We start from the raw sequence: 55,610 nt of genomic DNA on the forward strand, positions 1-55,610 counted from the left end.
TTGTTGAGATCTCGAAAACCCCAACAGGATAAGCCGAAAGCCTGGAAGTGTGACTGTCCCTCCATCATCACCTGCATCTCAGTGATCCGTTCTCTCAGCGGGTGCACCCTCTTTCATGTCACCTCCTGTGTCAGAGATGGCGGATATTGACGGTAAAGCTCCGGAGAAATCCAATCAGGAAAATTCATGAATGGCATCACGGAGATAGGCGCGCTGCCCGCGTCGTCCATTCTCTCTTAACCCTGAGAAAAGCGGCAGCACCGTTCTTCAGAAGATGTTAAACGCCACGCGTCATGCCTGGAACCTGTATCGAACAACCCGATGGGATCGTGGGGCAAGATATGACGAGCGAAGTCAGCAAAGCGGTGCGCGACCGAACCCTGCAGGTGGTGAGCCAGCACATGGCGAAGCTGGAGGTCAACGGCCTGCCGCGCAACTACGAACTCTTTCACGAGGCTTTGTCCGGCGGGGACACTGCCCTCTCCCGCGAGGTGCTGGCCCTGCCGCTCGCACCTTCGCAAACGCTGCTCGATGAAATCGGTCTGCGGTATCAACTTCCAGGCTTTGTCGCGCTTGCTCCCGCCAGATCGCGCGACCACGAGATCAATCTGCTCCGGGAGTTGCGGGAGAAGATGACCAGCGGCGTAACGCAAAAGCAGGGTTTTACGCGCGTGCTGGAAGCCGTCGCCCGCAGCCTTCGCGAAGACAGCAACGCGGGACCGATGGATATCCTCGCCGAGATCGAATACTTAAGCGTTTCCTTGTCGGATGCAGTCGTCGCGGAAACGGAACTCGAAGCAGTGCTCAAGGCCGGGGTGGATCGCCTGGTCACCTCGGAGCAGAAGACCGCAGCCGCCCGGGCGATCACCCTCCGGGATCGCCTGACCGCGCTGCCGAACCACGCCGCCTTCGCCGAGCGCCTGGAGACGCTCTATGGCGCAGAGGCCGACAAACGCGACGTCGCGCTCTTCCTGGTCACCATCAACGACCTGTCGGACATTGCCCAGACCTATGGCGAGCCGGCTGCCAACCGCATCGTGAGGAAAGCCGCCTCGATTTTCCGCAAGGCGATCAAGAAGAACGACTTCCTCGCCCGCATCGGCAAGGGGGATTTCGCCTTTCTGTTCAAGGATGTCGGTCGCGACAGCATATATCCGATTGCCGAACGCCTCTCTGCTTCCATTGTCGACAACCTCGTCTTTGCGGTGTCCGACAGAGCGGCGGCAACGCTGACGCTCTCGATCGGCGTCGCGCTCGCCGGGGACGCCTTCTCGCCGCAGCAACTGCGCCTGCAGGCAACAGCGGCCTTGGAAACTTCGAAGGCGAACGGACGCCCGGCGGTATTCATGCCCGATCAGGCCAGCCGGTAGGCCCCCGCCCGGAACTCGTTTCGGCAGATCTTTGAGGCCGTCTTGCCTTCACCGGCAGTTTCGGCCAAAACCGCCGCCATGATCACGATTACCGACCTTTCCGCCCGCATTGCCGGGCGCCTTCTCCTCGACAATGCCAGCGTAACGCTTCCGGCGGGCGCGAAGGCCGGGCTTGTCGGCCGCAACGGCGCCGGCAAATCGACTCTCTTCCGCGTGATCACCGGCGAGCTTGCGGCCGAAAGCGGTTCGGTGACCATCCCCAGGAATGCCCGTATCGGCCAGGTGGCGCAGGAAGCGCCGGGCACGGAGGACTCGCTGATCTCGATCGTGCTTGCTGCCGACAAGGAGCGCAGCGCGCTTCTCGAGGAAGCCGAGACCGCAACCGATCCGCACCGCATCGCCGAAATCCAGATGCGGCTTGTCGACATCGATGCTCATTCAGCGGAAGCGCGCGCCGCCAGCATTCTTTCCGGCCTCGGCTTCGACCACGAGGCCCAGCACCGCCCTGCCTCCTCCTTCTCCGGCGGCTGGCGCATGCGGGTGGCGCTCGCATCCGTCCTTTTCGCAGAGCCCGACCTTCTGTTGCTCGACGAGCCGACCAACTATCTCGACCTTGAAGGCACGATGTGGCTGGAGGATTATGTCCGGCGGTATCCGCACACCGTCATCATCATCAGCCACGACCGCGACCTTCTGAACAATGCCGTGAACTCGATCGTCCATCTCGACCAGAAGAAGCTCACCTTTTATCGCGGCGGCTACGACCAGTTCGAACGGCAGAAGGCCGAGGCAGACGAGCTGCAGATGAAGGCGAAGGCCAAGAACGAAGCGGCCCGCAAACACCTGCAGAGCTTCATCGACCGGTTCCGCGCCAAGGCTACGAAAGCCCGACAGGCCCAAAGCCGTGTTAAGGCTCTGGAGCGCATGGGCACCGTTGCCGCCGTGGTGGAAGACCATGTTCAGCCGATCATTTTTCCCGAGCCGGAAAAGCAGCCCGCCTCCCCGATCGTGGCAATCAGCAAGGGCGCGGTCGGTTATGCTCCCGGCAAGCCGATCCTGAAGAATATCAGCCTGAGGATCGACAACGACGACCGCATCGCCCTGCTCGGCTCGAACGGCAACGGCAAGTCGACCTTCGCAAAGCTGGTGTCCGGTCGACTGGAACTCGAAAGCGGCGAGATGAAACTCGCGCCGGGTCTCAAGATCGGCTTCTTCGCCCAGCACCAGCTCGACGATCTCATCCCCAACGAAACGCCCGTCGACCATGTTCGCCGGCTGATGCCGCAGGCGGCGGAAGCCCAGGTGCGCGCGCGTGTCGCCCAGATGGGACTTGCGACCGAAAAAATGAACACGGCCGCCAAGGATCTTTCCGGTGGGGAAAAGGCGCGCCTTCTGATGGGCCTTGCGGCCTTCCACGCGCCGAACCTGCTGATCCTCGACGAACCGACGAACCATCTCGACATCGACAGCCGCCGGGCGCTGATCGAAGCGCTCAACGATTACAACGGCGCCGTCATCCTGATTTCCCACGACCGCCATCTGATCGAGGCGACCGTCGACCGCCTCTGGCTGGTCAACGAAGGCACCGTCAAAACCTTCGATGGCGACCTTGAGGAATACCGCGACCTGATCATCTCTGCGGGGCGAAAGAAAGACGAGAAGGCGCAGACAGCAGACGAGCCAGCCTCCAAGGCCGATCAACGCAAGGTCAATGCCGAGAAGCGCGCCTCGCTTGCCCCGCTCAGAAAAAAGATCAACGAAATCGAATCCTTGACAGGAAAGCTCGAGAAACAGATTCAGGCTCTTGATAAAGAGCTTGCGGACCCCGCACTCTACGAGAAGGCGCCGGCCAAGGCCGCGCAGAAAGCCAAGGAGCGCGGCGAGGCCGCAGCCAAGCTCGCCGCCGCGGAGGAGGAATGGCTGATGCTGTCGTCGGAATACGAAGAGGCGATGGCGGGCTGAACCTTGTCCGCCTTGTGAATATACACTACCTTCCGATGTATATTCACGAGGTGCCGCGATGCCCCTTTACGTCCGCGACGAACGCGTCAACGAACTGGCCGAGCAGGCGCGTAGAATCCTCAACGCGCCCACCAAGACGGATGCGATCCGACAAGCGCTGCAGCGCGTGGTGGAAACGGCCGAAGCGTCGGATACCTCGGAGAAGCCGTCGCTTCGCGAGCGGCTGAAGGCAACCCAGGACGAAGTGAAAAGGCTCGGGAAACCGAATCCGGATTTCGATGACAAAGCCCTCCTCGACGAGATGTGGGAAATCTGATGTTTCTGGATACGTCGGCGATCTTCGAAATCCTGCTTAGCGATCCAAAATCAGACGATTTGATCCGGCGACTGGAGGCATCCGACGGCCCGCGATCGACAGGGCCCACCGTGGTGTATGAGGCTGCCGTCGTGCTGTCAGGGAAAGAAAACCTGTCCGTTCCGGAATCCGAGCGGCTTGTCCGCTCATTTTTATCTGAACTGAACGTCACGGTCCTGCCGGCAACGGATCAAATTGCCTCGAAAGCCCTCGACGCCTTCGACCGCTACGGCAAGGGCCGTCATCCGGCGAAGTTAAATTTCGGTGATTGCTTCCCTTATGCAGGCGCCAGGGCTGCCGGGGCTGGTCTGCTCTATGTGGGCGACGACTTTACCCTCACGGACCTTGCCTGAGTTGGTCCGTCGTTTTTAAAAGCCCATTGAACGTTGAAGAGCTTTGCCATGGATCTTTTTCTCGAAACCGACGATGACCAGAAGACGCTCGCTTTCATCACCGACCGAAACGAGGCGTCCCGCCGGAAACTCTGGACCGCGGAATTTGAAAAGGATCGCGACGCGATCAAGGCGATGATCGAGCGCGACGACCGGCTGATCATCCCGACACGACGCGGCAAGTGGCTCTTCGACTTCCACCGCAGCAGGAACAATCCGCTCGGTGTCTGGCGGCGCCTGCCGGCCGATCAGGACGCGCGGGCCGACGCGGCCTGGGAGCCCGTCTTCGATCTCGATCACTTCTGCCAGAAAGAGGGCAAGCGCTGGATCTATAACGGAGCGGTCACCTGTCCCTGGGAGCCGACCCGCGTTCTCCTGCAGCTTTCCGACGGAGGCTCCGATCTGCAGCGCCTTCTCGAATTCGACGCGGAAACCAAATCGGTCGTCGACGGCGGTTTCGACACGCCCGCGGTGCGCTCGCATGCGAGTTGGCTCAGCCGCGACGAGATCTGCTATTTCGGCTCCATCGATGACTTTTCCGCGACCCGTTCGGGCTGGCCGCGGGTGGGCCGGCGTCTGAAGCGCGGCCAGACGCCGCGGGACGCGCCGGTCCTCTTTGAAGCGGCCGACAGCGACGTCTACGGCTACGGCTTCGTTATCGACCCGATGTTCTGGAACAGCGCGGCCGGCGAACGGCCGATCGAGATCTTTGCGGCCTGCCATGAGATCGGCAAGCAGAGCATCCATGCCAGGGGTGGCGACGGAAATCTGCGCCGCCTCGACCTGCCGAGCGAGATCGACTTCTCGATCAACCACAATCACGTGCTCTGGCGGGCAAAAACGGACGAACGTTTTCCAATTGGGAGCCTGATCCTGCAACGCTTCACGCCGTTTGGCGACGAGCCACTCAAAAAGCCGGAGCGTATCCTGTTCACACCTGGCGAGGGGCAGTCCGTTTCGCAGTTCTCGCTGCTCAAGACCTGGTGCGTCTTCATCGTCAGCGACCGCCTGCAGCCGCGATTCTTCCTCCTCGACCTGACCAAGGCCGATGCCGCGCCGGAGGAGCTTGCTCTCCCGGCTGAAGTGCAGTCGGTCTCCTTCCGGACGCTCGATGCCGATCTCCATCAGGGAGAGGAAGTGCTGCAGGTGATCGGCCAGGGCTTCCTCAAACCTCCCGCCCGCTACATCCTCGACCTTTCGGACCGCGCCAGCAGGGCGACGCTTCGGCAGACCGCGACGGCTCCTGCCTATTTCGACACAGAGGGAATGCGCTCGGAACTCCTCGAGGCCATATCGGAAGGCGGCACCCGGGTGCCTTATCATATCGTCTTTCCGAAAACCTGGGCGAAGGGCGAACTGCCGGTTCTGATGTACGGCTATGGCGGTTTCGAAGCGCCTCTCTCCCCCTATTATTCAGGTGCCAATGGCATCTGGCTCGAACAGGGCGGCGCCTATGTCCAGGCTTATATCCGCGGTGGCGGTGAATTCGGGCCGGACTGGCATCGCGTCGCCAAGCGCACCGGCAGGCACAAGGCGTTCGAGGATTTCGTCGCGGTTGCCCGCGATCTTGTCAGGCGCGGCTATACAAAGCCGTCGCGGATCGCCTGCACCGGCGGCAGCAACGGCGGGCTGCTGACGGCGGTCATGCTGACCCGCTGTCCGGAAGATTTCGGGGCGGTCTGGACGCGCGTCCCGGTCATCGACATGGCGCGCTTCCATGTGTTTCCTGCCGGCAAGGCCTGGATGGACGAATATGGCAATCCGGACGAACCGGCCGACCTCGACTACATGCTTTCCTACTCGCCGCTGCACCAGGTGAAGGATGCCGGAACGATCGAATACCCGCCCGTCTATATCGAGAGTTCCTCCAATGACGACCGCGTGCATCCCTCGCATGCCCGCCGGTTTGCCAAACGCCTGGAGGACAGCGGTCATAAGCCGCTTTTCCACGAGTTCGGCTCCGGCGGCCACGGCGGCGCCGGCGATTCCAGCGAACAGGCGGCACGCCCTGCAATGGGCTACAGCTTCCTGCGGCAAACGATCATGGGACCATCCTCACCGGCCTGACGGTTCGCACGTAAAAACATCATTTAATCTTGGTAAATCTACGCGTCGGTATCGTTCCAATACGATTAATCGTTGCATTACACTTAGTCGCTATAGTCCCGGTATCTTTGTATTAGTTGATGGTCGGCTTTATGTTGCGTTCTGGCCTGTTTCGTATTTTTTCCCGCCTGCTTGCCGATCGCCAGGGCAATATCGCGATCATGTTCGCCATCGTGCTGGTGCCGCTGATCGCCGCTATCGGCGCGAGCCTCGATTACGTCCGAGCCTATAATACCCGTTCCAAAATGCAGGCCGACCTCGACGCCGCCCTGCTGGGCGCCGTCAGAAGCGTCGGCACGCTGAACGAGATGGCGCTCGAGACGCGGATAAAGGAATGGTTTGCCGCCCAGACCAATCTCGGAAGCGGCGGCTACAAGCTTGACGATATCGATACCTCCAACCACAAGATCACCGCGACCGCCCATGCGTCGGTGGCGACGACCCTGCTCAAGGTCGCGGGCATAAATGATGTTGCCGTCGGCGTTGCCTCGTCAGTGGAAGGTCCCGGCCGCGCCTATCTCAATGTCTATGTCGTTCTCGACAAATCCGCATCCATGCTGCTTGCCTCCACGAGCGCCGGACAGGCGAGCCTGAGGGCCTCTAAGGCTGGCTGTGCGTTTGCCTGCCACACGCCCGAGGGCGGCCCTTTCAATTACAAGAGCAAGAACTATACGAACGTTTATGACCTCTCGGTCGCGATGGGGATCAAGTTGCGGGCCGATGTTTCGGTCGACGCTGTGGATGAAGTGCTCGATCTTATCGATACCGCGGACGCCTCCCATGAACGCATCAAGGTCGGGCTCTACACGATGGGGCAGACCGCAAGCCAGGTGCTGGCGCCGACATTTTCAACCACCAATGCCCGGAAGAAGCTCAGCGACAAGACCAGCGGCCTGACCAGCGCGACCTCGGAGGAAGCGACCTATTTCGATTATTCCTTCGCCGCCCTCAAGGCTCTCGTGGGGACGGCGGGGGACGGATCGAGCGAAAGCAACCCTCTGAAGCTGGTGCTGCTTCTGACGGACGGCGTTCAGTCGGAGCGCAACTGGGTGCTGCAGGGAAATTCCGGCATCCGCTTCCCGACCTCCAAGAGCTATCTGCAATCAGCCGTCTCTCCTATCAATTCCGCATGGTGCAATCAGGTGAAGGCGCTCAATGCCACGGTCGGCGTCCTCTATACGGAATACCTGCCGATGCCCTGGGACTGGGGCTACGAGGCAACGCTTGGCAAAACGATGACCAGCAGCGGTTATGCTTCGACCTGGGGAGGCACCATCGTTCCTGGAAAAGGCAACACAAGCCGCACCAATTACATCCCGACCGCGCTTGAACAGTGCGCGACGAGCGGCGACCTCTTCCTGCAGGCAAACTCCGCGGAGGAGATCGAGGCGGGCCTATCGGCACTCTTCAAACAATATCTCTCCAAAGTAAGGCTGACGAGCTAAGCCTCATGAATCGTTTCAAAGCCTTTCTACGCAACGATGACGGGGTGGCGGCGGTCGAGTTTGCGCTGCTGATTTTTCCGTTCCTGCTCTTCCTGTTTTGCATTCTCGACATGGCGCTGATGTTCTTCGTCGACAGCGCGCTCGATTCGGCGCTTCACATGGCGGCTCGTGATGTGCGCGTCGGCATCGCCCATTCCGGGAACTGGGACCTCGACAGATTCAGGAGCGCGGTCTGCGGCAACATGGCACTCGCCTTCGGCTGCGAGGACGAACTGCTGATTACGACGACCACCATGTCGGACTTCTCCTCCATGGCTTTCACATCCGCCGTCAGCGGCGGCGTCCTTTCCGTCACGGAAAGTTTCTCTCCGGGATCGTCGGGGGACTACGTGATGATCCAGGCATTTCTGCCCTGGAGCAGCCTGCTTGCCAAGATCGGCGCGAACGTCAACACGCTTGCCGACGGCAGCTATGTCCTTTCCGCCGCGGCGGTTTTCAGAAACGAACCCTTCTGAGGCGGGCGCGATGGCACAGGCAAGTGGTCAAAAGGACGAACAGCAGGGACCGGGCCGCAAAGGCGTATGGAGCCTGCTCGCCGATCGCGGTGGGCAATCCGCAATCGAATTCACGCTGCTTCTGCCTTTGATGGCTCTGATGTTTGCCGGCACCGTCGACCTCGGCGAAGGTCTCATGGTCCAACGGAAGATCAACCAGATCGCGGAAGTCGCGAGCGACATCGTCGCGCAGGAAGCAAGCTGGAATGCGAGCGACCTTCGGACTCTCCTTGAGGGGACCGCAGCCATTCTCACGCCCTTCGACGGCACCGAACTCGACATCCAGGTTGCGATTGTCGATTTTGATGCCGCGGGCAATGCAAGCGTCAACTGGTCTCGCGCCTATCAGGCAGACCAGTTGGCTTCCGGCACGCCGCCGCCATTCGACATACCCGACGACGTCGTCGAGAGCGGCGTCCAGCTGGTGATTGCCAAAGTGGACTACACGATGACCACGCCTTTTACATCGCTATTGTCGAGCATCACCGGCAATACCGAATACAGCTTTGTCGGAAAGGCGATTTCACGGCCGCGCGTAGGCGACAAGATCTCCCTGAAATAGCCAACCGGGAAATAACCAAACCGGTCAGGCTTTCTTGACCCAGCGCCCTTCTTCCGACTGCTGCCAATAGGCCAGCGTATGGCCCTCGCCCTTCAGCCTTTTCCACTGGGCACGGGCATTTTCGAGCTGTTCGGCGTCATATCCGTCGAACATGAAGACGACGCGCTCGTATGTCTCGACAGGCGGTGGATCGGCGCCGTCGACCACAAACCGCACGCTTGCCCCATTGCCGTTTTCGCTGCCTGCGGTCAAAAGCACGGGCTGAGCGTCAGCCCTCGGCGAAATATCGGTCCCGTGCGGCAGGAAACTGTCCTCGCGGAAGCTCCACAGATGCGCGTCGAGAAAATCCCGACGCGCCTCCGCATTGGTCTGCACCACGACCTTCCAGCCGCGTTCGACGCTCTTTTCGAGCAGCGCCGGCAGCGCGTCTTCCAGTTTCGATTCCGTCAGATGATAGAACAGGACCTCGGTCATCACGGTTGAGAACCCATATTTAGTCGAACCGACAAATGTGGGTTCTCAACCCACCTCGTAATGCGCGCGCACCAATTCGTCCAGAAGCCTTACGCCATAACCGGAACCCCAGGACTGGTTGATTTCGTTGGCGGGCGAATTCATCGCCGTCCCGGCGATATCGAGATGAGCCCATGCTGTCTCGCCGACGAACCGCTTCAGAAGCTGAGCGGCCGTGATCGAGCCGGCATTGCGTCCGCCGGTATTCTTCATGTCGGCGAACTTGGAATCGATCATCTTGTCGTATTCCTTGCCGAGCGGCATGCGCCACAGCTTCTCCCCCGTTACCTCGCCCACCGAAGTAAGTTGGCCGGCAAGCGTGTCGTCGTTGGAAAAAAGCCCCGCATGCTGGTTGCCAAGCGCCACCACGATCGCGCCGGTGAGGGTCGCAAGGTTGATCATGAAACGCGGCTTGAACCGGTCCTTGCAATACCAAAGCGCGTCGGCAAGCACGAGGCGGCCTTCCGCGTCCGTATTGATGATCTCGATCGTCTGGCCCGACATGGTGGTGACGATGTCGCCCGGGCGCTGCGCATTGCCGTCAGGCATGTTTTCGACGAGGCCGATGATGCCGACCGCGTTCACCCTGGCCTTGCGGGCAGCCAGCGTGTGCATAAGCCCGGTGACGGCGGCGGCGCCGCCCATGTCGCCCTTCATGTCTTCCATGCCGGCGCCCGGCTTGATGGAAATGCCGCCCGTATCGAAGACCACGCCCTTTCCGACGAAGGCGACTGGCACATCCTTCGCCTTGCCGCCCTTCCAGTGCATGACGGCAAGCCGCGGCGGCCTGACCGACCCCTGCGCCACGCCGAGCAGCGCCCCCATGCCGAGCTTCTTCATCTCCTTCTCGGTGAGGATTTCCACCTCGACACCGAGGTTTTCGAGCTCCTTGGCCCTGTCGGCAAATTCCAGGGGGCCGAGCGCATTCGGCGGTAGATTGACGAGCTCGCGCGCCAGGTTGACGCCGGCGGCGATCGCCTCCGATTCGCCAAAGGCATTCTTTGCGGCGGCGGGATCGGCCGTGACGATCGTGACCTTGACGGTTTTCGGCGCCTTGTCGTCGTCATCGTTCTTCTTGGTCTTGTAGGCATCGAAGCTATAGGCGCGCATAAGCATGCCGAGCGCAAAGCCCGCCGCCCGGGCGGCGCCGACCTCGACACCCGGTACATCGAGGAAGATCACCACCTTGCTCATCGATTTGACGGAAGCGGCCGCAACGCCGCCGGCCTTCAGCCAATCCTGAGCCGTCAGGGCGTCCGCCTTGCCGAGGCCGAGCACGACCAGCCGGTCGGCAGCCGAACCTTGCGGCGCGATGATGTCGAGCATCGTCATGGCCTTGGCGGAAAATTTCGCGATCTCGGCCGCACGGGCTCCGACGCCGGCGGGATCTGCTTCGGCGACACCCGCCGCAGGCCCGTCGCCGGAAAGCTTCAGCTGGATGACGAGGCCACCGTCGATCTTGGCGGACTTGGCGAAGGAGATATCGAATTTCACGGACATTGCGACTCCAGAAGGCTCTCGGACAGGAAGCCGCGATCATCCCCGTTTCGGGCTCGAACGCAAGGTCGAGAGACCTCAACTCTGCCGTGATGTGCTTAATGCGAGCCGTCCCGGACGCCTTTCGGCACTGGCCCCCGCGCCAAAAGGCTCCGTTCCTCCGACTGACACCGACGATATCGCCCCGATACCTGTTCAAATCGTCCGTCTCTTGGATTAGGGTCGCGCCGCCCGATCAACCGGATAGGACTGCATGCCCCTCCACTCCCGCACCGCCCCCCATTGGCGAATCGCCACGCGGCGCTTTTTCGCCAGGCCGACGGGCTGGCTTCTGACGTTGATGATCCTCTGGTGGGTGCTGCTCGCGACCTTTTACCTGTTCCCGCAGATCGACCTCGCCGTCGCACATGCCTTCTTCGAGGAAGCGGTCTGCGGTCAGGCCGTCGAACAGGGTCGGGTCTGCGGCAGTTTTCCCTATGGCGCCGAAACCGTCTTCGTGGTGATCCGGCGCATTCTCTTTTATCTGCCGTCGCTCACCGCGATCTACATCCTCTATCGGCTGATCGCCAATCTCCAGCATCACGGAGCGACCTACAGTCCCCGCAAGACGCGGGACTACTCGATCGCATTGATTGCCTTCCTGATCGGCCCCTACGTGTTGGTCAATCTCATCCTGAAACAGATCTCCAACCGGCCCCGCCCCTACGAGACCGATCTCTTCGGCGGCGGGGAGGCGTTCGTCCCGGCCGGAGACTTCCAGGGCGCCTGCGTCGGCAATTGCTCCTTCATTTCCGGGGAAGCCGCCGGCGCCGGTTGGCTGGCCTGCCTGATCGTGCTGCTGCCGAAGCCGCTGCGCCCGGTCCTCGGCCCGCCGCTCATCGCCGTCTCGCTCGTCTCGCCGGCTCTCAGGACCTCGTTCGGCGGCCATTATTTCTCAGACGTTACGCTCGGATGGCTGTCATCCCTGGTGATCTATGCCGGCGTGGCGGCGTGTTTCGAAATGTCACAGCGGCGAGGAAAACGGAATTCGCAAACAAATTTGTGACGCACCCCCTGTCGCAAACGCCACGCCGATCGCTTAGATAGGCGCAACCGCCGTCTCGCTGGGGCGGCATGCAGGAAGTCCAGGGCAGGAATGAAGCTTCTCGAACGCTACATATTGCGCCGGGTTTTCCAGATGTTTCTGGTGACGCTCTTGCCGGTTCTCACCATCATCTGGACCATCCAGGTGCTTGGACGCATCAACCTGGTCACGGATACGGGCCAGTCGATGGGTTCGTTCGCGACGCTTGCCACCTATATCCTGCCCACCATCATCCCAGTCGTGCTGCCGTTCGCGCTCGTCATCGGCATCACCCAGACGCTGACGGCGATGAACAACGATTCGGAACTGCCCGTCATCGACGCGGCCGGAGCCACCCGCAGCATCATCTACCGGCCGGTGCTGATGCTGGGCCTTGCGCTCAGTCTGTTCTCTTTCCTCGTCACCAATTTCGTCGAACCGCCGTCACGGGTGGCCGCGCGCCAGATGGTCGCCGCCGCCTATGCCGACCTGCTTTCCTCGGTGATCGAAGAAAAAACCTTCCGCAGCATCGAAAACGGTCTCTACGTCCAGATTTCCGAGCGCCATTCCGGCCGCGTGTTGAGAGGGCTTTTCGTCGTCGACTACCGCGACCCGAATTTCGACCTCATCTATTACGCCCGCGAGGGATCGATCGACGAAAGCGGCACGTCGCTGACCATGCGGGACGGAGAGGTTCACCGCAAATCGGCCGATGGGCGGATTTCGATCATCAAATTCGTTTCCTACGCCTTCGACCTTTCGGCCATGGCCAAATCCGAAGGTGGTCTGCCGCAATATTCCACCGACCGCAGCCTGGCTTTCCTGCTGAACCCGGATCCGAACGACCCGCTCTATCAGAAATCTCCGGACAGTTACCGGGCCGAGTTACACAGGCGCCTGTCGGACTGGCTGTTCCCGATCACCTTCGCGCTTCTGTCGCTGGTGGTTGCAGGCAATACGCGCTCGCATCGGCAGACGCGCGTGCATCCGATGGTCTATGCGCTCTTCCTTGCCTTTGCCATCCGCTGGCTCGGCTTCTCGGCAACCAATCTCGTGGAACGCCACCCGCTCTACGCACCACTTCCCTATGCGGTGCCGCTCTTCTTCTCGCTGATCGCGATCTACATGCTGGCAACCAACCGGCATTTCTCGACGCCTGCATTCCTCTCCCGCGGGATGTCGCGCCTGACACGCAATCTGCAGCGCCGTTTTGCGTCCGGCAAAGCGGATGGAGGCGTGGCATGATGATCTTTTCGACGCTCGGGCGGTATTTCTTCCGCCGCTACATCGTGACCGCGCTCTGGTTCCTGCTCGGCGTCAGCGCCATTATTTTCCTGGCGGATTTCAGCGAGACGAGCCGCCGCATGTCCGGCTTTGTCGGTTATACGGTATCCGCCGGCCTGCTGATGACGGCGATGCGCGTACCGCTCATCCTGCAGCAGACCATTCCGACCCTTAGCCTCTTCATCGGCATGACCGTGCTGATCGCGCTCAACCGCCGCTACGAACTGGTGGTGACGCGGGCAGCGGGCATATCGGTCTGGCAGTTCGTTTCCCCCTTCGTCGCCGGCGCCTTCCTGGTCGGGCTTGCCGTCCTCCTGGTGATCAATCCTCTGGCGGCCTGGGGCCAGCGCGAATCGGCCTCTATGGAAGCAAGCTGGCGAGAGGCGAGCAATCGCTCGCGCGCGTCAGCCTTTGTGCCCTGGATTCGCCAGATCAGCGGCGAGGACGACACGATCATCGGTGCCAAGAGCTATCAGGAGCAGGGAACATTCCTGATCGACGTGGTTGTTTTCCGTTTCGACAATGACGGCCGCGTCATCATGCGGCAGGACGCCAAGACGGCAAAGTTGGAAAATGGTTACTGGCTTCTTAACGAGGTTTTGGAGAACCGGCCGGGCGAAATTCCGGTGCGTCGCGAGACTGCACAGGTTCGCACCAACTTGAAACAGGAATATATCCAGGAAAGCCTGGCGCAGCCGGAAAGCGTTGCGTTTTTTGATCTTTCCAGAAAAATCGAGGTCGGCAAATCTTTCGGCATATCCACAAAGGCGCTCGAGACGCAGTATCACTCGCTGCTGTCGCTCCCCCTGCTGCTCGTCGCCATGACTCTCATTGCTGCAACAGTCTCATTAAAATTCAGTCGCTTCGCCCAGTCCCGCTCCGTGATTCTGGGTGGAATAGTTTCCGGCTTCGTGCTTTATGTCGTAACCGTGCTTGTGAAGGCATTCGGGAGCAGCGGGGCGATTCCTCCCTTCGTGGCGGTCTGGGTTCCAGTCATCGTCGCGACGGCGCTCGGGACGACGATTCTGCTTCACCAGGAGGATGGCTAGTGGCGGTCAGTAACCGCAAACATATAAGACGGCTCGCCGCCGCCCTGCTGACAGGTGTGTCTGTATGCGTACTCGGCGTATCCGCAATGCCCGTGCATGCGCAGAATCTGGTGCCCGCTCCTGCGGATGGCGCCAAGCTTCTGCTGCGCGCCAACGAGCTCGTCTATAACCAAGATGCCCAGCAGGTCACCGCCACCGGTGGCGTGCAACTCTATTACAACCGCTATCGGATGGTGGCGCAGCGCGTTCAGTACGACCAGAAAACCGGGCGCGTCATGGCGACCGGCAATATCGAGCTGATCGAGCCCGGCGGAAACCGCGTCTATGCGGACGAACTCGATGTCACGGACGATTTCGGCGAAGGCTTCCTCAATACGCTTCGTGTCGAAACCACCGACAACACCCGGCTTGCCGCCGAAAGCGCGGAGCGCCAGCCGGGTGACCTGATGGTGCTGAACAACACCGTCTACACGGCCTGCCTGCCCTGCGCCAAGCAGCCCGGCAAGGCGCCGCTCTGGCAGGTCAAGGCCGAACGCGTCATCCGCAACGGCCAGACCCACACGATTCGGCTGGAGAATGCACAGTTCGAGCTGTTCGGTCTGCCGATCGGCAGGCTTCCCTTTGCGATCGAGGTGCCGGACGAGACGGTAGAGCGCAAGTCGGGCCTGCTCTTCCCGCAGTTCAGCGCCAGCGACAACCTCGGCGTCGGCGTCGCAGTTCCCTATTATCACGTGTTCTCGCCGAGCATGGACGCGACGATCACCCCCACCTACTATTCCAATCAGGGATTGTTGCTGCAGGGCGAGATCCGCAACAAGTTCGAGACGGGCGAACACACATTCCGGTTCGCCGGCATTCACCAGACAAATCCGGACGCTTTCGATTCCGGCACCAGCGACTATGAGGCTGAAAACCGCTTCATGGTCGCCTCGAAGGCTGAATTCCAGATCAACCCGCGGTGGACCTTCGGCTGGGACGTGATGGCCCAGAGCGACAACAACTTTTCCAAGACCTACAAGTTGGAAGGTGTCGATAACGACACGTTTACAAACGATGTCTACCTGACCGGCCTCGGTACGCGGAACTATTTCGACGTGCACGGCTATTACTTCAACGTGCAGGACAAGGCACCTCGAAACACGCTGGAACAGCAGCAGGCGATCGTCTATCCGTCGCTCGACTACAGCTATTACGCCCCGGAACCGATCCTAGGGGGCGAGCTTTCCATCAATGCCAACCTCACCAATCTCTCCCGCCGGGAAGACGACTGGTACACGGAAGGCACCACCAACCGCTTCCCGGGCCTGGAAGGCAGCTATAGCCGCTTCACGGTGGAAGCCGAGTGGAAGCGCACCTTCAACATGGATGGGCTATTGCTGACGCCGATCCTCGCCGCGCGGGGCGACGGCCTGCGGCATACCGGCTCCGGCACGCCTGCCTTCTACACCGGCGATCTCGAGCCGGAAGGCGGCGACAGCCGCTACATGGCCACCGCAGGTCTGGAAGCCCGCTATCCGATCCTGCTGACCACCGAAAACAGCAGCCACGTCATCGAGCCGATCGCGCAGATCTTCGTCCGCCCGGACGAGCAGATGGCCGGCGGACTGCCGAACGAGGACGCGCAGAGTTTCGTCTTCGACGCCACGTCGCTGTTCGAACGCGACAAGTTTTCCGGCTACGACCGGATCGAAGGCGGTACCCGCGCCAATGTCGGCCTGCGCTATACCGGCACATTCGACAACGGCATCGGCGTGAGGAGCATCGTCGGCCAGTCCTTCCACATATCCGGCCAGAACTCATTTGCAACGGAGGACCTGGTGCATGCGGGTGCGAACTCCGGACTGGAAACCGATCGTTCGGATTATGTCGCGATGGCCGCGGTCGATCTTCCGCAGGGCTTCACGGTTGGCGTGAACACGCGCTTCGACGAGAAGACCTTTGCCGTCAAACGCACGGATGCGTCCCTCGGTTACACGACGCCGCGCGTGCAGGGCACCCTCGTCTATACGCAGGTCGATCCGCAGCCGGAATACGGCTCGGAAGAAGCGACCGACGTATTGAAGAACTCGATGACCTTCCGGATCAACGAGAACTGGGCGCTTGCCGGCACGGCGACCTGGGATCTCGCGGAGAAGGAGATCATCAAGCGCGGCATCGGCGTCAGCTATGCCGACGAGTGCACGATCTTCACGCTTGCCTATACCGACAAGCCGCAAAGCACTGCCGCCAACGACTGGACAGTCAGCGCGCGCCTGAGCTTCCGTACCCTCGGCGACATCAACATCGGCTCGACGAAGGAATACGATCAGGACTACCGCTATTAACGCGCGATGGTTCTGATCGGCCCCCGTCATCGTTTCGCCGCAAGAATTGTGCAAGCGGACGCAAATATAGTAAGAGTAAGGCGAGGCCGACCGGGCAAGCAACCGGTCGGGGCGGGAAAGGAATTGGTATCATGTTTGCAATGACCGCAACGCGCAGACTGGCGCTGGCGGCGGCCGTCCTGGCGGCCTCCATTGTCGTACAGCCGGTTTTCCATCAGGCACAAGCGGCAAGCGGGATCGCAGCCGTCGTCAACCGGACGCCCATCACCAGCAGCGACGTCTCGCGCCGTGCCGCCTTCCTGCGCCTGCAGCGGCAGAAGGCTGATACGAAGACGGCGCGCGAAGCGATGGTGGACGAAATCCTCAAACGCCAGGAAATCGCCCGCAACAGGATGTCGGTCAGCACCGAAGAGGTCGACAAGGCCTTCGAGCGTTTTGCCGCCAGCAACAAGATGAACCCGCAGCAGATGAGCCAGATCCTCGAAAAGGCTGGCGTCGGCGTGGAGCATTTCAAGAATTACATCGCCGTGCAGATGAGCTGGCCGCGCCTGGTCAACTCCCGTTACGGCGGCGCCCGCGGTCGCATGTCGAGCCAGGAACTCGTCACCCGCATGATGGAAAACAAGCAGAAGCCGGTCACCACCGAATATTTCCTGCAGCAGGTGATCTTCGTGGTGCCGCCGGCCAAGCGCAACGCAGTTCTCGGCAAGCGCCAGAAGGAAGCAAACGCAGCGCGCGGCAAGTTCCCCGGCTGCGAGCAGTCCAAGGAATTTGCGGCCGGATATCTTGATGTTTCGATTCGCAGCCTCGGACGGGTTCTCGCGCCGGAACTTCCGGAAGAGTGGAAACCGCTGATCGAAAAGGCTTCTGGCGGCACCACCGGAACCCGGGTCACCGAACGCGGCGTGGAATTCCTCGCCATCTGCAACCAGCGCCAGGTATCGGACGACTTTGCGGCCGAAGTGGTCTTCCGTGCGGAGGATCTCGGCAAGGAGCAGAAGTCCGGGCAGAACCCCAACGAGAAGAAGTTCCTCGACGAACTGCGCTCCAAGGCGCAGATCGAATATCGCTGATCCATTCGCCGGTACCGGAGTGCCCATGCCGCTTGATCGTCCGCTTGTACTCACCCAGGGCGATCCGGCCGGCATCGGCCCCGACATCACCCTCGCCGCCTGGGCTTCCCGGGAGCGATACGGCCTGCCGCCCTTCCTGTTCCTCGGCGATCCCGCCGTTTTGAAATCACGGGCGGCACTTCTCGATCTCGATATCCCGATCCGCGAAGCCGACGCGGGCAGTGCATTGTCGGTCTTTGCCGATGCCCTTCCCGTCCTGCCGATGCCGGCTGGCGCCGAGGTCGCCGCGGGCGAACCGCATGTGGCAACGGCCAAGGGCACAATCGCCGCGATCGAACAGGCTGTCTCCCTGTGCTTCGAAGGCAAGGCGGCCGGCACGGTCACAAATCCGATCGCCAAGTCCATTCTCTACCAGTCAGGCTTCGGTTTTCCCGGCCATACCGAATTCCTCGCCCACCTCGCCGAAAAGGCCACCGGCCGCAAGCTGATGCCGGTGATGATGCTGGCCGGACCGAAGCTGCGCGCCATCCCGGTCACCATCCACATTCCCTTGAAGGATGTTCCAGGCGCACTGACCGAGGCATTGATCGAAGAAACCTGCCGGATCGCCCATCACGATCTCATCACACGCTTCGGCATCGCAAAGCCGCGCCTGGCAGTCGCCGGCCTCAATCCGCATGCGGGAGAAGACGGCGCGATCGGACAGGAAGACCAGGATATCATCCATCCGGTGATCTTCAAGCTGCGCGCCGAAGGCCTGCATGTGTTCGGGCCGCTGCCGGCCGATACCATGTTCCACGACGAGGCCCGCGGCCGCTATGACGTCGCGATCTGCATGTATCATGACCAGGCGCTGATCCCGGCCAAGGCGCTCGGCTTCGATACCTCCGTCAACGTGACGCTCGGCCTGCCCTTCATCCGCACCTCTCCCGACCATGGCACCGCCTTCGGCATCGCCGGTCAGGGCGTTGCACGGGAGACGAGCCTTGTCGAAGCCATCAAGCTTGCCGGCGAACTTGCCGCGAAGGCTTCTGCCTGATGGCCACACTCGACGGGCTGCCGCCGCTGCGCGACGTGATCCAGCGTCACGGCCTCGATGCGAAGAAAGCGCTTGGGCAGAACTTTCTGCTCGACCTCAACCTCACCCAGAAGATAGCGCGCAGCGCCGGACCGCTCGATGGCGTGACCGTATTCGAGGTCGGCCCCGGACCTGGCGGGCTCACCCGCGCGATCCTCTCCCTCGGCGCCAAAAAGGTGATCGCCGTCGAGCGCGACAGCCGCTGCCTTCCTGCATTGGCGGAAATCGGCAAGCATTATCCGGGCCGGCTGGAAGTGATCGAAGGCGATGCGCTGAAGACGGACTTTTCCGCCCTTGCACCCGAAGGCCCCGTCAAGATCATCGCCAATCTGCCGTACAATGTCGGCACCCAGCTTTTGATCAACTGGCTGCTTCCGGAGAACGGCCAATGGCCACCCTTCTGGGAAAGCCTGACATTGATGTTCCAGAAGGAAGTCGGCCTGCGCATCGTTGCCGATGAGGATGACGACCATTATGGCAGGCTCGGCGTCCTCGCCGGCTGGCGGACCGATGCGCACATGGTCTTCGACGTGCCGCCGCAGGCCTTTACCCCGCCGCCGAAAGTCACCTCGACCGTGGTGCACCTGATACCCCGCACAAATCCCCTTCCCTGCGAGGTCGCCAAGCTGGAACGCGTAACGCAGGCCGCATTCGGCCAGCGCCGCAAGATGCTGCGCCAGAGCCTCAAACCGGTCGGCGGCGAGGCGCTGCTGGTGAAAGCCGGCATCGACCCGGCCCGGCGGGCGGAAACGCTGTCGGTGGAAGAATTCGTGCGGTTGGCGAACTCTCTCTAAGCCAACGCCCGGGGCGAGCGATCCCCTGCCTAATCCGGCAATGGCGGCAGATCAGGTGCGCTCAGTCCGTCGAAGGGGTTTTGCCAGGCCCCGATGTCTTCAAGCTGCCCGTACCAGCGACGGAGCGACGGATAATCGTCGATGGGCAGCCGTGCGGCATCGTTGAACGGCAGAAACGTTCCCATACGAAAATCGGCAAAGGAGACGGAATTTCCAACCAGCCATGTGCGGGCCGATAGCTCGGCTTCGAGAATTCGGGCGGCCACATGAAACTGCCTCAGCCCCTCCTCGACCATCGCCTGGTCGCAGGGGCCGATGCCATATCGTTGCTTCGTCCCCCTCTCCCAGTGCACCATGTCACAGGCCTTGACGAAGTTTTCCTTCCCCCAGCTGATCCACCGGATCATCTCGGGCTCATCGTCGTCCGTGCGCCAGAAATTGGAGCCCGCATCGCGGGAAAACCAGCACGCGATCGCGTAGGCTTCCCAAAGAGGTTTTCCCGGACGCTCGAGGATCGGCAACAGCAGGTTGGGGTTGAGAGAAAGATAGCGACTGCCTTGATCCGGAGCCCGCGGCGAAGCGAATTCGAAGTCAACTTCCGCATTCAGATAGCGCGCGACAGCGACTGCGAGGCGGGGATTGGGATTGCGGCTGAAATACATCTTCATCAGCTAAACTCCTCGAGACTATGATGAAGACGTGCGGCGTCACGACTTTCCGACATGCGCTCGGCAGAAAATCCGAGCCGGGAAGCCCGGCCCTTTGGAGATATCGTGCCCCCGGAGCGGCACGGAAGTGGCCGCCGCTTCGCAGTTTTCAGTTGCCGGTAAACCACCGATAAGGTTCGTACAGCGGCAGGCTTGGATAATTTTATCTCAGAACGGGCGTGACCCTTGTCGGATTGGCAAAGCCGCGTTCGTCCTTGGAGCGTCTATTCCATCCATTCAAAGGATCACAGTCATGCCAAGTACCATACGCCTGCACCGCGTTCTGGCGACCAGCCCGGAAAAAGTCTATCGCGCCTTCATCGAGGCGGACGCAGTCGCCAAATGGCTTCCGCCCAATGGCTTCGTCTGCACCGTGCATCATCTGGAACCGACCGTCGGCGGCACCCACAGAATGTCGTTCCGGAACTTCACGACGGGCGTAAGCCACGCCTTTGGCGGCGAATATCTCGAGCTCGTCCCAGGCGAACGGCTGCGCTACACGGACAAATTCGACGACGCAAACCTGCCCGGTGAAATGGTGGTCACCGTGACGCTGAAGAAGGTTTCGGTCGGCACCGAGGTCGACATAGTGCAGGCCGGCGTGCCGGATCTCATCCCGGCCGAGGCTTGCTATCTCGGCTGGCAGGAGTCGCTGCGAAACCTGGCGAAGCTTGTCGAGCCGGACATCAAGGAATAGTGAATCGGGATCGGCAGAGACTGTCAGGATCGGATCGCGACGGCGATTTTCTCGATCCGGTGGCAGAAGATACCCGACCTCCGTTATCCTCAATCGGGAAGGTTGAGTCTGCCGGCGGCTCCGAGGCGGGCCAGAACGGGCGGTGAAAAGGGGCGGCCCGCCCATTCCATCACGCTCCGACGAAAAGTCTGCCGTTCCTCATCCGAGGCGAACACTCTCGCCGGCCACGGATGGGCGACTATCTTGGACATCCAGAAATAGAACGTTCCGTCGTCCTCTTCGAGGGCATAGAGCGAGTCCCACGTGCAGGTGACCGTCTGTCCCAGCACCGTGTAGCAAATTCCATTTCTGTCCACGGTCGACTCGACAGGCTTGCCGATTACGCCGAACTTGGTCAGTCGTCGACGATACATGAACCGCAGAAGCTGCCGGGCAGGATTGAGCAGGAGAACTGCAAGGAGCGCGCAAACAATGACCGACGCACCGATATAGATGGTCGACGTCACCACGTCGCCTTCCCGCCACCTATCGAAATTCAGGATCAGCGCGACGAAAAGCGCAACGGCTCCCACTGCTGCCACGGTCGGGCAGAGCGGCAGCAACTGGCGCGTCGCATGCTGGATATCGAGATGGTCGTCGAGGTTCAACTGGAAGGATTTGTGGAAGCCGGCTCTATCGGCAGAAGGCCAGATAACGGAGCTTGGGTAACGCTCGGACATGGCTCAACCTTCCCGTATTGAGAGCGCGGAACTCGATCCTGAGTTTAGTACCGACGACCCTTTTTTACGTCAACAAGGCGCAATGACCGGCCCGACTACCCCATTCGCCTTAAAGCTTCGGCTCCTCCTGAAGCAGTCCCTCGACAAAGTCGAACAGTCCGTATCGGCGGTCCCGCCGAATCCGCTCCGCCTTGACGATGCAGCTGACGTAGCCGAAAGCCTCGTCGAGATCGTCATTGACGATCACGTAGTCGTATTCCCGCCAGTGCTCGATCTCGGCGCGGGAATTCAGGAGCCGCGTGCGGATGACCTCTTCGGAATCTTCGGCGCGGCGGTGCAGACGCGACTGCAGTTCCGTCATCGACGGCGGCAGTACGAAGATCGACACCACGTCCGCTTTCATCTTCTCCTGCAATTGCAGCGCGCCCTGCCAGTCGATGTCGAACAGCATGTCGCGGCCTTCCGCCATTGCCTGCTCGACCGGCTCGCGCGGCGTGCCGTAGAAATTGCCGTGAACCTCGGCCCATTCAAGCAGGTCGCCCGCATCCCGCATCCGCTCGAACTGATGAACGCTGATGAAGTGATAGTGCTTGCCGGCGATCTCGCTCGGCCGCTTTGCGCGCGTCGTGACGCTGACGGATATTTCGAGGCTGCGGTCTTCGTCCAGGAGGTTGCGCGCAATCGTCGATTTACCGGCGCCGGAAGGCGAAGAGAGGACCAGCATCAGTCCGCGCCGGGCGATCTTCACGGGCGAGGACGCATTGCCCTTCAACGGTTGGGCCGGGCTCATGAACTACTCCAAATTCTGGACCTGTTCGCGGAACTGGTCGATGACGACTTTCAATTCGATACCTGCCGCGGTTACAGCAGCGGCGTTGGATTTGGAACAGATCGTATTCGATTCCCGGTTAAATTCCTGTGCAAGGAAATCGAGGCGTCGCCCCACAGGCCCGCCCTTGTCGATCAGCTCGTTCGCCGCGGCGACATGGGCCTTCAGCCGGTCGATCTCCTCGCGAAGATCGGCCTTGGTGGCGAGAAGGGCCGCCTCCGCATGCAAGCGGTCGCGATCGAGCGTCGGCGCCTCCTGCAGGAGTGCTGCGAGCTGGAAGGACAGCCGCTTGGCGATCTCTTCCGTCGAGCGGGAGGGATCGGCCTCAACGACCGCTGCAAGTTCTGCGATCCGCTCGACATGCCCCTTCAGGACCGCAGCAAGAACCGCCCCTTCTCCCTCGCGCATTCGCCGGAGATGGTCCAGAGCCTCGCCGAGGCAGCCAAGGATCGCCGCGTCGCGGGCGGCGACCGCCTCCTCACCCTCCTCGGCCTCCCTGATCTCCACAAGGCCGCGGATGCCCATCAGCGTATCCAGCCGCAGCGGCGCGGGGTCGACGACATCGCCGAGCTCCTTTCGCAGGGCAAGTACGGCGGCAAGCGCGTCGCGGTTCAGCACCGCCTCCACCTGGGTTTCGGTAACCGCCAAATTCAGGGTCGCCTGCAGGTTTCCGCGGGAGAACTTTTCCGAAATCAGCCTCCGCACGTCCGGCTCCAGCCGCTCGAGGCCCGGCGGCAGGCGCAGCCTGAGGTCGAGACCTTTGCCATTCACCGACCGCAGCTCCCACGAAAAGCGGTTGCGCCCGCTCGATCCTTCGCTGCGGGCAAAACCGGTCATGGACTGCAAGGTCATCGAACTCTCCAGGTGAACTGACGCGGGAAGCGGATCAATTGCTCTTCGGCGGCTTTTCCGCTTCTTCACCATCCGGCTGGCCGTCCACGACGACTTCGGGATTGGCGGGGGCTCGATCAGCTTCTATCCTGCGCCAACGGCGGACATTGGCGTTGTGTTCCTCGAGCGTCGCGGCAAACACATGGCCACCGCTGCCGTCGGCTACGAAATAGAGGTCGTTGGTGCGCCATGGATTGGCAACCGCCTCCAGGGCAGCCCGTCCGGGATTGGAGATCGGCGTCGGCGGCAGACCCTTGATCTGATAGGTATTGTAGGGCGTCGGCTTGGCGAGGTCGGACTTGAAGATCGGCCGGTCGCCGGGCTTTCCATCTCCGCCGAAAAGTCCGTAGACGATCGTCGGATCCGATTGCAGGCGCATGCCCTTCTGAAGCCGGTTCATGAAAACCGAAGCCACATGGGCGCGCTCGTCTTCCTTGCCGGTCTCCCTCTCGACGATCGAGGCCAGCACAACGAACTCTTCCTTCGTCTTGATCGGCAGGTCCGGATCGCGCCGTTCCCAGATCTGGTCGATCATCTTCTGCTGGGCGACGCGCATCTGATGGATGATATCGGCGCGCTTGCTGCCGCGCGAGAACTTGTAGGTGTCCGGACGCAGACTGCCCTCCGGCGGCAGTTCGGCCGGCAGGTCGCCTTCGAGCACCGGATCTTCGGCGAGCCGCAGCATCATCTGCCGTACCGTCAGGCCCTCGGGCAGGACGACGGAATAGAGAATCGACTTGCCCGATTCCAGCAATTCCATGATGTCCTTCATGGAGGCGCGGGCCTTGATTTCGTATTCGCCGGCCTTGAGCGTCGAACCATCACGCAGATAGGTCGCCGTCACGTAGCGGAAGACACGTGCGTCGGAGATGATCCCATTGCGTTCGAGATTGCTGGCAATTTCCGCAACGCCCGTGCCGGGGCGGACCATGAAATGCGCGTTGGCTTCCAGCGGGCCGGGGTCCTGGAACGTCGAGATCATGTAGTAGAAGCCGGCGACACCCGCGATGCACACGAGAACCACCATCGTCATCACGAAATTCAGGAAGATGACGAGCTGGCTGCGCGCCTTCTTCGAGCGTCGCGGCGGTTCGGGCACACGTTCAGGCTTCAGCGCCTCGTTCGGCGACTTCGGAATGATAGGGCCCCTGCCATTGCCGGCAGAAGGGTCACTCACATGATTCGTATCGCTCAACCGCGCCCCCCAAGAGACTCAAAACTTCGCCCGCTGTTTGGCCAAGCAATGCGGCAAAAAACAGGTCCAGAAGATGATATGCGCCGGCCTCGAAAGTCCAGCGGCATTTGCCACGACCAACTACGCGTCGTAACGGCGGAGCACCAGGGAGGCGTTCGTGCCGCCGAAACCGAAGGAATTGGAGAGCGCCACGTTGATCTCGCGCTTGCGTGCCTTGTGCGGCACGAGATCGATCGCTGTCTCGACATCGGGATTGTCGAGGTTCAGTGTCGGCGGTGCGATATTGTCGCGGATCGCCAGCGTCGAGAAAATAGCCTCGACCGCACCTGCGGCACCGAGCAGGTGGCCGATCGCCGATTTCGTCGAGGACATGGAAATCTTCGACGCCGCGTTGCCGACCAGGCGCTCGACGGCACCGAGTTCGATCGTGTCGGCCATGGTCGAAGTGCCGTGGGCATTGATGTAATCGACGTCCGACGCCGCCAGACCGGCCCGCTTCAGCGCGGCCGACATGCAGCGATAGGCGCCGTCTCCGTCTTCCGAAGGTGCGGTGATGTGGAAGGCGTCGCCAGAAAGACCGTAACCCACCACTTCCGCATAGATCTTTGCGCCGCGTGCCTTGGCATGCTCCAGCTCTTCCAGCACGACGATGCCTGCCCCCTCGCCCATGACGAAACCGTCACGGTCGCGGTCATAGGGGCGCGATGCCTTTTGCGGGTCGTCATTGTGCTGTGTGGAAAGCGCCTTGCAGGCGGCAAAGCCCGCAAGCGAAATACGGCAGATCGGCGATTCGGCGCCACCCGCGACCATCACGTCAGCATCGCCGAGCGCGATCAGGCGCGCTGCATCGCCGATCGCATGGGCGCCGGTGGAACAGGCGGTGACGACGGAATGGTTCGGGCCGCGCAGCTTGTGGCGGATCGACACCTGACCGGACACCAGGTTGATCAGGCGGCCGGGAATGAAGAAGGGAGAAATGCGGCGCGGGCCCTTGTCGCGCAGCGTGTAGCCAGCCTCAACGATGCCTTCGAGGCCGCCGATGCCAGAACCGATCAGCACGCCCGTGGCAATCTGGTCCTCGTCGGTCTTCGGATGCCAGCCGGCATCCTCCAGCGCCATGTCGGCCGCGGCCATGCCATAGATGATGAACGGATCGACCTTGCGCTGTTCCTTAGGCTCCATCCAGTCGTCGACATTGAAGGTGCCGTTGGATCCGTCACCCACCGGTATGCGGCAGGCAACCTTGGCAGGCAGGTCCTCGACCTCGAATTCCGTCACGACCCGGGCTGCGTTCTCGCCGGCCAGCAGACGCTGCCAGCTTGCTTCCGTTCCGCATCCAAGGGGAGATACCATGCCGGTACCGGTGATAACGACCCGTCTCATCGCCAGCGTTCCGCCTTAATTTCGCATGTTCTATTTGCTGAAACGGCCCGAGCAAGCGGGCCGTCGTCGGGATCTGCCTTGCAGGCGTTATCCCAGATGTTTGGGATCGATCAGGCCTGGGCCTTTTCGATGAACTTGACGGCATCGCCGACGGTCAGAATAGAATCGGCCGCGTCGTCCGGGATCTCGACGCCGAATTCTTCTTCGAAAGCCATGACCAGTTCGACGGTGTCGAGCGAATCCGCGCCGAGATCGTCGATAAAGCTTGCGCCCTCGACAACTTTGTCGGCATCGACGCCGAGATGGTCAATAACAATTTTCTTCACGCGTTCTGCGATATCGCTCATGTCGGTTTCCTCGACCTTTGTCTTTCCGAATGCCCGAATAGCATCCGTACCCTGTTTAAAACCTGCAGCCGCCGCCTCTCGACGCGGATGCCGGCAAACCCGTTCGCCCCTCGTCAGGTTCCAGTCATGCCGCGCTCACGCAATATGACGGCCCGCATTTCGGGGTGACTATTCACAGTCATGGCCCGCTTAACATGGTTTCCGTGTTCCGCAAAGCCAGAATTTGTTCCATTTCGCCGCCGCCAACAGGCGATTGCGACAGGACATGCAACGCTGCACCGCAGCCTAGATCATCGCCATGCCGCCGTTGACGTGAATGGTCTGGCCCGTGACGTAGCCTGCTTCGTTCGAAGCGAGATAAAGAACCGCAGCAGCGATGTCCCCGCCGGCGCCCATCCGCTTCATCGGGATCGCGCCCAGGATCGCATCCTTCTGCTTGTCGTTCAGCTTGCCGGTCATGGCGCTCTCGATGAAGCCGGGGGCGACGCAGTTGACCGTCACGTTGCGGGTGGCGATCTCCTGGGCCAGCGATTTCGAAAAGCCGATCAGGCCCGCCTTGGAAGCACAGTAGTTCGCCTGGCCGGGATTGCCCGTGACGCCAACGACCGAGGAAATGTTGATGATACGGCCATGGCGGCGGCGCATCATGGGATGGGTAAGTTCCCGGGTCAGGCGAAACACGGCCGTCAGATTGACTTCGAGCACCGAATCCCAGTCCGCATCGCTCATCCGCACGAACAGGCCATCCTTGGTGATGCCGGCATTGTTGACGAGGATGTCGACGCCTTCGAGTTCGGTTTCGGCCTTTTCGCCGAGCGCCTTCACCTCGTCGCGGTCTGAGAGATTGGCAGGAAAGATCTTGACGCGATCCCCGCCGAGATCGGCGGCCAATGCCTCGAGCTTCTCGACACGCGTGCCGTGCAGGCCGACAATGGCGCCCTGCTTGTGCAGCAGCCGAGCGATCTCTTCGCCAAGCCCGCCGGTTGCGCCGGTCACCAAGGCCTTGCGGCCAGTCAAATCAAACATGATCGAATCCTCTAGAGTCTCTTTCGTCAGCCAAGAATGGCAGCGAGCGCGGCATCGATATCGGCCGGCGCGTTGACGGCAACGCCGGAAATATTCTTGTCGATGCGGCGGGCAAGGCCTGTCAGAACTTTTCCCGAGCCGATCTCGTAAAGCGTCGTGACGCCATTGGCGCCGAACCACTCCACCGTTTCGCGCCAGCGCACCTGGCCGGTCACCTGGGTGACGAGCAGCGTGGCGATCTCATTGGCGTCGTAGACCGGAGCAGCGCGCACATTGGCGACGACTGGGACGACCGGGTTCTTCTTCTCGACCTTGTCCAACGCGTGACGCATCGCGTCCGCCGCAGGCGCCATCAGGTCGCTGTGGAAGGGTGCGGAGACCGGCAGCATGATGGCCCGCTTGGCGCCCTTTTCGGTCGCAAGCGCCGCAGCCTTCTCGACTGCCGCCTTGGAGCCGGAGATAACAAGCTGCCCGCCACCGTTGTCGTTGGCGATCTGGCAGACGCCATCCTGGCGGGCCTCGGCGCAGACCACTTCCACATCGCCATGTTCGAGGCCGATGATCGCGGCCATGGCGCCCGCGCCCACGGGCACTGCGCTCTGCATCGCGTCGCCGCGAATACGAAGCAGCTTTGCGGTATCGGCAAGCGAGAAGGTGCCGGCGGCGCAGAGTGCGGAATATTCGCCGAGCGAATGGCCAGCGACATAGGCGACCTTGTCGGCGAGCTTCAGACCGCGGGCTTCCATGACGCGCATGGCGGCAATCGAAACGGCCATCAGCGCCGGCTGGGCATTGGCCGTCAGCGTCAGCGTTTCCTCCGGGCCATTCCACATGATATCGGAGAGTTTCTGGCCGAGCGCTTCATCGGCCTCTTCGAAGACGGCGCGGGCTTCGGGATAGGCTTCCGCGAGGTCTTTCCCCATGCCGACGGACTGGCTGCCCTGTCCGGGGAACGTGAATGCGATGCTCATCGGTGGTTTCCTTCCCGTATGTTTTGCCTCTCCATTCACATTTGAGCCCGGAGTGTCAAGGGCGAGGCGGCTTTCGGGACCTTTTACGGCCCCTTCTCCCCTTGCGCTCTATCAAATCCTGCTTAGAGTGCCGCCGACTTTTCAGGACGGGATTTTACTCCATGCAATATAAGCGACTCGGACGAACGGATATCTCCGTATCGGAAATCTGCCTTGGCACGATGACCTGGGGCACCCAGAACTCCGAAGCCGAAGCCCATGAACAGATGGACTACGCCGTCGGCAAGGGCGTCAACTTCTTCGATACCGCCGAACTTTATCCGACGACGCCCGTAAGCCCGGAAACCTACGGCCGCACCGAGGAAATCATCGGCACGTGGCTCAAGAAGAGCGGCAAACGCAAGGATCTGATCCTCGCCTCGAAGGTTGCCGGAAGCGGCCGCCCGCATATCCGCGGCGGACGCGAGATCGGCGCCGAAACCATCCGCGAAGCCGTGGATGCCAGCCTCAAGCGCCTGCAGACCGACTATCTCGACCTTTACCAGATCCATTGGCCAAACCGGGGCACCTTCCATTTCCGCAACTCCTGGACCTTCGATGCCTCGGCCCAGGACCGGGAAAAGGCTCGGGCGGAAATTGCCGAAATCCTGGAAACCCTTGGCGGACTGGTCAAGGACGGCAAGGTCCGCGCCGTCGGCCTTTCAAACGAAAGCGCCTGGGGCACGCTGAAATACCTGCGGCTCTCAGAGGAGAACGGCCTGCCGCGCGTCGCCTCGATCCAGAATGAATACAACCTTCTCTACCGGCAGTTCGATCTCGATCTGGCCGAAGTCGCCCACCACGAGGATGTCGGGCTGCTGGCCTATTCCCCGCTTGCGGCAGGTCTTCTCACCGGCAAGTACCAAGACGGTTCAAGGCCGACCGGTTCCCGCGCGACGATCAACGGCGACCTCGGCGGCCGCCTGACGCCCTATCAGGAACCAGCCGTAAAGGCCTATCTCGAGCTCTCCGCCAAGCACGGCCTCGATCCTGCCCAAATGGCGCTCGCCTTCTGCCTGTCACGGCCGTTCATGGCCTCCGTCATCATCGGCGCCACGAAGATGGAGCAGCTTCAGCGCGACATCGCTTCGGCGGATGTCAAGCTTTCCGATGACCTGATGAAGGAAATCGCGGCGATCCACCGGCAATATCCGATGACGCTGTAGCAATGCCCGGGCCGGAGGACATCTACCTCCAATGGGCAACTTGCTCCGGCCCCGAAAAAGGCAGCTAATCGGGCTCCTCCATACCTGGAGCGATGCGCTGAAGCCATGCAATCCGTTGTTCACCGAAGAGAGTTCATCCGGCGTCGGAAGCAACTTAAACTGACGCAAAAGGAACTTGCCTCGGAACTGGATCTGCCCTCGGACGAGCTGCGCAAGCTGGAAAGGGGTGACCAGCCAGTGCGCAGGCTTCACCTTCTGGCACTCGACCAGCTCAGACTGGAGGCGGCCGTGAAGGATTCCGGCCTTGTCACCGCCGCGATGCTTTTGAATGCCGAGCAGCTGCTGGAAAGTGTCGGCTACCGGGTCATCCGAACTCAATGACAGCAATCAGGTGTCGGGACCTCGCCGGTTTTTCAACACTCCCCTTGCCTTCCCGCCAAAAATCCGTATAAGCGCGCTGTTCGAAACACCCGGTCTTCTGGCTGGTGGCTGAACGGAGGGCTGGTTTTCCCCAACAGGAACGCCGCATGGACCAAAGGGTCCGAGCCTCCCGTGTCTCCGCTCTCGACCGTCTCGATCAAACAACTTTTCTTGCCGGGTCTTGCCCATCAAGAGCAGTCGTTGAGGCTTAGCCGCCGAGGTCCGGGTCCGTTCAACCGCAAGAAAAGGCAAAAGCTTACATGGCTCTTTACGAACACGTATTCCTTGCCCGGCAGGATATGTCCCCGCAGCAGGTTGATGCCCTCGTCGAACAGTACAAGGGCGTCCTCGAAGCTAACGGCGGCAAGGTCGGGCGCGTAGAAAACTGGGGCCTCAAGTCCCTCACCTACCGCATCAAAAAGAACCGCAAGGCTCATTACGCTCTGATGGACATCGACGCGCCGGCTGCCGCCGTGCACGAGATGGAGCGCCAGATGCGCATCAACGAAGACGTCCTGCGCTACATGACGATTGCCGTCGAGAAGCACGAAGAAGGCCCGTCGGCGATGATGCAGAAGCGCGACCGCGACGATCGTCCGCGCCGCGATGGCGACGACCGTGGCCCGCGCCGCGAATTCGGCGACCGTCCGCCGCGCCGCGATTTCGGCGACCGTCCGGACCGTGGTCCGCGTGAAGGCGGCTTCGAGCGCGCCCCGCGCCCGCCGCGTGAAGCGTAATTGGCTATAAGGAGAAGAAAAAATGGCTGACGTATCCTCCTCTCCGGCTCGCCGCCCGTTCCACCGCCGCCGCAAGACCTGCCCGTTCTCGGGCGCCAATGCGCCGCGGATCGACTACAAGGACGTGCGCCTGCTGCAGCGCTACATTTCCGAGCGCGGCAAGATCGTTCCGTCCCGCATCACGGCCGTTTCCCAGAAGAAGCAGCGCGAACTCGCCCAGGCGATCAAGCGCGCCCGCTTCCTCGGCCTGCTGCCTTACGTCCTGGCGTAATCTGAACTTTTGGACCCGCTGACCCAAGCGTCGGCGGGTCCATCTCCCTTTCGCGATGGGCGCGGATCGGAAGCTTTCTTAATCCCATGTTGGGGATGAAGTGCCTGAGAAACAGATTCAGGCGTGATCCCCTAACTGCTTGACTAAGCAGGACAGCGAGACCGTGACGAACAAGATTCAAACCGTACTGCCGATCGGCATCATTGCCGGCATTGCCGCGACCCTGCTGGTGCTGGGTGCGAATGCGCAGTCGTCCTTTGCGTCGCTTCTCTACGCCGCTTCCGCGCTTCCCATTCTGATTGCCGGCCTCGGCTGGGGCAATCGCGCCGCCGTCGTCGGCATCCTGACGGCCGCCCTGCTCGGTTCCGTCCTGGTTTCTCCGCTTTTTGCGCTCGCCATGGCGTTCTTCACGCTGATCCCCGCCAGCTGGCTTTCGCATCTCGCCAACCTGGCGCGGCCGGCGTCGGAACTCGGCGGCCCGGACCACCTGATGGCCTGGTATCCGATTTCGGACATTCTTCTGCATCTGTGCGGCCTCGTCACGATCGCCGTCATCGCGCTCGGGATCGCGATCGGTTACGGCCCGGAACTGACCGACCAGATGGTCGAGGCCATGATCGAGGTGTTCAAAGCCCAGGAGCCTGCCTTCACGGCAGATCCGTCCGCCATGGCGCAGACCAAGGCAATGATCGTGCTGATGCTGCCGCTGGTGCAGGGCGGCGTCTGGGTCATGCTGCTGTTTGCGGCATTCTATCTCGCCGTTCGCGTGGTTTCGCGCTCGGGCCGGGCGCTGCGTCCGCGCGAGGACATGCCGTCGGCGCTGCGCATGAACCGGCATGCCATCTTCATCTTCCTCGCCGGTATCGTGCTGACCTTTCTGGGCGGCGTGCCGGCGATGGTCGGCGCCGTGGTCTGCGGCACGTTCGGCGCCGGCTTCCTCATGGCGGGCTTTGCCTCCCTCCACTTCCGCAGCCAGGGCAAGGACTGGCGCGTGCCCGTGCTCATTCTTTGCTACCTCTCATCCATGCTTCTCCTGCCGGCGATCGGCATCCTCCTGCTCGGCTTGTCCGACACGCGGCGGACGATCGCACTCACGCCGGCGAAGTCTCCTGCCAATCCCAATGAAAACAAGAATTGACTGATCGAAAGGAACTCAACCATGCAAGTCATTCTGCTTGAACGCGTACCGAAGCTCGGCCAGATGGGCGAAGTCGTAAAGGTCCGTGACGGTTATGCCCGTAACTTCCTGCTGCCGCAGGGCAAGGCATTGCGCGCCAACGACGCCAACAAGAAGCGTTTCGAATCCGAACGCGCTACGCTCGAAGCCCGCAATCTCGAGCGCAAGGGCGAAGCCCAGAAGGTTGCCGAAGTGCTCGACGGCAAGTCCTTCATCATCGTTCGCTCGGCCGGCGAAACCGGCCAGCTCTACGGTTCGGTTGCCGCCCGCGACATCCTTGAGACGCTGGCTGCCGAAGGCTTCAACGTCGGCCGCAACCAGGTCGACCTCAACCACCCGATCAAGACCATCGGCCTGCACAAGGTGACGCTGCACCTGCATGCCGAAGTCGAGATTTCGATCGAAGTGAACGTTGCCCGTTCGCCGGAAGAAGCCGGCCGTCAGGCCAAGGGCGAAAGCCTCACCTCCGTTGATGCCATCTACGGCGTCGACGAAGACGCTCTGCGTCCGGAAGATTTCTTCGATCCGGAAGCCGATCGCGACAACGACGAAGAATAATCGTCATCGCTTTGCTGTTTCAGCCCTCGGCTCACGCCGGGGGCTTTTTCTTTTTCAGCCGATCATCCGCGCTGCTCCGGCTCCGTCCTGGATTATGGCAACAATTTGTCGACCGAAGGTTGACAGGCGACGCACGCCTTCTCCATGTTGCTCGAAACAGGAAAGGGAGCATCCAATGACAATCAGAAAGAAGCTACTTGCGGTGGGCGCCGTCATCGGCCTCGCAGCGGCAGGCGCCGGTTTCGCCGTCGCCCAATCGCCGGCCTTTTTCCGCATCGGGACGGGCGGCACGGCAGGCACCTATTATCCGATCGGCGGATTGATCGCCAACGCCATTTCCGGCGCCGGAGACAAGGGTGTCCAGGGCCTCGTTTCGACCGCGGTGGCGTCCAACGGCTCCGTCGCCAATATCAATGCCATCCAGGGCGGCTCGATGGAATCGGGCTTCACCCAGTCGGATGTCGCCTATTGGGCGCATAGCGGCACCGGACTCTACGAAGGCAAGGGCAAAGTCGAGGATCTCCGCCTGATCGCCACGCTCTATCCGGAAACCATCCATCTCGTCGCCGCCAAGAATTCCGGCATCAAGTCGGTCGCCGATCTCAAGGGCAAGCGCGTGTCGATCGACGAGCCGGGTTCCGGTACGATCGTCGATGCCCGCATCGTGCTCGGCGCTTACGGGCTCACCGAAAAAGATATCAAGGCCGAACATCTGAAACCCGGTCCGGCCGGCGAGCGCCTGCGGGACGGCGGTCTCGACGCCTATTTCTTCGTCGGCGGCTACCCGACCGGCGCAATTTCCGAACTAGCGACCTCTTCCGGCATCTCGCTCGTGCCGATCACGGGACCGGAAGCGGACAAGCTGCTGTCGGAATACAAGTTCTTCTCGAAAGACACGGTTCCGGCCAGCACCTACCAGGGTGTCGCGGAGACGCCGACTATCTCGGTCGCCGCCCAGTGGGTCACTAGCGCAAAGCAGCCTGAGGATCTGGTCTATAACATCACCAAGGTGATGTGGAACGACGCAAGCCGGGCAGCGCTCGACGCCGGTCATGCCAAAGGCAAGATGATCACGCTCAAGAACGCCGTCACCAGCCTCGGCATTCCGCTGCATCCGGGCGCGGAACGCTTCTACAAGGAAGCGGGCGTCCTGAAGTAACGCGGCAAATTCTGAAAATCATGGAGCGGCGGTCCGCAGCAAGGCAGGCCGCCGCTTTCCGTCCGGGTGAAGGCAAGGAGCATGGACATGGCGACAGACGGTGACAACAAGATCTCTCCCATGGAGCTGGACGAAGCGAAGGCGCGCGAACTGGAAGAGCAGTTCGATTCGGAAATCCGTTTCCGGCCGCTCGCGCCGCTGGCTGCCCGGCTCGTCGGCCTGCTGCTCGTCGTCCTTTCGATCTTCCACTATTACACCGCCGGCTTCGGCTTGCTGTCCGAAGTCGTCCATCGCGGCATCCACCTCTCCTTCGTGCTCGGCCTGATCTTCCTGGTGTTTCCCTTCTCCCGGAAAGGCTACGACGTGCCCACGCAGTCGAGCCTTGCGCGGCCGCTCGGGATATCGCTGTTCGACTGGGCGCTGGCGATCGGCGCCGTCGTCGCGGTTCTCCATGTGCCTTTCATTCCGCTGGACGACCTCGCTTTCCGGGTCGGCAATCCGACCACGACAGATGTCGTTCTCGGCGGCCTGCTGGTGCTGGTCCTGCTTGAAGCGACCCGGCGCTCCGTCGGCTGGCCGCTGCCGATCATCGCCCTCCTCTTCATGGCCTATTCGATCTGGGGGCCTGCTATGCCCGGCATTCTGGTGCATCCCGGAGCGACCTTCTCGCAGCTCATCAACCACCTTTATCTGACGAGCCAAGGCATTTACGGCATCGCGCTCGGCGTCGTCGCGACCTACGTCTTCCATTTCGTGCTTTTCGGCGTCTTTGCGACTCGGATCGGCCTCGGCCAGCTGTTTCTCGACTGCGCCGCGTGGATCGCCGGACGGTATGCCGGCGGCCCCGCCAAGGTATCCATCTTCGGTTCGGCGCTGTTCGGGATGATTTCCGGCTCTTCCGTCGCCAACACGGTGACGGTCGGCTCGCTGACGATCCCGGCAATGATCCGGATGGGTTACAAGCGGCCGTTCGCTGCTGCGGTCGAAGCGGCCTCCTCGACGGGCGGGCAGATCACCCCGCCGATCATGGGGGCTGCGGCCTTCCTGATGATCGAATTCCTCAACCTGCCCTATACGACGATCATCCTTGCGGCGATCATTCCGGCGTTCATGCATTTCTTCGGAGTGCTGGTGCAGGTGCATTTCGAAGCCAAGCGGAACGGGTTGCGCGGCATGCGGAAAGACGAGCTGCCCGATCTCAAGGAAGCGTTCAAGCGCGACTGGCCGACCGTCATCCCCCTGGTCGTTCTGATCGGCGTGCTTCTCTCCGGCTATACGCCCTATCTCGCCGCATTCTGGGGCATCACGCTCTGCATTGCCGTCGGCCTTCTCAATCCCCGGCGGCGCATGTCCTTCACCGACGTGTTCGAAGGTCTGCGTGACGGCGCCAAATATGCGCTGGCGGTCGGCGCCGCCGCGGCGACAGTCGGCATCATCGTCGGCGTGGTGACGCTGACCGGCGTCGGCTTCAAGATCTCCTTTATCGTCACGTCGACGGCAGCGCAGATGGCCACCTTCGTCGGAGGCATCCTTCCGGTCGATTGGTTCGGGCCACAAACGCTGACGCTGCTCTTCACGCTGATCATGACCGGCGTAGTCTGCATCCTGATGGGGTGCGGCATCCCGACGACGGCGAACTACGTCATCATGGCAACCATCGCCGCGCCTGCACTCGGTATGCTCGGCGTCGAGCCGATCGTGGCCCATTTCTTCGTCTTTTATTATGGCGTGCTGGCGGACATTACCCCACCCGTGGCACTCGCGGCCTATGCGGCTGCGGGAATGGCGGGCGCTGATCCTTTCAAGACCGGCAATACCGCCTTCCGGCTTGGACTGGGCAAGATCCTGGTCCCGTTCGTCTTCGTGTTCTCCCCGTCCCTGCTGCTGGTCACAAACGACTTCACCTGGACCAACTTCCTCATCGCCTTCATCGGCTGCACCCTGGGGATTACCTGCCTCGGCGCGGCGATTTCAGGCTTCATGCTCGTGCGGACCGCCGCGTGGGAACGCCTGCTTCTCACGGTTGCCGCCGTGCTGCTCGTGGTGCCGGAACTGATATCCTCGCTGGTCGGCGTGGTCCTGATCATCCCAGTCCTCGCACGTCAATTCACCGGCTATCGAACAGCGCCCGCCTTGTAGCGAATCAACCAGCACGCGCCTGACGTTAAGGGCGCGCTGCGGCTTCAATTTCGCGGATCAGCGGCTCCTGATCCCCAATCCAGAACCAGTGATCGTCGCCCTCCTGAAGAAGATGCCGAGCCCCCGGAATTCTCTCGGCCATGTAGGCGGCCGCTTCTACCCTGACGGCTCTATCTCCCTTCCGATGCATCACCGTCGTCGGGACGGAAATCTCGGGGAGAAGGGCGCGGACGTCGACGTCGCGCAAAGCCGACAATACCGTCCGCATCGAACCCGGACTGGAGGCGGCGCGCAGCAGGCTGGCCCACCAGCGCTGCACGAGCGGGTCGTCCCTGACGCTCGGCGCAAATATCGACAGATCCACCGGCCCGCCCCATTCCTTCGTGATCCGTGCAAGCCATAGGTCGAACTGCTGCCGTTCCAGCGCGAACGGATAGTCGGGGCTTCTGCAGCCCTTAGCCATTGCTCCCCAGAGGATCAGCCGGTGAACGCGACTGGCGCAGCGAGCGGCAAAGAAGATGCTTCCCGGTCCTCCTTCGGAGGCCCCGACGATGATCGCCCTTCTGCTCCGGGCCGCGTCCAATACCGCCCCCATATCCCGTGCGACTGCCTCTGGCGTCGGGCAGGCCTCGGCTCTGTCCGAGAGGCCGACGCCCCGCCGGTCGAACAGGATCACTCGCCCGGACCGCGCAACGCGCTCGACCCATCTGCGGCAATGCTCGTCCTCGAACACTCTTTCGACATGGGAGACGAAGCCGGGGACCAGCAGGATGTCGAGCGGCCCCTCCCCTACAGTTCTATAGGCCACATGCAGCCCGTCGACCGCCACATATCGGACCGGCGAAACGGGGACCGCGGACGGCTGAGCCGCAACCGCATGTAGATCCAGCACGGCGCGTGTTTCCTTTGAGGGTACAATGCCGAGGCTGCGCCTCAGCAGATCGGCGCAAAACTGATAATGCCGCCGCGCCGAAACGAGGTCGCCGGCCTCGGCGGACGCTCTAATGAGCTGGCGGTGCGCAGCCTCATTGAGCGGATCGCATTCCACCAGCCGACGAGCGAATTTGGCGGCATCCGGATAGCGTCTTTCATCGAAGGCCGTCTGGATGAGCCGTTCGAGAGCATGCACCAGCCGCCCCTTCAAAGCTTCGCGACGGAAGAATATCCATTCCTCCAGCTCAGACGCATCATCGAGGTGGAACCCCTCCAGGAAATCGGCGGAGTAGACCATCTCCGCCTCCGTGAAACGGTGCTGTGTCAGCAGGTCTTCGAAAACGACGACGTCGCAATCCACGGCGACGCGATCCGAAAGGCGGATATTGACGCGGTCGCTCTCCACGACATCGATCCCGGCCGCCTGCCGGATCTTGTAGATGAGCCGCCGCAGCCGGGCACGGGAGGTTTCGCTGTCGGCCTCCGGCCATAGAAGAGCCGAAACGGCCTCGCGGGAAACCGGGGCCTTTGCCGTGGCGATGTAGATGATGAGCGCCAGCGCTCTGCGCTCCCGCAGCGCCAGCGCAGCGTCGTCAAAGCGGACATCCGGATAGCCGAAAAGGCGAAGCCGCAATTGCAACGGCAGCTCGGCACTTGCCGCAACTTTCGTCATCGCACCCCCTCGCCAAGGGACGGTCAGGGGACTCCAGGCAACTAGGGTCCTCTCCGTCCGACAAGGCAACCACTATATGAAGAAAGGCTCGTCCAATGAATATCAATCACGCCAAGGCGCATTCTTCCACCCGCTTCGGCATTGCGGGTGCTTCGATGATCAACGTCACCGCTCTTGCACACCGAGCGTCACTACGGAGGTCGTCCCGTTTGTACCGGACCCCTGCATACCCGGGAGCAATCCCGGCACCCTGGATGCTTCTGCTTCCATCCCGATCATCCATGACTTCTGTCAACAGCCACGAGCAGGAGGTCCGTGATGTGCAGTCTGTGTGAAAGAATATTTGGGCCTGTGGGTCGGTTCGTCGTCACCAAAGCATGCGGGGCTCCACCGTTCAGGTCCATGCGCGAGCGTATGATACCGGTCGCGGCCGGGGACGTGCTCGAGATCGGTATCGGGTCGGGCCACAATCTGGAGCTCTACGACAGGGACAGGATCAGCACGCTGGTCGGCGTTGATCCGGATACGAAACTGCTGGCATTGGCTCACCGCAGGTCCTGTGACCTGCAGCGGGATGTCCGGCTGATCGAAGGATCAGCCGAGCGGTTGCCGGTCGAAATGCATTCGATCGACACCGTCGTCGCAAGCTACGTCCTCTGCACGATTCCCGATACGCAGACGGCGCTCGCCGAGATCAGGCGGGTGCTGCGGCCGCAGGGAAAGCTCATCTTTCTCGAACACGCCGTGGGGCGGGGAAATATCCTCCCGCATGTCCAGAGGAAGATGAATGCAGGTTGGCGGCTTCTTGCCGGCGGCTGCAATCTGGTCCGCGACCCAGTGTCCAGGATCACCGGCAGCGGCTTTGGTATAGAGTCCTTGATCGAAAATGACTTTGCAGGTCGCATGCGTTTTCTGGGACGCCATATCGCAGGGATTGCCGTTTCCAATACGCAATGATGCCTTGTCGCGAATCTGCGGAAGGCCTATTTTAGAAAGACCGTGGCAAGGCGGATGACCGTTTTGTCACGGTCAAATCATCTTGTTCGATTGGCAGCGCGTTATCCACAAACTCGAAGCGGGACTGTGGAGATCGTCGGATTCTAGAGATTATCTTCGGGCGGTCCGTTCATCCGCCGCAAACTGCTGTAGGATCGCGCCGATTCAAAAAAGACCTGATTGGGTAACATGCAGGACGTAGCACGCAAGCTGACCGCGATCAGCAACAAGGACGCGGAGCCCCACTACCGCGAAGCACCGAACAATATCGAGGCTGAACAGGCGCTGCTCGGAGCGATCCTGGTCAATAACGACGCCTATTACCGTGTCTCGGACTTCCTGAAGCCGGTCCATCTCCACGAACCGCTGCACCGCAGGATCTTCGAGGTTGCCGGCGATATCATCCGCATGGGCAAGACCGCCAACCCGGTGACGATCAAGACCTTCCTGCCGGCCGACGACAAGGTCGGCGACCTGACGGTCGCCCAATATCTCGCGCGCCTCGCCGCCGAGGCGGTGTCGATCATCAACGCCGAGGACTATGGCCGGGCGATCTACGATCTGGCGCTGCGCCGCGCGCTGATCACCATCGGCGAGGACATGGTCAACATTGCCTATGACGCGCCGCTCGACATGCCGCCGCAGACGCAGATCGAGGATACCGAACGCCGCCTCTTCGAGCTTGCCGAAACCGGCCGTTACGACGGCGGCTTCCAATCCTTCAATGATGCAGTGGCGCTCGCCATCGACATGGCGGGCGCAGCCTTCGAACGCGACGGCCACCTCTCCGGCATCTCGACCGGAATCATGTCGCTCGACAACAAGATGGGCGGGTTGCAGCGCTCCGACTTGATCGTGCTCGCAGGCCGCCCCGGCATGGGCAAGACCTCGCTTGCCACCAACATCGCCTACAATATTGCCGCTGCTTACGAGCCGGAAGTGCAGCCGGACGGTTCCTTCAAGGCGAGGAACGGCGGTGTCGTGGGCTTCTATTCGCTCGAAATGTCGGCCGAACAGCTCGCCACCCGTATCATTTCCGAGCAGACGGAGGTCTCCTCCTCGAAAATCCGCCGCGGCGACATCACCGAAGCGGATTTCGAAAAGCTCGTTGCCTGCTCCCAGATGATGCAGAAGGTGCCGCTCTTCATCGACCAGACCGGCGGCATCTCGATCGCCCAGCTTTCCGCCCGCGCCCGCCGGCTGAAACGCCAGCGTGGCCTCGACTGCCTGGTGGTCGACTATATCCAGCTGATGACCGGCTCCGGCAAATCCGGCGAGAACCGCGTGCAGGAAATCACCCAGATCACCACGGGTCTCAAGGCGCTCGGCAAGGAACTGAACGTGCCGATCATCGCGCTGTCGCAGCTTTCGCGCCAGGTGGAAAGCCGCGACGACAAGCGCCCGCAGCTCTCCGACCTTCGCGAATCCGGCTCGATCGAGCAGGACGCCGACGTGGTGCTGTTCGTGTTCCGCGAGGAATATTATGTGAAGAACATGGAGCCGCGCGACATTTCCGATCCGAAATATCCGGAATGGGAAGCGCATATGGACAAGGTGAAGGGCACGGCTGACGTGATCATCGCAAAGCAGCGCCACGGACCGACCGGCACCGTCAAACTCGCCTTCCAGTCGGAATATACCCGTTTCGCGGACCTCGCTGACCCGAGCTTCACGCAGTACGAAGAGCACTGATGGCGGCCGGCCTGCCTGTTTATTGAGCACCAGGAACCCTGCATTCCTTTCGTAAGCTGCGGGTTCCCCGCGATTGCCGGCAATTCGGCTGTCGCTAATGCAATTGGCATGAGGATTGCTCTTCCTGTTTCCAGATCAAACAGGGGAGCATTCATGCAACGTCGAACCTTCATCTCACGCGCCTTGGCGACAACCGCCGTTATCGCCGCCACTCTTGCAGGGCCGCTTCCGGCGCTTGCCGATGCGCTGGAGACTATCAAGTCCAGCGGCAAATTGCGCGTCGCGGTACCGCAGGATTTCCCGCCTTTCGGCAGCGTCGGCGCCGACATGACCGCGAAAGGCTACGATATCGACATGGCGACGCTGATTGCGGAAAAGCTCGGCGTGAAGGTTGAACTCGTGCCGGTGACGAGCGCGAACCGCATTCCTTATCTGCAGACCAACAAGGTCGATCTGGTGATCTCGAGCCTCGGCAAGAATCCAGACCGCGAAAAGGTCGTCGATTTCTCCACCGCCTACGCGCCCTTCTACAACGGCGTCTTCGCTCCGGCGGGGCTTGAGATCAAGTCCACCGAGGATCTCGCCGGCAAGACCATCGGCGTAACGCGCGGAGCGATCGAAGACCTCGAACTGACCAAAGTCGCGCCGGCAAGCGCCACCATCAAGCGCTACGAAGACAACAACGGCACGATTTCCGCCTTCCTGTCCGGCCAGGTGGAAGCCGTCGCGACCGGCAATGTGGTCGCCGCCGCTATTCTTGAACGAAACCCGCCCAAGCGTCCCGAACCGAAATTCCTCATCAAGAACTCGCCCTGCTATATCGGCCTCGGGAAGAACGAACCCGCCCTGCTCGAAAAGGTCAACAGCATCATCGCCGCCGCCAAGACCGATGGCTCGTTGAACAAGATCGCCGAAAAGTGGCTCGGGACTTCGCTGCCGGCGGATCTCTGATCTTTTCCTCAGACTGCCCGCCGCCTGTTTGCCCAGGCGGCGGACCGATCTACCGACACGGGCGGGCGCAATGCACTATATCTTCGATTTCAGCTGGATCTGGGACTATGGTCCCGTCATCCTGAAGGGGCTTTTCGTCACCGTCGAACTGACTTTGGTCGGCGCGGTGGCCGGGGTGTCTCTCGGAATCTTGTGCGCATGGATCAGGACGCTCGGGCCCGAGATGCTGCGCCCGCCGGTGGCGGCCTATGTGGAACTGATCCGCAACACCCCCTTCATGATCCAGCTCTTCTTCATCTTCTTTGGCCTGCCGTCCGTTGGAGTTCAGCTCTCGGAACTGCAGGCAGCAAACCTCGCGATGATCATCAATCTCGGCGCCTATAGCTGCGAAATCATCCGGGCCGGCATCGAGGCCACGCCAAAGGGACAGTTCGAGGCCGGCGCGGCGCTGGCGCTGAGGCCCCTGCAAACCTTCCGCCTGGTGATATTGGTGCCTGCCTTGCAGCGCATCTGGCCGGCGCTTTCCTCGCAGATCGTCATCGTCATGCTGGGATCGGCAGTCGTCTCGCAGATCGCCGCCGAGGACGTGACCTTCGCGGCCAATTTCATCCAGTCGCGGACGTTCAGGGCCTTCGAGGCCTATATGCTCTCCACCGCTATCTACCTGCTGTTTGCCATTGCACTGCGTCAATTGCTCAATCAGCTTGGCCGCTGGATCTTTCCGAAAGTGGCCGCCCGATGAGCGATTTCACCACCTGGGACATCCTGCGCAACCTGCTGCTCGCCACCCGCTGGACGCTGGTGCTGTCCCTCATATCCTTCCTCGGCGGTGGCATTCTCGGTCTGGCGATCCTGTTTCTCCGAATCGGAAAGTCGCCCGTCGGTCGGTATTTCGCACGCGGTTATGTGGAGCTGTTGCAGGGCACCCCGCTGCTGATGCAGTTGTTCCTGGCCTTCTTCGGTCTCGGCTTATTTGGCATCGACGTGCCGGCCTGGCTGGCGGCGGGCGCGGCGCTGATCTGCTGGACCGCGGCATTCCTCGTCGAAATCTGGCGCGGCTGCGTCGAATCCATCCCGAAAGGGCAATGGGAGGCAGGACAGAGCCTCGCCCTCAACCATGTGCAGCAGATGCGGCTGATCATTCTGCCTCAAGCGCTTCGGATCGCCATACCGCCGACGGCCGGCTTTTCTGTCCAGGTTATCAAGGGAACCGCGCTCACCTCCATCATCGGTTTTGTCGAACTGTCGAAGGCCGGCACGATCGTCACCAATGCCACCTTCCAGCCGTTCGTGGTCTATGGCTTCGTGGCGCTCATCTACTTTGCGGTATGTTTTCCGTTATCGAAATTCAGCAAACATCTGGAACGCCGGGCTGCGGCCGCCTATGCGACCCGCTGACCGCGGCAGTCGCACAGGGCTTCGCGACTTTGCAGGAACAATAATGCGCTGGCTTCCCAAGTGGTCGCGAAAAGACCTCATTCGGCGTTTCCACCTTGACGTGAATGGATAGTTCAGGCTTGAGCCACAGCAGGACACACCGCCGCATGGAACACCGACCGATGACCAATCCCGATGATCCCTTCGCCGAAGCAGGCAACTTCGAGATCGCGCCCGTGCGGCTGACGGTCGATCTCGGCGCGCTTGCCGACAACTGGAGGGAGATGGCGCGCCGCTCCGGCTCCGCCCGCACCGCCGCCGTGGTCAAGGCGGACGCCTATGGCCTCGGCATCGAGGATTGCGGCACGGCGCTTTATGAAGCCGGCGCGCGCGACTTCTTCGTGGCGGTGGTGCAGGAGGGCGTGACGCTCCGCACCTATGCGCCGGATGCGCGGATCTATGTGCTTTCCGGGATCTGGCCCGGCCAGGAGCAACTGTTCTTCGAGAACGGCCTCGTGCCCGTGCTCGTCTCCGAAGAGCAGGTTGCTTTCTGGATGTCGGTCACCGCCGAACACGGCGATCATCCTTGCGCGCTTCAGGTGGATACAGGCTTCAACCGGCTCGGCATTCCGCTCGAGGACGCGATCGCCTTTGCCGACGACGTGTCGCGGCCGGCGAGCTTTTCGCCAGTGCTGGTGCTGTCGCACCTCCATAGCGGCGACACGCCCTCCTCCGAGCTCAACCAGAAACAACTGGAATCCTTCCGAAGGGTTGCCGACGCTTTCGAAGGTATCGAAACAAGTCTTGCAGCCTCCGCCGGGATCTTTCTCGGCTCTGACTATCATTTCGATCTCACCCGGCCCGGCATTGCGCTTTACGGCGGGGAAGCCGTGAATGGCGGGAAAAATTCGATGCTGCCGGTCGCCAAGGCGGAGGCGCGGATTATCCAGATCCGCGACGCGAAAAAAGGCGAGACCGTCAGCTATGGCGGCACCTATCAGCTTTCGCGCGACAGCCGGCTCGCCATCGTCGCCGCGGGTTATGCCGATGGCTACCTGCGTTCGCTTTCCGGTTCCGGGGTGCCGCTTCGCCAGAACGTCAAGGACGGCGCCTTCGGCTTCGTCGCCGGACGCAAGGTGCCGGTCGTCGGCCGTATCACCATGGATCTGACGATCTTCGACGTGACGGACGTTCCGGCAGCGGAGATCCGCTCTGGTGACTATGTCGAACTCTTCGGCCCGAACATGCCGCTCGACGACGTCGCCCGCGCGGCGGGCACGATCGGCTACGAGCTCCTCACCAGCCTGGGGCTGCGTTACGAGCGGCGGTACATCTATCCCGAATAACCGCAAATCTTCTTGCCAGTGAAGGGAATTCAGGATTAAAGGCATCTGTTCCGCTTTTGTTCTGCGCGGAAAAACGTGACTATCGAAAGCGGCGGCTACTTCATGGCAAAACCCAAAACCCAATTCGTGTGCCAGAACTGCGGCACGGTGCACAACCGCTGGGCCGGCAAATGCGACGGCTGCGGCGAGTGGAACACGATTGTCGAGGAAGATCCGATGGGCGGCATCGGCGGCGGTCCCGGCAAGGTGCCGAAGAAGGGCCGTGCGGTCTCACTCACTACGCTTTCCGGCGAGACTGAGGAAGCTCCCCGCATCCATACAGGCATTTCCGAACTCGACCGAGCGACCGGCGGCGGTTTCGTTCGCGGCTCGGCCGTCCTGATCGGCGGCGACCCGGGCATCGGCAAGTCGACGCTGCTGATGCAGGCGGCGGCCGCCCTTTCCCGCCGCGGCCACCGGATCATCTACGTGTCCGGCGAAGAGGCCGTGGCGCAGGTGCGGCTACGCGCCCAGCGACTGGGCGCTGCCGATAGCGACGTTTTGCTCGCCGCGGAAACCAATGTCGAGGACATTCTTGCAACGATCGCCGAGGGCAAGCGGCCGGATCTCGTGATCATCGATTCGATCCAGACGCTCTGGAGCGATACGGCCGATTCGGCGCCCGGCACCGTCACGCAGGTGCGCACGGGCGTCCAGGCGATGATCCGTTTCGCCAAGCAGACAGGCGCTGCGATGGTCCTCGTCGGTCACGTCACCAAGGAAGGCCAGATCGCCGGGCCGCGGGTCGTCGAACACATGGTCGACGCAGTCCTCTATTTCGAGGGCGACCGCGGCCACCACTACCGCATCCTGCGCACGGTCAAGAACCGGTTCGGTCCGACAGACGAGATCGGCGTCTTTGAAATGTCCGATAAGGGGTTGCGGGAGGTGTCGAACCCTTCCGAACTCTTTCTCGGCGAGCGCAATGCTAAGGCGCCGGGCGCCGCGGTGTTCGCCGGCATGGAGGGAACGCGCCCCGTGCTGGTCGAGGTGCAGGCCCTCGTGGCGCAGACATCGCTCGGAACCCCCAGGCGTGCAGTGGTCGGTTGGGATTCGTCTCGGCTGTCGATGATTCTCGCGGTTCTGGAAGCCCATTGCGGCGTCAGGCTCGGCCAGCACGACGTGTATCTGAATGTGGCAGGCGGCTATCGCATCTCCGAACCGGCCGCCGATCTTGCGGTCGCTTCGGCGCTCGTCTCGTCACTTGCCGGGCTTGCCCTGCCCGCCGATTGTGTCTATTTCGGCGAAATCAGCCTCTCGGGCGCGGTGCGGCCGGTTTCGCAGACCGCCCAGCGGCTCAAGGAGGCGGAAAAACTCGGGTTTGCAGGTGCGATGCTGCCGGCCACGTCCGCCGAAGTGCCAAAGGGCGCGAACGGACGCTGGGTCACCATCGAAGACCTGCCGGACCTGGTGTCACGGATCGCAGGTTCCTCGTCGAAACTGCGCCAAACGCCGGAAGATGATTGATCTTCCGTTAACAGGTCCGCTGTTGTATGACGGCTGCGAGACAGCGGGGGCTGTCGCGCATTCGGCAAGTCTGGAGTAGTTCTTATATGCCCATCACGATTTTCGACGGTATTGTCATCGGCGTGACGCTGTTTTCCGCCGTGCTCGCCATGGTTCGCGGGTTTTCGCGGGAAGTGCTGTCGATCGCAAGCTGGGTGGGCTCGGTCGCCGCGGCCTATTATCTCTATCCGCTGCTTCTGCCTTACGCCAAGAACTATACGACCGATGATCGCATCGCGATCGCCGCTTCCGCCGGCATCATCTTCCTGCTTGCGCTGATCGTCATCTCCTTCATCACCTCGCGTATTGCCGATTTCATCATCGACAGCCGTATCGGCGCGCTTGACCGGACCCTCGGCTTCCTGTTCGGCGCCGCCCGCGGCATCCTTCTTCTCGTTGTCGCCGTCGCCTTCTGGAACTGGCTCGTGGACGTGCGCTCACAGCCGGAATGGGTCACCCAGGCGAAGTCGAAGCCTTTCCTCGATACGCTCGTCGCGCGCCTCGAGGCGGTGCTCCCCGACGATATCGAGCCACAGATCCGCGCCCGCATCCTCGGCCGCGAGGCGGCGCCCACAGAAGGCGCGCCCGCCCAGGAGCAACCACCGGCGGAAGATGCGCCGGCAACAAATAATTGACGTTATCTTGCGCTTGATGCAGCGCGAAACGTCACCATTTGTGGTATCATTCGCATAAAGTGCAAAACGGGCTGGGCTCGGGGAATTTTCTCCGGCCCGCCTTTCCATTTTCCGAAGGGACAAATCGTCCGAAAGGGATAAGGGCCAGATGAGAGAGCCGGTTTCTGAGACGTTCGCCGACAACAAGGTCAACGAGTGGGATGGCGATACGCTTCGCGAGGAATGCGGCGTCTTCGGGATTCTCGGCCATCCGGATGCGGCAACGCTGACAGCGCTCGGTCTGCACGCCCTCCAGCATCGCGGCCAGGAGGCCGCCGGTATCGTCTCCTTCGACGGCTTGCGGTTCCACTCGGAACGGCGCATGGGCCTTGTCGGCGACCACTATACCGACCCCGCCACGCTTGCCCGCCTTCCCGGCAACATCGCCATGGGCCATGTCCGTTATTCGACCACCGGGGAAGTGGCCCTGCGCAACGTGCAGCCGCTGTTTGCCGAACTGGAAGTCGGCGGCATCGCGATTGCCCATAACGGCAATTTCACCAACGGCCTGACGCTCCGCCGCCAGCTGATTGCAGGCGGCGCCATCTGTCAGTCCACCTCCGATACGGAAGTGGTTCTGCATCTCATCGCCCGCTCCCGCTACGCCTCGACGGCCGACCGTTTCATCGACGCGATCCGGCAGATGGAAGGCGGCTATTCCATGGTGGCGATTACCCGCACCAAGCTGATCGCCGCCCGCGATCCCACCGGTATCCGCCCCCTCGTGATGGGCGAGCTTGATGGCAAGCCGATCTTCTGCTCGGAGACCTGCGCGCTTGACATCATCGGCGCGAAGTTCGTCCGCGACGTGGAGAACGGCGAAGTGATCATCTGCGAGATCCAATCGGACGGCTCGGTCACCATCGACGCCCGCAAGGCCGGCAACGGCCAATCCGAACGGCTCTGCCTGTTCGAATATGTCTATTTCGCGCGGCCGGATTCGGTCGTCGGCGGCCGCAGCGTCTATGTCGCGCGCAAGAACATGGGCATCAACCTTGCAAAGGAAGCGGCGGTCGACGCCGATGTCGTCGTGCCGGTGCCGGATGGCGGCACGCCTGCCGCCCTCGGCTTCGCTCAGGAAAGCGGCATCCCCTTCGAATACGGCATCATCCGCAACCACTATGTCGGCCGCACCTTCATCGAACCGACGCAGCAGATCCGCGCCTTCGGCGTCAAGCTCAAGCACTCCGCCAACCGCGCGATGATCGAAGGCAAGCGAGTCGTGCTGGTCGACGATTCGATCGTGCGCGGCACGACTTCGCTGAAGATCGTCCAGATGATCCGCGATGCGGGCGCCAAGGAAGTGCATTTCCGCGTCGCAAGCCCGATGATCTTTTACCCGGATTTCTACGGCATCGATACGCCGGACCGGGAAAAGCTGCTCGCCAACCAGTATGACAGCCTTGAGGCGATGTGCCGGTATATCGGCGCGGATTCGCTGCAGTTCCTGTCGATCAACGGTCTCTATCGCGCCGTCGGCGGCGAGGACCGGAACGACGCGCGTCCGCAGTTCACCGACCACTATTTTACCGGCGACTATCCGACCCGCCTGCTGGACAAGGATGGCGAAACGATGGGACGCAAGGTTTCGGTTCTCGCCAGCAACGGCTGAGACAAACGGACCCGTTTGCATTTCGCACCGAACGCTCTAGAAGGCTGCGGCAACGCAGCCTTCTTTTTTGTGCCGCGACAGGGTGAGGTGACGAGATGGACATTGACTTGAAGAACAGGATCGCGCTGGTCACCGGCGCCTCGCGCGGCATCGGCTATTTCACCGCGCTGGCGCTCGCCAAGGCCGGCGCGCATGTGATCGCGACCGCCCGCACCGTCGGCGGGCTCGAAGAACTCGACGATGCAATCAAGGCGGTCGGCGGCACGGCCACGCTGGTCCCCTTCGACCTCACCGACATGGGCGCCATCGACCGGCTCGGCGCCTCGATCTTCGAGCGCTGGGGCAAGCTCGACATTCTCGTGGCCAATGCCGGCATTCTCGGCGTCATTTCGCCGCTCGGCCATATCGAGGCGAAGGTCTTCGAAAAGGTGATGCTGACCAATGTCACGGCCACCTGGCGGCTGATCCGTTCGGTCGAACCACTGCTGACGAAATCGGATGCGGGCCGCGCGCTCATCCTGTCGTCCGGCGTCGCCAGCAATCCCCGCGCCTTCTGGGGTGCCTATGCCATGTCCAAGGCAGCCGTGGAGACCATGGGGCGCATCTGGGCTGCCGAAACCGAGCACACGCCGCTCAAGATCAATCTCGTCAATCCGGGCGCCACCCGCACGGCCATGCGCGCCCAGGCCATGCCCGGCGAAGACCCGCAGACGCTGCCGCATCCTTCAGAAGTCGCCGAAAAGATGCTTTTCCTCGCTTCCCCCGAGATGAAGGAGAGCGGACGGCTCTTCGTGGTGCGCGAGAACAGATTTGTGGATTTCAAGGCACCGGAATGAGGACTGCCGTCGCAGCCGGCGACACGGGGAATGCCTCACCCTCCCCAAATAGATAGTGCCCCACCCATCCCGGAAAATCCGATTTTCGGGTATTTCTCTGAGTCCTGCGGTGGGACGCAGGAAATCACTTGGGGGACAATTACATGAGAAACATCGCTTTCTGTTTCTTCGTCGCGGCCGTGCTTTGCGTTACGACCGGCATGTTCTGGGGCATTCAAATGGCGATCTCCGGCGACCATCAGATGGCGCCGGCGCATGCGCATCTCAATCTCGTCGGCTGGACGACGATGGGCCTTTTCGGGCTCTACTACACGGTCACGCCGCAGGCAGCCGATGCCTTGCTGGCAAAAGTCCATCTGGCTTTTGCAATCCTCGGCGTGCTCTGTCTCGTGCCGGGCATCGCAATGGCGGTGTCTTCCGGCGGCGAAGCGCTTGCCGCGATCGGATCGATCCTCACGGTCATCTCCATGCTGATCTTCTTGGTGACGGTCGCCCGCAACGGCATCGGCCGCCGGGTAGCTTGACGCCATTGATCATGGCGCGGGCAAAGGCCCTTGACCAAAGTTCCTGCCCGCGCCATAACCTCCTCCATGAAAACGGCGATTTCCATTTGCGGGATCATTATTCGCTAGCGCAGTCGCTGGCCCGGCCGTTTTCGTCTCTCGAAAAGCCTTGAAGACAAACGTCCCGGTCCGGCACCGGCCGCTTTCTATGCAAGGTTTTGGGGAGATTTCGATGGGCGCCTCGCTCAAGTTCTACAATACGCTGACCCGCGAAAAGACGGCGTTTTCGCCGATCGATCCCAAGAGCGTGCGCATGTATGTCTGCGGCCCGACCGTCTACGACTACGCCCATATCGGCAATGCGCGGCCGGCAATCGTCTTCGACGTGCTCTTCCGGCTGCTGCGACATGTCTATGGCGAAGGGCATGTTTCCTATGCCCGCAACATCACCGACGTGGACGACAAGATCAACGCCCGCGCACTGCGGGATCACCCCGGCCTGCCGCTCAACGAGGCAATCCGCGCCGTCACGGAACGGACCGAGACGCAGTATCACGAGGATGTCGCGGCGCTGGGTTGCCTGGAGCCGACCGTCGAGCCCCGCGCTACCGACAATATTCCCCAGATGATCGAGATCATCGAGAAGCTGATTGCGCGCGGCCATGCCTATGTCGCGGCCGGCGAGGTTCTTTTCGATACGAAGTCGATGGGCGATTACGGAAAGCTCTCCAAGCGCCCGCTCGACGAACAGCAGGCCGGCGCGCGCGTCGCAGTCGACGCGCACAAGAAGAACCCTGGCGATTTCGTGCTCTGGAAGCTCTCCTCCGACAACGAACCCGGCTGGGAAAGCCCCTGGGGCCGCGGCCGCCCGGGCTGGCATATCGAGTGCTCGGCGATGAGCCGGCGCTATCTCGGCGAAGTCTTCGACATTCATGGCGGAGGGCTCGACCTCATCTTCCCGCACCATGAAAACGAGATTGCCCAGTCGCGCTGCGCCCACGGCACGGAAGTGATGGCGAATGTCTGGATGCATAACGGCTTCGTGCAGGTCGAAGGCCGCAAGATGTCGAAGTCGGAAGGCAATTTCATCACCATCTACGACCTGCTTCACACGGAAAAATTCGGCGGCCGCCAATGGCCGGGCGAGGTGCTCAGGCTTGCCATGCTGATGACGCACTACCGCGAGCCGATCGATTTTTCGGTGAAGCGGCTGGAAGAGGCGGAGCGGCTGATTGCCCGCTGGCCGGCTGCCGATCCGGGCGGTGCCGCGCCTTGCGATACGGTGATCGAGGCGCTCGGCGACGATCTCAACACGGTGGCCGCCATCCAGGCGCTGCATGCGCTTGCCCATGAGGCACATGCCGACAAGACCCTTCTGCCGATCTTTGCGGCGAGCGCCAATCTGCTCGGCGTGCTGCCGCAGAAGACGGAAGTGGACGAGGCTCTCGCGTCTGCCGTCGATGCGCTGGTCTCCATGCGGCTCGAACTGTTGAAGGCGAAGAACTTTCCCGAGGCCGACAAGATCCGCAATGAACTGTCGGAGAAAGGCATCCAGCTCAAGGACGGCAAGGACGCCTCGACCGGCGAGCGGGTGACGACCTGGGAACTGAAGCGGTAAGATCAAATCGGCACTTGAGGAGGAAAAAGCGCGATGATCGACCACATGGGCATCACGGTTGCGGATTTCGACCGCGCCAAGGCGTTCTACAATGCGGCCTTTGCGCCGCTCGGGGCCTCGTTGCTGTATATGGTGCCGACGGAATATACGGGCGGCGTCAAGGTCGGCGGCTATGGCCGGGAGCGGCCGGTCTACTGGCTGCATGAGGGCACACCGCCAGCCGGCTACCACCAGCATATCGCCTTTACCGCCAACAGCCACGCCGAGGTCGACGCGTTCTACAAGGCTGCAATCGCCGCCGGCGGCCGCGACAACGGCCCGCCGGGCCTGAGGCTACATTATCATCCGAACTACTACGGCGCCTTCGTCTTCGATCTCGACGGGAATAATATCGAGGCGGTTTGCCACTCGGCGGAGGGAAGTCCGGAATGACTGACCAAATCCATACCGGGGGGTGCCAGTGCGGCGCGGTGAGATATCGCGCGACGGGCGAGATCGGCTTTCCGCATCTTTGCCATTGCCGCATGTGCCAGAAGGCGGCGGGGAACTATTTCATGCCGCTTGGCGGGGTAAAGTGGGAGGATTTCGCCTTCACCCGCGGAGAGTCGGCCTGGTTCCAGTCCTCCGAGACGGTGCGGCGCGGCTTTTGCGAAAAATGCGGCACCCCGCTCTTTTACGACGGCAGCAGCGACCATATCAGCATCACGCTGGGTTCGCTCGACGATCCGCAAAACGTGAAGCCGCAGCTTCAGACCAACCTCGCCCGCAAGATGTCCTGGTTCGGAGAACTCGACCACCTGCAGCACGACGCGGAGATGGACATGACGCCGGACCAGGAAAGGGCGGTGGCCAAAAGCACCCGGCAGCATCCGGATCACGACACCGATGCCTGGCCGCCGGAGGAAAAGCCATGAGCGATGCGACAAGAACCGGCGGCTGCCAGTGCGGCGCCGTCCGCTTCCGGCTGGAAGGGGAGCCTTTCGAACCCTCGATCTGCCATTGCCGCATGTGCCAGAAGGCCTTCGGCGCCTATTATGCGCCGCTGGTGGCGATCGGCGAGGCAAAACTTACCTGGACGCGCGGAACGCTCAAATATTTCCAATCGTCCAATCACGTCCGGCGCGGCTTCTGTGCAGATTGCGGAACGCCCATGACCTACGAGGCGACCGACGGCATCGGCATCTCGGCCGGCAGTTTCGACGACCCGGCATCGCTGCCGCCGGTCATTCAGTTTGGCGTCGAGGGCAAGCTTCCCTTCGTCGACCGGCTGCATACGCTGCCCGAGCGCCACACCCTTGATGATATCGACTCGGCTCCCTTCCTGAGCGACATTGTTTCCTACCAGCATCCTGATCACGATACCGAAACCTGGCCTATGCAAGGGCCTGCGGAGAACAAGCAATGACAGAGACTTTGAGAACAGGCGGCTGCCAGTGCGGCGCCGTGCGCTTCCGGATCCATGGCGAGCTCGGCCGCGCCTCCATCTGCCATTGCCGCATGTGTCAGAAGGCCTTCGGCGGCTTTTTCGGGCCGCTCGTCAGCGCACCCAAGGACGGCGTTGAATGGACCCGCGGGGAGCCGAAATATTTCCAGTCGTCGGTCAATATCGATCGCGGCTTCTGCGAAAACTGCGGCACGCCGCTGACCTACCGCTATCCGGGCGGGCTGGAACTGTCGATCGGCTCCTTCGACAATCGCGACGACCTCGCGCCGAAGATCCAGGTCAATTATTCGGCGCACATCCCCTGGGTAACGACGATCTTCGACCAGCCGGTCCGCGATGCGGCGGAAGACGCGGCCAAGCAGGAGCAGATCATTTCGTTCCAGCATCCCGACCACGACACGGCAGCATGGCCGTCCAAGGGCTTCTGACATGGTCGACAATCCCAACCTGAAGATGCCGAAATGGCTTCTTTACGGGCTGATCGCCAAGGGCGCAGTGGTGGTGCTGGTCACGGCGGCGATCGTCGCCTACGCCTTGCTCGGTTAGCCGCGCTTGCCGCCAAAGCGCAAACGATCAATGAAGGACTTTTCATGACGGACATTTTTCGCACACCCTATCCGGAGATCGAACCCTACGAGACCGGACAGCTCGATGTCGGCGACGGCCACGTCATTTATTGGGAACGGATCGGCACCAAGGGCGCCAAGCCCGCCGTCCTCCTGCATGGCGGACCGGGCGGGGGCTGTACGCCTGCCCAGCGGCGGATGTACGATCCGGCGCTCTACGACGTTTTGCTGTTCGACCAGCGCGGCTGCGGCCGCTCGACGCCGCATGCGAACCTTGAGGCCAATACGACCTGGCATCTCGTCGCCGATATCGAGCGCCTTCGCGAAATGGTCGGCGTCGACAAATGGCAGGTTTTCGGTGGCTCCTGGGGCTCGACGCTGGCGCTTGCCTATGCCGAAACCCATCCCGAGCGCGTCACCGAACTTCTGCTACGCGGCATCTATACGCTGACGAGGCCGGAACTCGATTGGTATTATCAGTTCGGCGTCTCGGAAATGTTTCCGGATAAGTGGGAAGCCTTCGTCGCCCCCATTCCGGAAAACGAACGCCACGAGATGATGGCCGCCTATCACCGCCGCCTGACGGGATCCGACAAGGCGGAGCAGATCCGCTGCGCCAAGGCCTGGAGCGTGTGGGAAGGCTCCACCATCACGCTTCTGCCCGACCCGTCTCTCGCATCGAGCCATGACGACGACCATTTCGCGCTCGCCTTCGCCCGCATCGAGAACCACTATTTCATGAATGCAGGCTGGCTCGAAGACGGCCAGTTGCTGCGCGACGCGGTGAAGCTCAAAGGTATTCCCGGCGTCATCGTCCACGGCCGCTATGACATGCCCTGCCCGCTGAAATATGCCTGGCAGCTCTCGAAAGTCTGGACGGATGCGGATTTCCACATCATCGAAGGTGCTGGCCACGCGATGTCGGAGCCGGGCATCACCGACCGGCTGATCCGGGCGACGGACAGGTTTGCGGGGAAGAGTTGACAGCATTGCCATGCAGCCCCCTCACCCGTCCTCCACTCCGCTCGGCCACCCTCTTCCCAAGGGGAGAGGAGGGAATTGGGATCTCGCGGCAATTCCACCTTCCCCCTCGGGGAGAAGGTGCCCAAGGGCGGATGAGGGAGCAGCGGAATTCGGCTGCAGTCTCGAAATAACCTTGCTCCAGGAGGAGCACCCATGACACGCGAACGCATCTATCTCTTCGACACCACGCTCCGCGACGGGCAGCAGACGCCCGGCGTCGATTTTTCCGTCGAGGACAAGATCGCCATCTCCAACCTGCTCGACGAGTTCGGCCTGGATTATGTCGAGGGCGGTTACCCGGGGGCCAATCCGACCGACACCGCCTTCTTTTCCCAGAAACGGACCGTAAAATCGAAATTCGTCGCCTTTGGCATGACGAAACGCGCCGGCATTTCCGCCTCCAACGATCCGGGCCTCGCCGTGCTGCTGCAGGCGAAAAGCGACGCGATCTGTTTTGTGGCAAAGAGCTGGGACTATCATGTGCGGGTGGCGCTCGGCTGTTCCAACGAGGAGAACCTGGAATCGATCCGCGAGAGCGTCGAGGCCGCCCGGCAGACGGGAAAAGAGGCTCTGGTCGATTGCGAGCATTTCTTCGACGGCTACAAGGCCAACCCGGCCTACGCGCTCGCCTGCGCGAAGACGGCTTACGACGCCGGCGCCCGCTGGGTCGTGTTGTGCGACACCAATGGCGGCACGCAGCCGGGCGAGATCCGCGCCATCGTCGAAGCGGTGATCGCGGCCGGCATCCCCGGCGCCTCGCTCGGCATCCATGCCCATGACGACACCGGCCAGGCTGTCGCCAACTCGCTCGCCGCGATCGAAGCGGGCTGTCGGCAGATCCAGGGCACGCTGAACGGCATCGGCGAACGCTGCGGCAATGCCAATCTCGTGACGCTGATCGGCACGCTGTCGCTGAAGGACGCCTATTCCTCCCGCTTCGAGACGGCGATCGACGCCGAGCGCCTCACCGGCCTCACCCATCTCAGCCATGCCTTCGACGAACTGCTGAACCGCTCGCCGCACCACCAGGCGCCTTACGTCGGGGCATCGGCCTTCGCCACCAAGGCCGGCATCCATGCCTCCGCCCTGCTCAAGGACCCGCGCACCTATGAGCACGTGACGCCGGAAAGTGTGGGCAACTTCCGCAAGGTCATGGTGTCTGATCAGGGCGGCAAGTCGAACTTCATCAACGCGCTAAAGCGGCGCGGCATCGAGGTCGGCAAGGACGATCCGAAGCTCGACCAGCTGATCTCGATCGTCAAGGAACGCGAGGCGTCGGGCTATGCCTATGAGGGGGCGGATGCGAGTTTCGAGCTTCTCGCCCGCCGCACGCTCGGCACGATCCCCGAATTCTTCTCGGTCGAAGGTTTCCGGGTCATGGTCGAGCGCCGGTTCGACAGCCACGGCCGCATCAAGATCGTCTCCGAAGCGGTGGTGAAGATCGCCGTCGACGGCGAGACGCATATGTCGGTCGCAGAAGGCGACGGCCCGGTCAACGCGCTCGACAGGGCGCTGCGCAAGGATTTCGGCAAATACCAGCACGAGATCGACGACCTCGTGCTCGCCGATTTCAAGGTGCGCATCCTCAACGGCGGCACCGAGGCGATCACCCGCGTCCTGATCGAATCGACCGATTCGAGCGGCGTGCGCTGGTGGACGGTCGGCGTCTCCGAAAACATCATCGACGCCTCGTTTCAGGCGCTGATGGATTCGGTGATCTACAAACTGATGAAGAACCGGGAGCTGGCGGGCAAGATCGCCGCGGAGTGAGGCCGGGCAATGGCAAGGGAAATGATCACCGAGATCGAGGACTTTTTCTCGAAAGGATGCGGACGCTGCGACCGCTTTGCGACAGCTGATTGCTCGACGCGGCAATGGGCTCACGGACTGAACGAGCTTCGCCGGATCTGCCTTGCCTCAGGCCTCGTCGAGACGGTCAAATGGGGGCATCCCTGCTATATGCATGCGG

General features: G+C 61.8%; 55 protein-coding genes (1 of these 55 running past the window's edge). 43 read left to right on the forward strand and 12 right to left on the reverse strand.

Annotated elements, in window-relative coordinates:
- Window positions 1–341: 341 nt before the first annotated feature.
- The 8 genes from C5L12_RS19100 to C5L12_RS19135 all read left to right on the forward strand — a co-directional run bounded on the left by C5L12_RS19100 (window position 342) and on the right by C5L12_RS19135 (window position 8,746).
- Window positions 342–1,370 (forward strand): GGDEF domain-containing protein, encoded by a 1,029-nt coding sequence (locus C5L12_RS19100; protein ID WP_157949085.1) that lies wholly within the window; start codon window positions 342–344, stop codon window positions 1,368–1,370.
- A 78-nt stretch (window positions 1,371–1,448) separates the two neighbouring features.
- On the forward strand, window positions 1,449–3,332 hold the full coding sequence (locus C5L12_RS19105) for an ABC-F family ATP-binding cassette domain-containing protein (protein WP_105373652.1): 1,884 nt from the start codon (window positions 1,449–1,451) through the stop codon (window positions 3,330–3,332).
- A gap of 58 nt (window positions 3,333–3,390) precedes the next feature.
- Window positions 3,391–3,648 carry a type II toxin-antitoxin system VapB family antitoxin gene (locus C5L12_RS19110; RefSeq protein WP_105373653.1) on the forward strand — a complete coding sequence of 86 codons (258 nt, stop codon included), beginning with the start codon at window positions 3,391–3,393 and terminating at the stop codon, window positions 3,646–3,648.
- Complete coding sequence (locus C5L12_RS19115; protein WP_105373654.1) at window positions 3,648–4,040, forward strand: type II toxin-antitoxin system VapC family toxin; 393 nt, start codon at window positions 3,648–3,650, stop codon at window positions 4,038–4,040. Before C5L12_RS19110 ends, C5L12_RS19115 begins: the two co-directional genes overlap by 1 nt.
- A 48-nt stretch (window positions 4,041–4,088) precedes the next feature.
- A complete protein-coding gene (locus tag C5L12_RS19120; protein WP_105373655.1) occupies window positions 4,089–6,146 on the forward strand; it encodes a prolyl oligopeptidase family serine peptidase in 2,058 nt (685 codons plus the stop codon).
- Window positions 6,147–6,277: 131 nt separating this feature from the next.
- Window positions 6,278–7,630, forward strand: coding sequence for a TadE/TadG family type IV pilus assembly protein (locus C5L12_RS19125; protein WP_245422973.1), 1,353 nt, complete (start codon window positions 6,278–6,280; stop codon window positions 7,628–7,630).
- Window positions 7,631–7,635: 5 nt separating this feature from the next.
- Entirely contained in the window at window positions 7,636–8,145 is a 510-nt protein-coding gene (locus tag C5L12_RS19130; protein WP_105373657.1) for a TadE/TadG family type IV pilus assembly protein, read from the forward strand.
- A 10-nt stretch (window positions 8,146–8,155) separates the two neighbouring features.
- Entirely contained in the window at window positions 8,156–8,746 is a 591-nt protein-coding gene (locus tag C5L12_RS19135; RefSeq protein WP_157949086.1) for a TadE/TadG family type IV pilus assembly protein, read from the forward strand.
- A 24-nt stretch (window positions 8,747–8,770) separates the two neighbouring features.
- Here the strand turns inward: C5L12_RS19135 and C5L12_RS19140 are convergent, their stop codons facing one another.
- Together C5L12_RS19140 and C5L12_RS19145 are read right to left on the reverse strand one after the other, a co-directional pair.
- Complete coding sequence (locus tag C5L12_RS19140) at window positions 8,771–9,220, reverse strand: DNA polymerase III subunit chi (RefSeq protein ID WP_105373659.1); 450 nt, start codon at window positions 9,218–9,220, stop codon at window positions 8,771–8,773.
- Window positions 9,221–9,265: 45 nt separating this feature from the next.
- Window positions 9,266–10,759, reverse strand: coding sequence for a leucyl aminopeptidase (locus C5L12_RS19145; RefSeq protein WP_105373660.1), 1,494 nt, complete (start codon window positions 10,757–10,759; stop codon window positions 9,266–9,268).
- Window positions 10,760–11,009: 250 nt separating this feature from the next.
- Between C5L12_RS19145 and C5L12_RS19150 the strand changes: the two genes are divergently transcribed.
- The 7 genes from C5L12_RS19150 (at window position 11,010) to rsmA (ending at window position 19,421) form a co-directional block, all read left to right on the forward strand.
- The gene (locus C5L12_RS19150) at window positions 11,010–11,801 is read left to right on the forward strand and encodes a phosphatase PAP2 family protein (protein WP_105373661.1); all 792 of its coding nucleotides are present in this window, start codon (window positions 11,010–11,012) and stop codon (window positions 11,799–11,801) included.
- A 90-nt stretch (window positions 11,802–11,891) separates the two neighbouring features.
- On the forward strand, window positions 11,892–13,064 hold the full coding sequence (gene lptF, locus C5L12_RS19155; RefSeq protein WP_105373662.1) for an LPS export ABC transporter permease LptF: 1,173 nt from the start codon (window positions 11,892–11,894) through the stop codon (window positions 13,062–13,064).
- Entirely contained in the window at window positions 13,064–14,152 is a 1,089-nt protein-coding gene (gene lptG / locus C5L12_RS19160) for an LPS export ABC transporter permease LptG (RefSeq protein ID WP_105373758.1), read from the forward strand. The genes lptF and lptG overlap by 1 nt, the downstream gene beginning before the upstream one ends.
- The gene (locus C5L12_RS19165) at window positions 14,152–16,476 is read left to right on the forward strand and encodes an LPS-assembly protein LptD (protein WP_105373663.1); all 2,325 of its coding nucleotides are present in this window, start codon (window positions 14,152–14,154) and stop codon (window positions 16,474–16,476) included. Before lptG ends, C5L12_RS19165 begins: the two co-directional genes overlap by 1 nt.
- A 131-nt stretch (window positions 16,477–16,607) precedes the next feature.
- On the forward strand, window positions 16,608–17,549 hold the full coding sequence (locus C5L12_RS19170) for a SurA N-terminal domain-containing protein (RefSeq protein ID WP_105373664.1): 942 nt from the start codon (window positions 16,608–16,610) through the stop codon (window positions 17,547–17,549).
- Window positions 17,550–17,574: 25 nt separating this feature from the next.
- Window positions 17,575–18,588, forward strand: a complete 1,014-nt coding sequence (pdxA, locus tag C5L12_RS19175) for a 4-hydroxythreonine-4-phosphate dehydrogenase PdxA (protein WP_105373665.1) — start codon at window positions 17,575–17,577, stop codon at window positions 18,586–18,588.
- Complete coding sequence (rsmA, locus tag C5L12_RS19180) at window positions 18,588–19,421, forward strand: 16S rRNA (adenine(1518)-N(6)/adenine(1519)-N(6))-dimethyltransferase RsmA (RefSeq protein ID WP_105373666.1); 834 nt, start codon at window positions 18,588–18,590, stop codon at window positions 19,419–19,421. Before pdxA ends, rsmA begins: the two co-directional genes overlap by 1 nt.
- Window positions 19,422–19,450: 29 nt before the next feature.
- Here the strand turns inward: rsmA and C5L12_RS19185 are convergent, their stop codons facing one another.
- On the reverse strand, window positions 19,451–20,089 hold the full coding sequence (locus tag C5L12_RS19185; protein WP_105373667.1) for a glutathione S-transferase family protein: 639 nt from the start codon (window positions 20,087–20,089) through the stop codon (window positions 19,451–19,453).
- Between the two features lie 292 nt (window positions 20,090–20,381).
- On the opposite strand from C5L12_RS19185, the gene C5L12_RS19190 reads away from it, so the two are divergent.
- Window positions 20,382–20,825, forward strand: coding sequence for an SRPBCC family protein (locus C5L12_RS19190; RefSeq protein WP_105373668.1), 444 nt, complete (start codon window positions 20,382–20,384; stop codon window positions 20,823–20,825).
- Between the two features lie 89 nt (window positions 20,826–20,914).
- Here the strand turns inward: C5L12_RS19190 and C5L12_RS19195 are convergent, their stop codons facing one another.
- The 8 genes from C5L12_RS19195 to fabD all read right to left on the reverse strand — a co-directional run bounded on the left by C5L12_RS19195 (window position 20,915) and on the right by fabD (window position 28,186).
- Window positions 20,915–21,544, reverse strand: coding sequence for a YcxB family protein (locus C5L12_RS19195; protein ID WP_105373669.1), 630 nt, complete (start codon window positions 21,542–21,544; stop codon window positions 20,915–20,917).
- 109 nt (window positions 21,545–21,653) lie between these two features.
- Window positions 21,654–22,334 carry a guanylate kinase gene (gmk, locus tag C5L12_RS19200; protein ID WP_105373670.1) on the reverse strand — a complete coding sequence of 227 codons (681 nt, stop codon included), beginning with the start codon at window positions 22,332–22,334 and terminating at the stop codon, window positions 21,654–21,656.
- 3 nt (window positions 22,335–22,337) lie between these two features.
- The gene (locus tag C5L12_RS19205) at window positions 22,338–23,225 is read right to left on the reverse strand and encodes a YicC/YloC family endoribonuclease (protein ID WP_105373671.1); all 888 of its coding nucleotides are present in this window, start codon (window positions 23,223–23,225) and stop codon (window positions 22,338–22,340) included.
- Window positions 23,226–23,259: 34 nt separating this feature from the next.
- Window positions 23,260–24,459 (reverse strand): endolytic transglycosylase MltG, encoded by a 1,200-nt coding sequence (gene mltG / locus C5L12_RS19210; protein ID WP_105373672.1) that lies wholly within the window; start codon window positions 24,457–24,459, stop codon window positions 23,260–23,262.
- Between the two features lie 120 nt (window positions 24,460–24,579).
- Entirely contained in the window at window positions 24,580–25,842 is a 1,263-nt protein-coding gene (gene fabF, locus C5L12_RS19215) for a beta-ketoacyl-ACP synthase II (RefSeq protein ID WP_105373673.1), read from the reverse strand.
- Window positions 25,843–25,952: 110 nt separating this feature from the next.
- Window positions 25,953–26,189: an acyl carrier protein gene (locus C5L12_RS19220; protein WP_003502080.1), complete on the reverse strand. Its 237-nt coding sequence runs from the start codon at window positions 26,187–26,189 to the stop codon at window positions 25,953–25,955.
- Between the two features lie 285 nt (window positions 26,190–26,474).
- A complete protein-coding gene (gene fabG / locus C5L12_RS19225; RefSeq protein ID WP_105373674.1) occupies window positions 26,475–27,215 on the reverse strand; it encodes a 3-oxoacyl-[acyl-carrier-protein] reductase in 741 nt (246 codons plus the stop codon).
- 26 nt (window positions 27,216–27,241) lie between these two features.
- On the reverse strand, window positions 27,242–28,186 hold the full coding sequence (gene fabD, locus C5L12_RS19230; protein WP_105373675.1) for an ACP S-malonyltransferase: 945 nt from the start codon (window positions 28,184–28,186) through the stop codon (window positions 27,242–27,244).
- Between the two features lie 161 nt (window positions 28,187–28,347).
- Between fabD and C5L12_RS19235 the strand changes: the two genes are divergently transcribed.
- From C5L12_RS19235 to C5L12_RS19270, 8 genes are all read left to right on the forward strand, one after another.
- Window positions 28,348–29,391 (forward strand): aldo/keto reductase, encoded by a 1,044-nt coding sequence (locus C5L12_RS19235; protein WP_105373676.1) that lies wholly within the window; start codon window positions 28,348–28,350, stop codon window positions 29,389–29,391.
- Window positions 29,392–29,496: 105 nt separating this feature from the next.
- Complete coding sequence (locus C5L12_RS19240; protein ID WP_105373677.1) at window positions 29,497–29,772, forward strand: helix-turn-helix domain-containing protein; 276 nt, start codon at window positions 29,497–29,499, stop codon at window positions 29,770–29,772.
- A 299-nt stretch (window positions 29,773–30,071) separates the two neighbouring features.
- Window positions 30,072–30,548, forward strand: a complete 477-nt coding sequence (gene rpsF, locus C5L12_RS19245; RefSeq protein WP_105373678.1) for a 30S ribosomal protein S6 — start codon at window positions 30,072–30,074, stop codon at window positions 30,546–30,548.
- 22 nt (window positions 30,549–30,570) lie between these two features.
- Window positions 30,571–30,819 carry a 30S ribosomal protein S18 gene (gene rpsR, locus C5L12_RS19250; RefSeq protein ID WP_105373679.1) on the forward strand — a complete coding sequence of 83 codons (249 nt, stop codon included), beginning with the start codon at window positions 30,571–30,573 and terminating at the stop codon, window positions 30,817–30,819.
- Between the two features lie 163 nt (window positions 30,820–30,982).
- Entirely contained in the window at window positions 30,983–31,957 is a 975-nt protein-coding gene (locus C5L12_RS19255) for a YybS family protein (RefSeq protein WP_105373759.1), read from the forward strand.
- A gap of 21 nt (window positions 31,958–31,978) precedes the next feature.
- Complete coding sequence (rplI, locus tag C5L12_RS19260; protein WP_105373680.1) at window positions 31,979–32,554, forward strand: 50S ribosomal protein L9; 576 nt, start codon at window positions 31,979–31,981, stop codon at window positions 32,552–32,554.
- A gap of 175 nt (window positions 32,555–32,729) precedes the next feature.
- Window positions 32,730–33,713 (forward strand): TAXI family TRAP transporter solute-binding subunit, encoded by a 984-nt coding sequence (locus C5L12_RS19265; protein ID WP_105373681.1) that lies wholly within the window; start codon window positions 32,730–32,732, stop codon window positions 33,711–33,713.
- Between the two features lie 87 nt (window positions 33,714–33,800).
- The gene (locus C5L12_RS19270) at window positions 33,801–35,852 is read left to right on the forward strand and encodes a TRAP transporter permease (RefSeq protein ID WP_105373682.1); all 2,052 of its coding nucleotides are present in this window, start codon (window positions 33,801–33,803) and stop codon (window positions 35,850–35,852) included.
- 25 nt (window positions 35,853–35,877) lie between these two features.
- Here the strand turns inward: C5L12_RS19270 and C5L12_RS19275 are convergent, their stop codons facing one another.
- Window positions 35,878–37,458 carry a bifunctional AfsR/SARP family transcriptional regulator/alpha/beta hydrolase gene (locus tag C5L12_RS19275; protein ID WP_105373683.1) on the reverse strand — a complete coding sequence of 527 codons (1,581 nt, stop codon included), beginning with the start codon at window positions 37,456–37,458 and terminating at the stop codon, window positions 35,878–35,880.
- A gap of 402 nt (window positions 37,459–37,860) precedes the next feature.
- Between C5L12_RS19275 and C5L12_RS19280 the strand changes: the two genes are divergently transcribed.
- From C5L12_RS19280 to C5L12_RS19370, 19 genes are all read left to right on the forward strand, one after another.
- Complete coding sequence (locus tag C5L12_RS19280; protein WP_157949087.1) at window positions 37,861–38,415, forward strand: class I SAM-dependent methyltransferase; 555 nt, start codon at window positions 37,861–37,863, stop codon at window positions 38,413–38,415.
- Between the two features lie 228 nt (window positions 38,416–38,643).
- Complete coding sequence (locus C5L12_RS19285; protein WP_105373685.1) at window positions 38,644–40,146, forward strand: replicative DNA helicase; 1,503 nt, start codon at window positions 38,644–38,646, stop codon at window positions 40,144–40,146.
- 153 nt (window positions 40,147–40,299) lie between these two features.
- Entirely contained in the window at window positions 40,300–41,097 is a 798-nt protein-coding gene (locus tag C5L12_RS19290; protein WP_105373686.1) for a transporter substrate-binding domain-containing protein, read from the forward strand.
- Between the two features lie 70 nt (window positions 41,098–41,167).
- Window positions 41,168–41,839 carry an amino acid ABC transporter permease gene (locus C5L12_RS19295; RefSeq protein WP_105373687.1) on the forward strand — a complete coding sequence of 224 codons (672 nt, stop codon included), beginning with the start codon at window positions 41,168–41,170 and terminating at the stop codon, window positions 41,837–41,839.
- Entirely contained in the window at window positions 41,836–42,495 is a 660-nt protein-coding gene (locus C5L12_RS19300; RefSeq protein ID WP_105373688.1) for an amino acid ABC transporter permease, read from the forward strand. The genes C5L12_RS19295 and C5L12_RS19300 overlap by 4 nt, the downstream gene beginning before the upstream one ends.
- Window positions 42,496–42,656: 161 nt before the next feature.
- The gene (alr, locus tag C5L12_RS19305; protein WP_105373689.1) at window positions 42,657–43,820 is read left to right on the forward strand and encodes an alanine racemase; all 1,164 of its coding nucleotides are present in this window, start codon (window positions 42,657–42,659) and stop codon (window positions 43,818–43,820) included.
- 102 nt (window positions 43,821–43,922) lie between these two features.
- The gene (gene radA, locus C5L12_RS19310) at window positions 43,923–45,326 is read left to right on the forward strand and encodes a DNA repair protein RadA (RefSeq protein WP_105373760.1); all 1,404 of its coding nucleotides are present in this window, start codon (window positions 43,923–43,925) and stop codon (window positions 45,324–45,326) included.
- Window positions 45,327–45,412: 86 nt separating this feature from the next.
- Window positions 45,413–46,000, forward strand: a complete 588-nt coding sequence (locus C5L12_RS19315; protein WP_105373690.1) for a CvpA family protein — start codon at window positions 45,413–45,415, stop codon at window positions 45,998–46,000.
- A gap of 148 nt (window positions 46,001–46,148) precedes the next feature.
- The gene (purF, locus tag C5L12_RS19320) at window positions 46,149–47,651 is read left to right on the forward strand and encodes an amidophosphoribosyltransferase (protein ID WP_105373691.1); all 1,503 of its coding nucleotides are present in this window, start codon (window positions 46,149–46,151) and stop codon (window positions 47,649–47,651) included.
- 95 nt (window positions 47,652–47,746) lie between these two features.
- Window positions 47,747–48,487: an SDR family NAD(P)-dependent oxidoreductase gene (locus C5L12_RS19325; protein ID WP_105373692.1), complete on the forward strand. Its 741-nt coding sequence runs from the start codon at window positions 47,747–47,749 to the stop codon at window positions 48,485–48,487.
- 143 nt (window positions 48,488–48,630) lie between these two features.
- The gene (locus tag C5L12_RS19330; RefSeq protein ID WP_105373693.1) at window positions 48,631–49,011 is read left to right on the forward strand and encodes a hypothetical protein; all 381 of its coding nucleotides are present in this window, start codon (window positions 48,631–48,633) and stop codon (window positions 49,009–49,011) included.
- Between the two features lie 211 nt (window positions 49,012–49,222).
- Window positions 49,223–50,608, forward strand: coding sequence for a cysteine--tRNA ligase (cysS, locus tag C5L12_RS19335; RefSeq protein ID WP_105373694.1), 1,386 nt, complete (start codon window positions 49,223–49,225; stop codon window positions 50,606–50,608).
- A gap of 33 nt (window positions 50,609–50,641) precedes the next feature.
- The gene (locus tag C5L12_RS19340) at window positions 50,642–51,040 is read left to right on the forward strand and encodes a VOC family protein (RefSeq protein WP_105373695.1); all 399 of its coding nucleotides are present in this window, start codon (window positions 50,642–50,644) and stop codon (window positions 51,038–51,040) included.
- On the forward strand, window positions 51,037–51,522 hold the full coding sequence (locus C5L12_RS19345) for a GFA family protein (RefSeq protein ID WP_105373696.1): 486 nt from the start codon (window positions 51,037–51,039) through the stop codon (window positions 51,520–51,522). The genes C5L12_RS19340 and C5L12_RS19345 overlap by 4 nt, the downstream gene beginning before the upstream one ends.
- Window positions 51,519–52,013 (forward strand): GFA family protein, encoded by a 495-nt coding sequence (locus C5L12_RS19350; RefSeq protein ID WP_105373697.1) that lies wholly within the window; start codon window positions 51,519–51,521, stop codon window positions 52,011–52,013. The genes C5L12_RS19345 and C5L12_RS19350 overlap by 4 nt, the downstream gene beginning before the upstream one ends.
- The gene (locus tag C5L12_RS19355; protein ID WP_105373698.1) at window positions 52,010–52,480 is read left to right on the forward strand and encodes a GFA family protein; all 471 of its coding nucleotides are present in this window, start codon (window positions 52,010–52,012) and stop codon (window positions 52,478–52,480) included. The genes C5L12_RS19350 and C5L12_RS19355 overlap by 4 nt, the downstream gene beginning before the upstream one ends.
- A gap of 162 nt (window positions 52,481–52,642) precedes the next feature.
- On the forward strand, window positions 52,643–53,602 hold the full coding sequence (pip, locus tag C5L12_RS19360; RefSeq protein ID WP_105373699.1) for a prolyl aminopeptidase: 960 nt from the start codon (window positions 52,643–52,645) through the stop codon (window positions 53,600–53,602).
- Window positions 53,603–53,794: 192 nt separating this feature from the next.
- Entirely contained in the window at window positions 53,795–55,411 is a 1,617-nt protein-coding gene (gene cimA / locus C5L12_RS19365; protein ID WP_105373700.1) for a citramalate synthase, read from the forward strand.
- A 21-nt stretch (window positions 55,412–55,432) separates the two neighbouring features.
- On the forward strand, window positions 55,433–55,610 hold the start of the coding sequence (locus C5L12_RS19370; RefSeq protein ID WP_105373761.1) for a YdeI/OmpD-associated family protein. Its footprint extends 443 nt past the window's final position; the window shows 178 of its 621 coding nt (coding positions 1–178); it begins with the start codon at window positions 55,433–55,435; its stop codon lies off the right edge, out of view.

The organism is Neorhizobium huautlense (genome assembly GCF_002968575.1).
Classification (GTDB): Bacteria; Pseudomonadota; Alphaproteobacteria; order Rhizobiales; family Rhizobiaceae; genus Neorhizobium; species Neorhizobium huautlense.

Excerpts from the sequence above, each read along its gene's own strand:
- C5L12_RS19185 (WP_105373667.1), bottom strand. The coding sequence starts at position 20,089 with ATGAAGATGTATTTCAGCCGCAATCCCAATCCCCGCCTCGCAGTCGCT.
- C5L12_RS19325 (WP_105373692.1), top strand. The coding sequence starts at position 47,747 with ATGGACATTGACTTGAAGAACAGGATCGCGCTGGTCACCGGCGCCTCG.
- alr (WP_105373689.1), top strand. The coding sequence starts at position 42,657 with ATGACCAATCCCGATGATCCCTTCGCCGAAGCAGGCAACTTCGAGATC.
- pdxA (WP_105373665.1), top strand. The coding sequence starts at position 17,575 with ATGCCGCTTGATCGTCCGCTTGTACTCACCCAGGGCGATCCGGCCGGC.
- C5L12_RS19220 (WP_003502080.1), bottom strand. The coding sequence starts at position 26,189 with ATGAGCGATATCGCAGAACGCGTGAAGAAAATTGTTATTGACCATCTC.
- C5L12_RS19345 (WP_105373696.1), top strand. The coding sequence starts at position 51,037 with ATGACTGACCAAATCCATACCGGGGGGTGCCAGTGCGGCGCGGTGAGA.
- C5L12_RS19120 (WP_105373655.1), top strand. The coding sequence starts at position 4,089 with ATGGATCTTTTTCTCGAAACCGACGATGACCAGAAGACGCTCGCTTTC.
- C5L12_RS19355 (WP_105373698.1), top strand. The coding sequence starts at position 52,010 with ATGACAGAGACTTTGAGAACAGGCGGCTGCCAGTGCGGCGCCGTGCGC.
- C5L12_RS19300 (WP_105373688.1), top strand. The coding sequence starts at position 41,836 with ATGAGCGATTTCACCACCTGGGACATCCTGCGCAACCTGCTGCTCGCC.
- C5L12_RS19330 (WP_105373693.1), top strand. The coding sequence starts at position 48,631 with ATGAGAAACATCGCTTTCTGTTTCTTCGTCGCGGCCGTGCTTTGCGTT.
- C5L12_RS19235 (WP_105373676.1), top strand. The coding sequence starts at position 28,348 with ATGCAATATAAGCGACTCGGACGAACGGATATCTCCGTATCGGAAATC.
- C5L12_RS19315 (WP_105373690.1), top strand. The coding sequence starts at position 45,413 with ATGCCCATCACGATTTTCGACGGTATTGTCATCGGCGTGACGCTGTTT.
- pip (WP_105373699.1), top strand. The coding sequence starts at position 52,643 with ATGACGGACATTTTTCGCACACCCTATCCGGAGATCGAACCCTACGAG.
- C5L12_RS19125 (WP_245422973.1), top strand. The coding sequence starts at position 6,278 with ATGTTGCGTTCTGGCCTGTTTCGTATTTTTTCCCGCCTGCTTGCCGAT.
- C5L12_RS19195 (WP_105373669.1), bottom strand. The coding sequence starts at position 21,544 with ATGTCCGAGCGTTACCCAAGCTCCGTTATCTGGCCTTCTGCCGATAGA.
- C5L12_RS19270 (WP_105373682.1), top strand. The coding sequence starts at position 33,801 with ATGGCGACAGACGGTGACAACAAGATCTCTCCCATGGAGCTGGACGAA.
- rplI (WP_105373680.1), top strand. The coding sequence starts at position 31,979 with ATGCAAGTCATTCTGCTTGAACGCGTACCGAAGCTCGGCCAGATGGGC.
- C5L12_RS19170 (WP_105373664.1), top strand. The coding sequence starts at position 16,608 with ATGTTTGCAATGACCGCAACGCGCAGACTGGCGCTGGCGGCGGCCGTC.
- C5L12_RS19135 (WP_157949086.1), top strand. The coding sequence starts at position 8,156 with ATGGCACAGGCAAGTGGTCAAAAGGACGAACAGCAGGGACCGGGCCGC.
- C5L12_RS19130 (WP_105373657.1), top strand. The coding sequence starts at position 7,636 with ATGAATCGTTTCAAAGCCTTTCTACGCAACGATGACGGGGTGGCGGCG.
- C5L12_RS19110 (WP_105373653.1), top strand. The coding sequence starts at position 3,391 with ATGCCCCTTTACGTCCGCGACGAACGCGTCAACGAACTGGCCGAGCAG.
- C5L12_RS19275 (WP_105373683.1), bottom strand. The coding sequence starts at position 37,458 with ATGACGAAAGTTGCGGCAAGTGCCGAGCTGCCGTTGCAATTGCGGCTT.
- fabF (WP_105373673.1), bottom strand. The coding sequence starts at position 25,842 with ATGAGACGGGTCGTTATCACCGGTACCGGCATGGTATCTCCCCTTGGA.
- C5L12_RS19105 (WP_105373652.1), top strand. The coding sequence starts at position 1,449 with ATGATCACGATTACCGACCTTTCCGCCCGCATTGCCGGGCGCCTTCTC.
- rsmA (WP_105373666.1), top strand. The coding sequence starts at position 18,588 with ATGGCCACACTCGACGGGCTGCCGCCGCTGCGCGACGTGATCCAGCGT.
- C5L12_RS19285 (WP_105373685.1), top strand. The coding sequence starts at position 38,644 with ATGCAGGACGTAGCACGCAAGCTGACCGCGATCAGCAACAAGGACGCG.
- C5L12_RS19145 (WP_105373660.1), bottom strand. The coding sequence starts at position 10,759 with ATGTCCGTGAAATTCGATATCTCCTTCGCCAAGTCCGCCAAGATCGAC.
- C5L12_RS19340 (WP_105373695.1), top strand. The coding sequence starts at position 50,642 with ATGATCGACCACATGGGCATCACGGTTGCGGATTTCGACCGCGCCAAG.
- C5L12_RS19265 (WP_105373681.1), top strand. The coding sequence starts at position 32,730 with ATGACAATCAGAAAGAAGCTACTTGCGGTGGGCGCCGTCATCGGCCTC.
- fabD (WP_105373675.1), bottom strand. The coding sequence starts at position 28,186 with ATGAGCATCGCATTCACGTTCCCCGGACAGGGCAGCCAGTCCGTCGGC.
- gmk (WP_105373670.1), bottom strand. The coding sequence starts at position 22,334 with ATGAGCCCGGCCCAACCGTTGAAGGGCAATGCGTCCTCGCCCGTGAAG.
- C5L12_RS19150 (WP_105373661.1), top strand. The coding sequence starts at position 11,010 with ATGCCCCTCCACTCCCGCACCGCCCCCCATTGGCGAATCGCCACGCGG.
- radA (WP_105373760.1), top strand. The coding sequence starts at position 43,923 with ATGGCAAAACCCAAAACCCAATTCGTGTGCCAGAACTGCGGCACGGTG.
- C5L12_RS19205 (WP_105373671.1), bottom strand. The coding sequence starts at position 23,225 with ATGACCTTGCAGTCCATGACCGGTTTTGCCCGCAGCGAAGGATCGAGC.
- rpsR (WP_105373679.1), top strand. The coding sequence starts at position 30,571 with ATGGCTGACGTATCCTCCTCTCCGGCTCGCCGCCCGTTCCACCGCCGC.
- rpsF (WP_105373678.1), top strand. The coding sequence starts at position 30,072 with ATGGCTCTTTACGAACACGTATTCCTTGCCCGGCAGGATATGTCCCCG.
- lptF (WP_105373662.1), top strand. The coding sequence starts at position 11,892 with ATGAAGCTTCTCGAACGCTACATATTGCGCCGGGTTTTCCAGATGTTT.
- C5L12_RS19295 (WP_105373687.1), top strand. The coding sequence starts at position 41,168 with ATGCACTATATCTTCGATTTCAGCTGGATCTGGGACTATGGTCCCGTC.
- fabG (WP_105373674.1), bottom strand. The coding sequence starts at position 27,215 with ATGTTTGATTTGACTGGCCGCAAGGCCTTGGTGACCGGCGCAACCGGC.
- C5L12_RS19190 (WP_105373668.1), top strand. The coding sequence starts at position 20,382 with ATGCCAAGTACCATACGCCTGCACCGCGTTCTGGCGACCAGCCCGGAA.
- C5L12_RS19350 (WP_105373697.1), top strand. The coding sequence starts at position 51,519 with ATGAGCGATGCGACAAGAACCGGCGGCTGCCAGTGCGGCGCCGTCCGC.
- C5L12_RS19140 (WP_105373659.1), bottom strand. The coding sequence starts at position 9,220 with ATGACCGAGGTCCTGTTCTATCATCTGACGGAATCGAAACTGGAAGAC.
- C5L12_RS19115 (WP_105373654.1), top strand. The coding sequence starts at position 3,648 with ATGTTTCTGGATACGTCGGCGATCTTCGAAATCCTGCTTAGCGATCCA.
- cysS (WP_105373694.1), top strand. The coding sequence starts at position 49,223 with ATGGGCGCCTCGCTCAAGTTCTACAATACGCTGACCCGCGAAAAGACG.
- C5L12_RS19290 (WP_105373686.1), top strand. The coding sequence starts at position 40,300 with ATGCAACGTCGAACCTTCATCTCACGCGCCTTGGCGACAACCGCCGTT.
- cimA (WP_105373700.1), top strand. The coding sequence starts at position 53,795 with ATGACACGCGAACGCATCTATCTCTTCGACACCACGCTCCGCGACGGG.
- C5L12_RS19240 (WP_105373677.1), top strand. The coding sequence starts at position 29,497 with ATGCAATCCGTTGTTCACCGAAGAGAGTTCATCCGGCGTCGGAAGCAA.
- lptG (WP_105373758.1), top strand. The coding sequence starts at position 13,064 with ATGATCTTTTCGACGCTCGGGCGGTATTTCTTCCGCCGCTACATCGTG.
- C5L12_RS19100 (WP_157949085.1), top strand. The coding sequence starts at position 342 with ATGACGAGCGAAGTCAGCAAAGCGGTGCGCGACCGAACCCTGCAGGTG.
- purF (WP_105373691.1), top strand. The coding sequence starts at position 46,149 with ATGAGAGAGCCGGTTTCTGAGACGTTCGCCGACAACAAGGTCAACGAG.
- C5L12_RS19280 (WP_157949087.1), top strand. The coding sequence starts at position 37,861 with ATGCGCGAGCGTATGATACCGGTCGCGGCCGGGGACGTGCTCGAGATC.